We start from the raw sequence: 55,071 nt of genomic DNA on the forward strand, positions 1-55,071 counted from the left end.
CGCCTCGGCGAAGCGCGCGAATTCGGGCGTGCCGACGCTCGCGGGCGAAAGCCGCAAGGCGGCCGCGCCCAGGGTCGCGGCGCGCTCCGGCCGCGCCAACGCCGCGAGGAGGCGGCGGTCGAGCGCCCGCCGCAAGCGGCGGAGCAGCCACGGCGAGGTGTCGCGGCCGGCCCCGGGCAGCCCAAGCGCCGCGAACACCTCGGGCGCCGCGACCCGCCACGACCGCCACGCCACCTCCGGGCCGCCGGAGGCGCCGGGGCCGAGGCGGCACACGGGACGCTGGCGGAGGAAGGCCGACAGGTCGGCGGCGGAGAGGCCCCTTTCCATCGCCGCCAAGCGCTCCGCCCCGAAGCCGGCGGCGGCTCCCCGGTCGTCGGCCCCCGGGCCGCCGGCAGGGTCGGGTGTCGCCCGCGCGGCGGCGGGGTCCTCCGGCGCCAGCGCGGCCTCCACCGCTGCGAACAACGCCGCCGCTTCCTCCGGCAAGCGGTGCCGCGCCGCGACCGGCGCTTGGTTCCCGCCTTCGGAGGCGAACAGCGTGCGCAGCGCCGCTTCCACTTCGCGCAGCGACTCGAGCCCGACGGGCGCCACGGCGACGAGATCGGCGTTGGGCAGCGCGAACAGCCGGACGCGGTTCGCTTCCCGCAGCGAGGCCAGCACTTCCTCCACCAAGCGGCGGCGGTGCGGCTGCCGCAACCGCGGCGCCAGCCGGCCGAGGCGGAGGTGCAACGCTTCGCGGGGCGCGGCCGCGGCCACCGCTTCCCGCAGCAGCCGGATGAGCGCCACGGCGTCGGCTCCGGCGCCTCTGCCGGCCGCGGCGGTCAACACGGCGCCGCTCCCGCCGCCTCGGCCTGCAAGCCGGGACCGCTGAACAGCGTCAGGCCGGCGTTGCGGCCCCATTCCACCGCGTCCGCGCCGTCGCAGCCGGTCAACACCAGCGCGTGCGGGTCGGCGCCACGCAGCGCGTCCGCCCCTTGCCGGGCGAGGGCGGGCGACCAGCGGAACAGCAGGAGATCGGCTCCGAGGGCCGCGAGCGCCACGAAGCGCAGCGCTGCCGCATCGAGCCCGCCGATGCCGAGGCGCCAACCCAGCGCCGCCAGCTCGGCGCGGCGCTCCGCCAAGAGCGCGCCGGACGCGGTGGCGGCGGCGGCCAGCGGCAGCACGCCGACCAAGCCGGGGCGCGGCGCCGGGGCCGTGATCGGGCGGAGCGGCAAGGGCAGCAGGACCGGGACGCGCGCCGGCAGCCCGCCGGGCAAAGGTTCGGCGTCGCCGTTGTGCAGGGCGCGGCCGCAGAACCGTTCCGCGATCCGGTCCCCGGCGTGGCGGAGGAGGTCGTCGTCGGCGGCGGCGGCGGCGCCGAGCGCGTCCGCCAGCGCACGCCGCGAAACGACCACGCGTTCCGCCGCCACGACGGGATCGCGGCCCGGCGCCAAGCGGAAGACGGGGCGCCGCTCCAACACGCCCGCCAGGGGCAGCGCGTCGAGCAAGGCGTCGACGCCCGCCGCCGATAGCGGCGCGGCGTGCCCGCTTCCGCGAGGGGGTGGCGGTCGGCTGTTTTTCACGTCCATGCGCGATCCTGCGGGGTGCGAAACGGTTCTGGCTCCGCTAGTCTCCTCCGGCCGCCCGGCGGTCCGCTGCGGCGGACACTAGGCGGACGCCGCCGGGGGTGTGTATGCCGGCTTCCGGAGGGCAGGGTCGCACCGCATGCTGAACGAGTTCTTAGCGCCCGGCGTGCTGCCGCCCGATCTCCGGGTGTACGCCATCGGCGACGTGCACGGGTGCGCCGACCGATTGGCGGCGCTGCACCGGCTCGTCGCCGCGGACGCGCGCGAACGCCCGACCGCCGGGCAGACGGTGCTCGTCCACCTCGGCGACTACGTGGACCGCGGGCCGGACAGCGCCGGCGTGCTCGACCTGCTGCTTTCCCCGCCGCCGGTGCCGGGCGCGGAGGTGGTGAACCTGATCGGCAACCACGAAGTGATGATGCTGGACGCGTCCGATCCGCTGGCCCACCCCGGCGCCTGGGAGTTCTGGCTGGACAACGGCGGGGAGGAAACGCTGCGGAGCTACGGCTTGGAGGACGGGCACCCGGAGCCCTTCGCGCTGGTGCCGGAGGCCCACATGGCGCTGCTGCGGCGCTGCCCGCTGCATTGGTCCGCGGGCGACTACCTCTTCGTCCACGCCGGCATCCGGCCGGAGGTGCCGCTCGACCGGCAGGACCCCTTCGACCTGATCTGGATCAGGGAACCCTTTTTGTCCTTCGACGGCGAGTTGCCGATGGTCGTGGTCCACGGCCACTCGCCCTCCGCGCAGCCGGCGGTGCGGCAGAACCGCCTGGGCATCGACACCGGCGCCTGCTTCGGGGGCCCGCTCACCTGCTTGGTGCTGGAAGACCGCTACATGGGCTTCCTGGCCGCTTGACCACGGGCGGCCGTTGCGGGAGTATAACTTCATCGAAGGCGAGTGGCTTGCGCGCGGAGGCCGGCATGCGCTACCGCGATACGATGCACGGTCCAGCGCCCCTGAAAACGCCCCTGGCCGGCGCGCCCGATGCCACCGTACCGGCCGATCTGGCCGACGCGGTCCGCCAACTGCGGCGCGGCGCCGTCCTCGTGGTGGGCGATGCCATGCTTGACCGTTACGTTTACGGGCGGGTTTCGCGCGTCAGTCCCGAGGCGCCCGTGCCGGTTCTGGCGGTGGAGCGCGAGGTCGCGCTGCCGGGCGGCGCCGGCAACGTGGTGCGCAACCTCACCGCCCTCGGCGCGGCGGTCGCCTTCGTGTCCGTGGTGGGCGACGACCAAGCGGGCAGCGACCTCACCGGGCTGATCGGGGGCCAGCCGGGCGTGGAGCCCTGGCTGCTGGTGCAAGGCGGGCGCGCCACCACCACCAAGACCCGCTTCGTCGCCGCCGGGCAGCACATGCTGCGGGCCGACCACGAGCAGCTTTCGCCCATCCAGCCGCGGCTGGCGGACCGACTGGTGCGTATCGCCTCCGACGCGGTGGCGGCGACGGCGGTGATGGTGCTGTCGGATTACGCCAAGGGCACCCTCGCGGGCGACGTGCCGGCGCGCTTGATCGCGGCGGCGCGCAACGCCGGCCGCAAGGTGGTGGCGGCCCCGCGCGGCCCCGGCCTGGATCGCTACGCCGGCGCCAACCTGGTCCTGCTCGACGCCGCCAGCCTGGCCGCGGCCGTCGGCGCGGAGGCGGATGTCGCGGCGGCGGCGGCCTCGCTGCGCGCGGCGCACGACTTCGGCGCGGTGATGGTGCTGCGCGGCGAGGCCGGCGTCACCCTGGTCGGGGACGGCGACGACTCGGTCCACCACTGGCCGACCGACGCCGCGGAAACGGTGGACTGGGCCGGCGCCGCCGACGCGGTGCTGGCGGTGGCCGCCTGCGGCATGGCGGCCTGCATGCCCTTGCCCACCGTGGCGCGGTTGGGCGCGCTCGCGGCCGGCATCGTCGTCGGCAAGAGCGGCATCGCGGTGGTGCGGGAAGACGAATTCCTGGAGGCCCTGGTGCCGGGGCGCCTTTCCGCGCGCAAGCTCGCCTCGCGGGCGCAGGCGGCGGAGCGGGTGGAGCGCTGGCGCCGCGACGGCTACCGCGTCGGCTTCGTCACCGGCGGCACCGCTTCGGGCCACCCGAACCTCCTGGACGATTGCCGGTCCTGGTGCGACCGGCTGGTGGTGGGGGTGGACGAAGCGGACTCGGTCGCGGAAGCGTTCGCCGCGTTGGGCGCGGTGGACCTGGTGGTGCGCTACGGCGCCGACACGGTGCTGGACCTGATCCGCCTGCTGCGCCCGGACGTGCTGGTGCAGGACCCGGTCGGCGCGCCGGACACGGTGGCGGGCGGCGAGATGCTGCAGGAATGGGGCGGCACCGTGCGGAAGCCGGAGCCGGCGCCGGTGGGCTGACGGCGCCGCTATTCCAGCACCGCGATCCGCTTCCGCGCGACCAGCCCCATGTCGATCCCGTGGCCGAGGCCCGGCTTCTCCGGCGCGTGGACCAAGCCCTCGGCGTCCGGCGCGATGTCGTCCACGAGCCCGTACTTGTGCGCGGCGTCCGGCAACAGCACCTCGAACCATGTCGTGTTGCGTATCGACATCGCAACGTGTAGGTTCGCCACGTTGTTCAGCGAATTGCCGCCGTGATGTATCTCGAACCCCATGCGGAAGGCTTCGGCCAAGTGCGCGGCCTTGACGCAGGTGGTGATGCCGCCCTTCACCGCGACGTCGCCGCGGAGGTAGTCCGTCGCGCGGAGCGCGATCCAGGGCGCGTAGCCCTCCAGGCCGCCGGCCGGGTACTCGGTCGCCATCAGCGGGATGTCGAGCTTCCGCTTGAGTTCGAGGTAGCCCGTGATGTCCTGGTCGTGAAGAGGGTCTTCGAACCACAGGAAGCCGAGCCGCTCGGCGGCGCGGCCGACTCGCATGGCGGCGGGCACGTCGTAGGCCCAGGTGCTGTCGAGCAGCAGCGGGTAGTCGCCGCCCACCGCGGCGCGCACCGCCTCGCACACCGCGATGTCCGTCGCCGGGTCGCCGGGCGGGTGGATCTTGTAGGCGGCCCAGCCGTTCGCCTTGAAGCGTTGCGCCTCCTCCGCGTAGGCCGCGGCGGAGGGCAGGCGCGCGCTGGAGGCGTAGGCGCGGATGCCGGCGCGGAAGGTGCCGAGCAGGCGGTGGACGGGCATCCCCGCGGCCTTGCCGGCCAAGTCCCACAGCGCGACGTCCACGGCGCCGATCGCGCGCGCCGTCACGGTCCGCTGCATGGCCCAAAGCGAGGCGTTGAGGCGCTCGCGCTCCAGCGGATGGCGGCCCATCAGCAGCGGCTTCAGGTAGCGGATCAACCCCGGCCCGTCGTTCTCCGCCGTGTGCATGGCGGAGCCGAGGAAGGCGTGGCCGTCCACGCCGGCGTCCGTGCCGATGCGCAAGAGCCCGAGCGCGGAAGCGCCGCCGCGCACCGCGGCGCCGGCGTGGTAGCTGGTTTCGGGTATCCCATCCCAGGCGAAGAGCGTCAGCGAGACATGGTCTATCTTCATCCCGAGCCCTTCTCCTCCAGGCGCCGCTGCCGCGAACAGCTTCCCGGCGCCCTCGCGCGCCGGTCAAGCGGCGGGGCGGCGGCGCCGGTCGCGCGCCGTGGCTGAGCCGCTGCTGATCGCCGACATCGGCGGCACCAACGCCCGCTTCGCGCTGCTGGACGAAGGGACCGGCTCCATCGGCCCCCTGCACCGCGTTAAGCTGGACGACTTCTCCGACGTGGCGGGGGCGATCTCGGCCTTCCTAGCGGCGCACGCGGAGGGCCGGACGCCGAGCGGCGCGGTGCTGGCCGCGGCGGGGCCGGTTTCCGGCAACCGGGCGCGGCTGACCAACCGCGGCTGGGCGGTGGACGGCGCGAAGATCGCGTCGGCGCTCGGCATCCGCGCGGTTCGGGTGGTGAACGACTTCGCGGCGATGTCCCGGTCGCTGCCGGAGCTGACGCCGGCGGACCTCTTCCCGCTCGGCGGCGGCGCGGGCGAACCGGGGGAGCCGATGGCGGTGCTCGGGCCGGGCACGGGCCTGGGCGTCGGCGCCTTCCTGCCGCCGGACCGAATATTGGTGACGGAAGGCGGGCACGCGAGCCTCGCGGCCACCTGCCCGCGCGAAGCGGCGGTGATCGGGTGGCTCCGGGCGCGGCACGGCCACGTCTCGGCCGAGCGCGCGCTCTCGGGCATGGGCCTCGCCAACCTCCATTCGGCCCTCGCGGCGATAGACGGCGTGCAGACGCCGCGGCGGGACGCGGCCGCGGTGACGGCGGCCGGCCTTTCCGGCGAATGCGCGCTGTGCCGGGAAGCGCTTTGCATGTTCTGCGCCCTGCTCGGCGCCGTGGCGGGCGACTTGGCGCTGCTTTACGGCGCGCGCGGCGGCGTGTTCGTGGCGGGCGGCATCCCGCCGCGCTTCCCGCAGTTCATCGCCGAGTCCGAGTTCCGCGCCCGCTTCGAGGCGAAGGGCCGCTTCAGCGAATGGCTGCGGCCGGTGCCGGCCTACGTCGTGACGCGGCTGGACGCGTCTATGCTGGGGCTGGCGGCGCTGGCGCGGCGGTTGTAGCGGCGCCGGCGGCGGCCCGCGCCGCCTCGCGCTGCATGGCGAGCAGGTCCAGCGGCGGCGGCTCGGCCACGCCGAGGCGGGTGAGGATGGCGTGCGCCTGCCCGCGGTGGTGGGTCTGGTGGTTGAAGAAGTGCGCCAGCGCCTCCCAGCGCGGCTGGCGGTGCGGCCTGCCGTCGCTGGTGACGTAGTCGAGCGCGCCGTCCAGGTCCGAGGCGGAGAGGCCGGAAACGTGGCGGATGATGCGCTCGTCCTCCCGCTCGCGCGCGGCGCGCAGTTCTTCGAGGCGCTCGAACAAGATCGCGTCGAGCCTGTTCGGAGGCTCGCCGGTGCCCTCGAAGCGGGCCATCCAGTTGCGGTCGGTGGCCAGCAGGTGGTTCAGCGTGCCGTGCAGACTGCCGAAATAGGCCCCGGCCGGCCGGCGGTAGTCGTCGTCCGGGAGCGCCGCGGCGGCGGCGTAGAGGCGCCGGTCGGCCCAGCGGTTGTAGGCCGCCATGGCCCTGAGGTGCGTGGCGAGGTCGGGCATGGTCGTCGCCTCCGTGGCCGAGGGAGCCGCCCCCACGTTACCACGGCGGCGCCACGCGGTTGGAGGGGCGGCGCCGCGGAACGGGTGCCGAAGCGTCCGCCATGACGGCCACGCATGACGGGCACGGCCACAACGCCGTTTGCGCCGCGGCTCCGGGGGTGTTCCCATCCCGGCATGGACGGCCCCCGACCCGCCCGTCGACGCGACGCCGCGTCCCGCGACCGTGCCTGAAGGCGCGGCGCCCGCGGTCGCCGCCGCGCCCGCCTCCGCGGCGCCGCCGCCCGTTCCTTGGCGGGCGCTGCTCCGCCGGGTGCTGGACTTGGCCGCGCCCACCACGCTGCTCGCGCTGATCCAGACTGCCTGCCAACTCGTGGAGCCCTGGCTCGCGGCGCGGCAGGGCACGGCGGCGCTGGCCGGGTGGGCGGTGGTGCTGCCCTTCGCGCTGCTGTTGCAGCAGATGTCGGCCGGGGCGATGGGCGGAGGCGTCGTGTCGGCCATCGCGCGGGCCATCGGCGGCGGGCGTTCGGCGGAGGCTTCGGCGCTGGTGCTGCACGCGCTGCTGATCGCCACCGGCTTCGGCCTGGCCTTCGCGGCGCTGCTCGCCGGGTTTCCCCGGGCGGTGCTCGGCTTCGTGGGCGGCGCCGAGGCGGCGGAAGCGGCGGCGGCTTACGCCACCTGGATGTTCGGCGCCGGGGCCGTGCCGGCTTGGTTGGCGAACACCTTGGCCTCCGTGCTGCGGGGCGGCGGGCGGCACGCGCTGGCCTCGCGGGCGCTGCTGCTCGCGTGGCTTGCCTTTCCGCCGCTCGCCTGGGCGCTGATGGAGCCGGCCGGCCTCGGGCTGAAGGGCGCGGGCGTGGCCTTCGCCCTGGTGATGGCCGCGGCGGCAGGGGCGCAGGCGGCGCTGGTGCTGCGCGGCGCGGCGGGGTTCGTGCCCGACCTCCGCGTGCGGCCCAGCGCGGCGCTGTTCGGGCGGATACTGTCCGTGGGGCTGGTGGCCTGCGCGATGGCCACCGTCGCCAACCTGGCCACCATCCTCGTCACCGCGCGGGTCGCGGCGCACGGGGCGGCGGCGGTGGCGGCCTTCGGCATCTCGGCGCGGATCGAGTTCCTGATGGTGCCGCTGGCCTTCGGCGTCGGCTCGGCGCTGACCGCGCTGGTGGGCAGGGCGGCGGGCGCGGGCGATTGGGCCCTGGCGCGGCGGACGGCCTGGACCGGCGGGTTCCTGGCGTTGGCGTTGACGGGGCCGGTGGGGCTGCTGGTCAGCCTGTTCCCGGGGCCGCTGGCGGCGGCCTTCGCCCCCGACCCGGAGGTGGTGGCGATCGCGGCGCGGGCGCTCGGCATCATCGGCCCGGCGCTGCCGTTCTTCGGGCTCGGGATGGCGCTGTACTTCGCGGCGATGGGGGCGGGGCGGATGCTCTGGCCCGTGGCGGCGGGGCTGTCCCGGATCGCGCTCGCGGTGGGCGGCGGGTGGCTGCTCGGCGCGGCGATGGGCTTCGGGCTGGACGGGCAGTTCCTGGCGGTGGCGCTCGGGATCGCGGCCTTTGGCGCGGTCAACGCCTTCGCCGTGCGGCCGGGGGTGTGGGGGCCGCGCTGACGGCGGGCGACGTGACGCTGGCACCGGCCGCGACCGCCGCGGTATAAGCGAGGGCGCAACGTCCCACGGCGCTCCACGATGGTACACGCGAAGCCCGCCGCCGCCGCTCCCGCGCCGCCCCTGTCGCCGGGCGATCCGGCGCCGTGGTTCGAGGCCGCCACGGCCGCCAATCCGCGCTTCCACTTCGCCGCCGCGGCCGGCCGCTACGTGCTGATGGCCTTTCCCGGCCCCGCGTCCAATCCGGGCGCGGCGGGCGCGGTCGCCGCCATGCGCGAGGCCCAGGCGTCGGGGCTGCTGGACGACGACGACGCGTGCGGGTTCGTGGTCAGCGTCGATCCGGCGGACGACGGCGAGGGCGGGCCGCGCGACGCCTTGCCGGGCCTGCGCGTCTTCCGCGACCGCGACGGCGCGGTGAGCCGGCGCTTCGGGCTCCTGGGGCGGGGCGACGGCGGGGCGCTGCGCTACCTGCCGGCCGCCGTGCTGCTGGACCCTTTGCTGCGGGTGGTCGCGGTCGAGCCGTTGGATCGCTTGCCGAGGCTGATCGGGACGCTGCGCGGGCTGCCGCCGCCCGGGCTGCACGCGGGCGGCGCGGAGGCGCCCGCGCCGGTGCTGGTGCTGCCGCGGGTGCTGGAGCCGGCGCTGTGCGAGCGGCTGGTCGCCGTCTACGAGGCGGGCGGCGGGGTCGAGAGCGGCTTCATGGTGGAGCGGGACGGCCGCACGGTCGGCGTCTACGACGACAGCCGCAAGCGCCGGCGCGACCAGCCGATCGAGGACGAGGCGCTGCGGGAGGCGATCCGCGCCCGCATCTCGCGCCGGATCGCGCCGGAGATGCGCAAGGCCTTCCAGTTCGAAGCCACGCGCATCGAGCGCTACATCGTGGCCTGCTACGACGGGGCGTCCGGCGGGCACTTCCGGGCGCACCGCGACAACACCACGCCGGCGACCGCGCACCGGCGCTTCGCCGTGACCATGAACCTGAACGACGGCTTCGAGGGCGGGGAGCTGTGGTTCCCGGAGTTCGGGCCGCGCCGCTACCGGCCGCCCGCCGGCGGGGCGGTGGTGTTCTCCTGCTCGCTCCTGCACGAGGCGCGGCCGGTGACGGCGGGGCGGCGCTACGCGCTGCTGCCCTTCCTGTACGACGAGGCGGCGGCGCGGGTGCGCGAAGCCAACGCGGGCAGCTTGGCGGAGCCGGCAGCCGCGGAGTAGGCGGCGGCGGGGACGCGCGCGATCACGGCGGCGCCGGCGGCTGCCCTCGCCGCGCCGTCCGGTGCTTCGCCGCCTCCACGCTGCGCCAGGGCGGGCGGCAGCCGCCGGCCCAGAGCGAGCCACGCCACGGCCGCGAACACCGCGGCGCCGGCCACGACCGCCGCCAGCAGGCGGGCCAGGGGCGCCGCCTCCGCCATCGCGTTCTGCGCCAGCAGCACCGCCGCGGCCATTGCCGAACCGGCCAGGACGCCCGGCGCGGCGCGGCGGAGCAGCCAAAGCGGCGACTTGCCGAGCAGCCGCAGCACCACCAAGGCGAACACCGGCGTCACCAGCAGGGATTGCGCGCTCCAGGCGAGGGCGGCCCCGGCGGCGGTTTGCGGCCGCAGCGCGAGCAGGGCGAGCAGCGGAACCGCCAAGTTGGCCGCCGCGGCCAGCGTGTTCATGCGGGCGCGCCCGAGCGCCACGAAGAGGCTGAACTGGTCGCCGTGCAGGAAGGTGACGCAGGCCGCCAGCGCCACGATGCGGGCCGCTTCCGCGGTGCCGGCCCAGGCCGGGCCGAGCAGCGCGGCGACCAGGTCGTCGGCGACCAGCGCCACCCCGAGGGCGATGGGCAACCCGACCAGCGCCGGGAGCTGCGCCGTGTCGCCGTAGCAGCGCGCGAGCGCTTCCCGGTCGTCCTGCAAGGCGCAGAGCCGGGGCATGGCGATGCGCGCCATCGCCCCCCACACCACGAACAGCGCGGCGTCAACCATGCGGAAGGCGACGTGCGCGTGGGCCAGCGCCGCCTCGCCCAGCAGCAGCCCGAGCGCCAGCACGAAGATCCGGTACTTCCCGACGATCAGCACGACCGCGGAGATCTGCGGGCCCGCCACCGGCCACAGCTCCGCCAGCGCAGCGCGGTCGAGCGCGGGGCGCAGCGGCAGCCGGCCGGCGGCGAGGAACAGCAGGAACACCAGCGCCGTGGCGGCCGCTTGGTTGACCACGATAGCCCAGGCGCCGAGCCCGCCGGCGGCCGCGGCCAGGCCGGCGGCGAGGGCGATCGGCTGCGCCACGAGCACGCGCAGCGCCAGGAGCCGGTAGCGCTGGCCCCGCATGGCGAAGCCGGAGGCGGCGCCCGAGAAGGCCGATGCCGGCAGCAGCGGCGCCAGCGCGAGCAGCAAGGGCACCAGCGCCCCGCCGCCGCCCGTGCCGGCCGCGAGCAGCGGCGCCGCGGCGGCCAAGACCAGGGCAGCGGCCGAGCCGACCAGGGTCGACGCGGTGAGCGCGCTCCGCAGGTGGCGTTCCGCCAAGCCGGCGCGCTGCACCAGCGCGTCCGGGAAGAGCGAAGCGCCGAACACGTCGAGCAACAGGAACGCGGCGATCGCCACCGCGCCGACGCCGGCCTCGTGGGGGCCGATCACCCGGCCGATCACCAGCAGGGAAACGAGCGAGAAGGCGGCGGAAGCGGCGGTTTCGGCCAGCACCCACGCCGGGGAATGCGGGCCGGGGAAGCGGAGTGCCATCGGCGTGCGGACCTGGAACGGGCGAGAGGTGGCCGGCCGGGGCGCTTGGTGCCGGCCCCCGGGGCGACGCGGGGGCGTCGGTCATGAAGGAGGCGGGGCGGCCAGCCGCGTGGGGGCCGGCGTTCCCCGCGTCCGCCCCGGATAGCAGCCGCGGGCGGCCCGCGCCTTCCCGAACGGTTGTGCTTGCTTCATCGTGAGGCGCCGATCGGCGCGTGCCGGCGCCCTTCGATCCACGCCGCGGCTTGCCGCCCCAAGCGGATCGAAGGGCGTTCCACCGCCCGGTGGAGCGCCGCGGCCAGCAGGAGCGACGCGAACGGGGCCAGGGCGGCGACGAGCCAAACCGGCGCTTGCGGCGGGGCGAGGTGCAGCGCGGCGAGCAGCACCGGGACGTGCACCAGATAGAGGCTGTAGGAGATCGCGCCGACCCAGGGCAGCGGGCGCGCTTCCAGCGCCGCCCGCACGCGCGGCGAGCCCAGCACCAGCGCGATCAGCAGCCCCGCGCCGGCGCCGTTCACCAGGTCGCAGACCAGATCCCGCGCCGGCACCAGCCAGCGGAAGGTCAGCAGCGCGTAGCACGCCGACCACAGGATCGCGCGGGCGCCGGGGCCCAGGCCCGCCACGGCGGCCGCCAGTTCGTCGCGGTTCCGGGCCAGGAAAACGCCGAGCGCGAAATGGGGCACGAAGAGCAACGTTGTCAGGACGCCGGTGCCGACGAACTTCATCTCGGCGAGGCAGAGCACGACGCCCGCTGCGGCGGACAGCGCCAAGGTGGCCCAGCCCGCCGCCGCCAGCAGCATGAGCAGCGGGAACAGCAGCGAGATCCGCAACTCATAGTGGAGGGTCCACATCGGGTTGTTCAACGGGTAGCCGCCCCCGAGGAGCAGGGCGTGGTCGAGCACCGTGCGCGGCGTCACCGACTGGGCCCAGGAGGCGTTGAACCATTCGCTCAGCTCGGGCCGGGGCCGCGGGCCGATGGCGGGCACCGCGAGCGCCAGCAAGAGGGCCACCGCCGCGCACGGGACCAGCAGCCGCACGGCGCGCTTGGCCGCGAAGCCGGCCCAGCCGGGCTTCGACCGCGCGGCGCCCTCGAAGGCCAAGGCGAGCACGAAGCCGCTGAGCACGAAGAACAGCAGCACCGCTTCGCGCCCGGACCAGAACAGGCTCGGCGGCGTCACCGTGAGCCACAGCGACGCCGCGTCCCCGGTGACGGCGTAGGGCGTTCCCCGCCCCCCGAGCACCGCATGGAGGCCGGGGAAGACGAGCAGGGAGTGGTACACGACGACCGAAACGGCCGCGATGCCCCGGAGCGAGTCGAGGGCGACCAGACGCATTTGAAACTCCGCAGCCGCCCTGGAGGGCACTCACATCGATGGGGCGTTCCGCGCGGCGTCCGCGCCGCCCGTGCCCGTCGCGTCCGGTTTTCCCGCCGCGCCGTCGCAGGGCGGACGCCGATTAATCCCGCATCAGGGCGGATCGAAGTCCTCTGGGGATTTCCTAGTCTCGACCCGCATGGCAGATGGGCGAACGGCCAGCGGCCCGCGCGGTTCCTCGCGCGTCGCCGCGGCCGGGGGCCCGCCTTCGCCGGCGGAACGGGTGCCCGCGGACTTTGGACGCGAAGTTGGAAACGCCCGTCGCATACCGTTTCGAGGATCGTTCCCGCATGAAGCCGAGGCCCGCGCCGTTACCCGCGCATGATCTTGGCGCAGAGCGCCTCGGCCGCCTGGCGCCGTCGCCGCCCGCGGCGGAGCACGGCGGCGCCCTGCACAGCTTCGACGTGTTCGACACGCTGATCACCCGCTGCTTCTGGCGGCCCGAGGACCTGTTCGTCGCGCTCGGCGAACGCCTGCGCGGGACCGGGCTGCTGCGGGCGGACGCCGCCGCCTTCGCCGCGCGGCGCGCCGCGGCCGAAGCGGAGTTGCGCGCCCGCCCCGGCGTCGAGGAGGTCGATCTGCTCGGCATCCACCAAGCCCTCGCCCCGGCCTTCGGGTGGAACGCGGCGGAGGCCCGGGCCGCCGCCGAAGCGGAGGTGGACGCGGAAGAGGAGGCCATCCGCCCGATCGCCGCCAACACGCGCCTGCTCGCGCGGCTCCAGGCGGAGGGCGCCGAGGTCGCGCTCCTGAGCGACACCTACCTCGACCGCGCCGCCCTGCTCCGCTTGCTGCGCCGCGCCGGCATCGCCGTGCCGCCCCAGCGCGTGTTCGCCTCCTCCGAGCTGGGGGCGACCAAGCGCACCGGGCGCATGTTCATGCTGGCCGCCGAGGCGCTCGGCGTGCCGCCCCGGCGCATCGTCCACCGCGGCGACCACCCGCGTTCGGACGTCGCAGTGCCGCGCTCCATCGGCATCAAGGCCGAGCTTTGCGCCGCGGGGGCGCCGACGCGCTACGAACTGGTGCTGCACGCGGCGGCGGCCCGGCGCGGGCCGCCGTTGCTGCGCTCGGCGCTGGCGGGCGGGGCGCGGGCCGCGCGGCTCTCGTCGGAGCCGGACGGGCCGCACGGGCGCGCGCTGCGGGCCGTCGGCGCGGGCGTGGCCGGCCCGCTGCTCTGCGGCTTCGTCCTTTGGGCGCTCCGGGAGGCGCGCCGCGACGGCCTGAGCCGGCTCCATTTCGTGTCGCGCGACGGCCAGATCCTGTTGCGGATCGCGGAGGCGCTGCTCGGGCGCCTCCCCTGGGGTGTCGAGTGCCGCTACCTGCTCGGCTCGCGCCAAGCCTGGCACCTCCCCGCGCTGGAGGGGATGAACGAGGCGGCGCTCTCCTGGCTCGCCGACGACGCGCCGCGCGACCCGTTGCGCAGCGTGCTCGCACGGGCGGAGCTGGCGCCGGGGCGCATCGGCCCCGCGCTCGCCCGGCACGGCTTCGATTCCCCGGCGGCGCTGGACGCGCCCGCACCGCCCGCGCGGCTGCGCGCCCTGCTGCGCGACCCGGAGGTGGGGGCGGCGCTCCGGCCGGCGGTGGCGGAACGGCGGGAGGCCGCGCTCGGCTACCTCCGGCAGGAAGGGGTGCTCGGGGCGGCCGGGCGCGCGGCGATCGTCGACCTCGGCTGGCACGGGCGGCTCCAGCGGTCGCTGGGGCGGCTGCTCGAATTCGGCTCCGCCGGGGGGGCGGGCGCCGGCCTCACCGGGTTTTACATGGCGTTGCGGAGCAGGCCGGCCGGCTCTGCCCCAGGGGAGATGCGGACCTTCATCGACGCGCCGGCCTTCCTCGAGCGAATGAACCCGGTGCTGCTGGAGATTTTCTGCTCCGCCGACCACGGGACGGTCCGCCGCTACGAGGCGGCGCCGGGCGGCCGGTTCGAGGCGGTGCTGGCCGAGCCCTCCAACCCGCGGGTCCTGGCCTGGGGCTTGCCGGCCTTGCAGGACGGCGTGCTGGCCTTCGCGCGCGAGGTCGCCGAGGCGCTGGCCCGCTCGGGCGGCAGCGACGCCGACGCGTGGATCGACGCGCTGCGCGAAGCCGGGACCGAGGTCTTCGACGCCTTCCGGCGCGAGCCGAGCGCGGAGGAGGCGGAGGCCTTCGGCGGCTTCCCGCACGCCGACGGGCAGGCGCACGAGGCCTGGGCCGACTGCGCGCCGGCGGTGGGCCCGCTGACGCGGCTCCGGCTCGGGCTCGGCCTGCGCGACGCGGGCTACGCCGGGCACTGGCCGGAGGCTTCGGTGCGGCGGGGCGGCGGGGCGCTGGGCGAGGGCCTGTTCGCCTTGAAGCGCGCGCGGGCGCGGCTCTTCGGCTGACGGCGGCGGCCGGCGGCGCCGGCCCTGGTGGTCGCGGCCGCCGCGGGATACAAACCGCCCATGAGCGAACCCGCTCCCGCAACGGCGCCCGGCGGCCACGCCGCGGTTGTCGGCTTCGGGCTGATGGGCTGCGACATCGCGGCCATCTTCCTGGCCGGCGGCTGGCGGGTGACGGCGGTGGAGCCGGACCGCGCCGCCTGGCCGGCGCGGCTGGACCGCGTGGCCGCGAGCCTCGGGCAGCTCGGCGCCGACCGGCGGCGCTCGGACGCGCTGGACCTCGTGGCGTCGCTGGCCGACGTGGGGTTCGGCGACGCGGACGTGGTGGTCGAGGCGGTGCCGGAGCGGCTGGACCTCAAGCGCGCTGTGTTCGCCGAGCTGGACAAGCTGGTGCCGCCGGGCGTGCCGGTGGCGAGCAACGCGTCCGGCTTCCGCATCACCGACATATCGGAGGGCTGCGAGACGCGGGGGCGGATGGCGAACCTGCACTTCTTCCTCCCCGCGCACCTCGTGCCCGGCGTGGAGGTGGTGCGGGGCGAGCACACGGAGCCGGCGGTGTGCGACCGGCTGGCGGAGATCATGACCGGGCTCGGGCGGCAGGCGATCCGCGTGGGGCGGGACGTGCCGGGGTTCCTGGCGAACCGCATCCAGCACGCGCTGATGCGGGAGGCGTTCCACGCGATCGACTCGGGGCTCGCTTCCGCGGAGGAGGTGGATCGGGCGGTGCGCTTCTGCTTCGGCTTCCGCTACGTCGCGGCGGGGCCGATCATGCAGAAGGAGCTGGCCGGGCTGGAAACGCAGTTGGCGGCCGCGGCGACCATCTATCCTTCGCTGCACAACGGGACGGAGCCCAGCCCGACGCTCGCGCGGCTGGTGGCGGAAGGGCGGCTCGGGCCGAAGACGGGCCGGGGCTTCTGGGAGTGGACGCCGGAGAGCGCCGAACGGGAGCGGGCGCGCTACGAGCGGGCGTTGCGGGCGGCGGCGGTGGTGCTGCGCGAGGGGTAGCGGCGGGGCGAGTCCCGCCGGCCGCCTTCAGCCCCGGCGCAGCTTGAACAGCGCCTGTTCGCCGAACAGGTTGGCGAGCCAGCGGGAGCGGCGCCAGGGGGCGCGCTGGCCGTGCTCGTCCACCGCCAGCCACTCCTCCACCACGTAGCCCTCGGCGTCGCAGAGGGCGAAGAAGTCGGCGATGGTGCAGGGGTGGATGTTGGGCGTCTCGTACCAGGGGCGGTTCCAGGTCTCGGTGTCGGGCATGCGGCCGCGCGTGAGCAGGCGCCAGCGCATCTGCCAATGGCCGAAATTCGGGAAGGAGACGATGGCGTTGCGGCCGATGCGGAGCATCTGGCGCAGCACCTCCCGCGGGCGTTCCACGGCCTGGAGGGTGCGGGAGAGCACCACCGCGTCGAAGGCGCCGTCGGGGTAGGAGGCGAGGTCGTGGTCGGCGTCGCCGTGGATCACCGCGAGGCCGTTGGCGACCGCCTGCGTGGCCTGCGCCATGTCGATCTCGATGCCGCGGGCGTCGGCGTCCTTTTCGGTGGTGAGGTGGGCGAGCAGGGCGCCGTCGCCGCAGCCGATGTCGAGCACGCGCGAGCCGGGCGCGATCATCCCCGCGATGAGGCGGAGGTCGAGGCGCATGTTCTTGGCGACGTAGCGGATGTCGGCGGGGGCTTCGGGCATGGAGGCTAGGTTAGCACGAAGGGAACGCGCCAACGACTTTGGGCTTTGGAAACAGCATGCAACGGTGTTATGTCGAAAACGGAATGCTTCGACCCTTCCTGACACGCGATGCCTTGATCTTCCTCGGCTCGCTCCTGGCTCTGTCGACGTTGGCGGCGGTCGGGTCTAGGGCGCTCATGTTGCAACCGCCATTTGGGACGTTTTTGAGCTTTTTCGCGCTGCTGCCCTTCATCTATTCCATGACTTGGTTTGCATTGACGCTCGATAGGTTCTGGAAGTTTTTGGTTTCGACTGTAGTTCTGAGCATCTCGGTCTTTTCATTGCAGATCGCTGGCGTCTTTCTCGGGCTGGGCTTGTTCCAGATTCATCCGATCGCAGCGGTTCTAGCGCCGATGGCAGTGCTCGTGTGCGCCGCGGTGTTCGGGATGATCTTCGGGCTGCTGCATCTCGGCTTGGCACGCCGGAGCGAGAAGAGCTGGCTCGTCCTGCACACGGCGGGGTACGCGGCGGCGGGACTATTCGTCACTATTTCCATGTACAGCGTTCCGCTTGTACCCATCCGCGTCCAAGCGTTTTGGCTGGTCCAAGCAGTTGCGAGCACGCCGGTGCTCGCGTTTGTGCCGCACGCTGTCTTGTCCTGGCGGAAGTTGAGCGTCGAAGGCTTTTCGGGGGTGTCGATCGCCCGGGCAAGCATCTTGTTGGTCTGCGTGTACGCCGCTCTCTCCGCCCACCTCTGGTCGATTAATCCTCGGCACTGGACGTTTGCGTGGCCTCTTCGTTACGCCGAAATGGCCGCCGAAGCCAGCAAGGAGCGCCGAGCCGCAGAGGACGCCGAAAAAGCGGCGTGGGGCACGTTGCAGGGGCGCATACTGCCTTCCGGCGAAAGCGCGCCAGCGAGATTCAAGGACGTGGCGGTCACTTTGCGGCCGCCGGCCGGTTGGTCGGCCCGCATCTCGAACTTGTCCCACCCGAATGCGCCCGGACATGATTGGTTCGTGCTGCGCTGGTCTGGTGAGGCGACCAAGCCTTTGGTCGAGCGCATGCGGGTAGCCCAGAGGCGATGGGAAACAGCCGAGTTGCGGTCGCAGCCCGAACCCCGGCTGCCCGATGCGAGATCTTTCCGGCGGGCGCGGCTGTTTCGATGCGGGGAAGGGACGTCTCGCACCGCCGGCCTCGTCGCTTGCACGCCTGCGGACGAGTACCCCGGACGGCCCCAAGCAGTGGCGGCGCCCGAGGGCCTATTCGCCGACCCGCAGGGTGGAAAGAACTTTGTGTTCCACACCATGTACCCTCTCAGCGTCCACGGTTCCGTCGCCGTGCTCGGCGAAAGCTTCCTCGCCAGCTGCCAGACGCCCGCGACTTGTACCGCGATTTTCAGCTACGCTTCCGGAGCGGCAGCCGCGGAGGCGGAATTCGCGGCCGACCAACTCCATCGTTGGCGGGAAATTCGTCCCGAGGTCGATGCGCTGCTCCGCAACGCCACCGGAAGGGGCCTGGACGACGTGCCCATCGTCTCGCAGCCCGAAGGCGAACTCTTCGCGCTGCCCCGCTGATCGCGCTTGGGTGCAACGGCCCTTACGCCTCCTCCCCACCGAAGCTGAAGGGCTTGATCGGCGCCAGATCGGCATGCGGACCGGCCGGGTCGTCGTTGTCCCTCACCGTCCGCGTCCCGTCCCCCGCAACCCGGGCGTGCTGCCCCTGCGCTACCGCACGGATCGTATCCACGATGTCGGCCGCCCGGTCGAGGACCGCGCTCCGCCTGTTGGTGGGCAACGCGACGATCGCAATGCGCCGCCCGCGCAGGTTCTGCTGGGCGTGCATGCTCTGGTCCGCCGTCAGCAACACGTCAAACCTGCCTTCGGCGGCCCGCAGGAGTTCGCCGTTCTTCAAGCCCTTCAGCCCGGCTTGTTCGACAGTGGAAACCTCGTAGCCGGCTTCCCAGAGCGGCTGCGCGACCTGTCTCGGGATGCTCTCGTCGAGCAGAACCGATTTCAGGACCGCTGGCTCACGCGCCGGCACGCCTCGACGAGGACGCTCAGGACGTCCTCCTTGCGGAGCGTCGGGTAGGAGTCGATGATCTCGTCCACCGTCAGCCCGTCCGCGAGGTTCTCGAACAGCACTTCAACGGGCACCCGCGTGCCGGCGAAGACGGTCCTACCGCCCATCACCTCCGGGTCGGCGCTCAGCGGTATGCCGGGCCGCCCCGGCGGGCCACCGGGCGGCCGCGCCAATTGCTGGTTCCCCATGTCCGGTCTCCTTGCCTGCCGGGCAGGCTAGCATGGCTGGCGACCTCCCGCCCGCCGCCTAAACCCCAACCCGCGCCGCACATCCCGCCAGGAAGCCGCCCAGCGCCCGGTGGAAGTCCGGCTCTTCCAGCAGGAAGGCGTCGTGCCCCTTGTCGGTGGTGATCTCCACGAAGCCGACGTTCGCCGCCGCCCGGTTCAGCGCCCGCACGACCGCGCGGCTCTCCTCCGTCGGGAACAGCCAGTCGCTGGAGAAGCTCGCCAGAAAGAAGCGCGTCTTGGTGCCGCGGAAGGCCGCGGAGAGGTCGCCGCCGTGCTCCGCCGCCAGGTCGAAGTAATCCATGGCGCGGGTGATGGTCAGGTAGCTGTTGGCGTCGAAGCGGCGGACGAAGGTGCTGCCCTGGTGGCGGAGGTAGCTTTGCACCTCGAACACGTCTTCCAGCAGCGTCACCGCGCTGGCCCCGCGCAGGCGGCGGCCGAACTTCCGGGCCAGCGCCTTCTCCGACAGGTAGGTGATGTGCGCCACCATGCGCGCCACCGAAAGGCCGCGCGCCGGCACGGTGCCGGTTTCCCAGTAGCGGCCGTTGCGCCACGCCGGGTCGGAGTGGATGGCGGCGCGGCCGACCTCGTGGAAGGCGATGTTCTGCGCGCTGTGGTGCGCCGCGGTGGCGACGGGCGCGGCGGCGAAGACCGAGTCCGGGTAGGTGGCGGCCCACTCCAGCGCCTGCATGCCGCCCATGGAGCCGCCGACCACCGCCAGCAGGCGCTCGATGCCGAGGCTGTCGGTGAGCAGCTTCTGGGCGCGGACCATGTCGCGGATGGTGATGTTGGGGAAGTCCGTGCCCCAGGGGCGGCCCAGGCCGCGCTTGGTGGCGGCGTCCGTCATCTCGTCGCGCGGGCCGGTGGAGCCCATGCAGCCGCCGAGGACGTTGGTGCAGATGACGTGGTAGCGGTCGGTGTCGAAGGGCTTGCCGGGGCCGACGATGTTCTGCCACCAGCCTTCCTTGCCGGTCAGCGGGTGCGGCTCGGCCAGGTACTGGTCGGCGGTGAGCGCGTGGCACACCAGGATGGCGTTGGAGCGGGCGGCGTTGAGCTTGCCGTAGGCGCGCCACGCCACCGCCACCGGCGCGATCCGCACGCCGCAGTCGAGCATCAAGCCTTCGGGGAAGACGGCGCGCTGGTGCTCCACCTCCTGGAAGGGAGCGATGGGTGTGGCGGCTGATGCGGCGGCGGAGGGCGACATGGCGGTTCGGTTTACGCCCGGGGCCGGGGCGCCGCAAAGCGTTCCCTGCCCCGCGCGCTCCAATCCTGTGGGGACTGCCACCCGGCCCGGCCGGTCCCCTCCCGGCCCGTCGCTTGGCGTCCGCCCCGCCCGCGCCTATTGCTGTGCCCGAACGCATGACAGCCGCCCCCGACGCCAGCCCCGCCGCCCCGGAGGACGCGCTCGCCGCCCTGCGCGGCGAGATCGACGCCCTTGATGACGCCCTGCACGACCTGGTGATGCGCCGGGCGGATGTGGTGGCGCGGATGGCCGCCAGCCGGGTGAAGGGCGACGCCTCGTCCTTCCGGCCGGGGCGCGAGGCGACCATCCTGCGCCGACTGCTCGCCCGCCATTCCGGGCCGCTGCCGCCCGCCGCCCTGGCGCGGCTGTGGCGGGAGATCCTGTCCGCCAGCAACGCCATGCAGGGCGGCTTCTCCGTCGCGCTGCCCGAGGGGGACGCGGAGGTGTACAAGGCGGCGCGCGCGCGCTTCGGCGCCATGGCCGCGCCCGACCTCCGGGCCGGACCGGAGGCCGCGCTCGCCGCGCTCGCGGAGGGCGTGGCGCAGGCGGCGGTGCTGCCCGTCCCCGCGGCGGAGGGCGCCAGCGCGTGGTGGGCCGGCCTCGACGCGCCGCGCCTCCAGGTGGTGGCGCGCCTGCCCTTCTACGCGGTGGCGCCCGTGCCGCGGGCGATGGTGGTGACGCGCGACGGCCCGGATCCGAGCGGCGACGACCGCACCCTGCTGCGCTTCGCCTTCGGCCACGGCGGCGACGGCGCCGCGGGCGCCGCGGGCGCCGACGAAGCGCTGCGCGCGGTCGCCGGGGCGCTCCGGGACGCCGGCCTGCGCCCGAGCGCGCCGACGCTGCTGAGTCGCCAGCATGACGCCTTGTGGGCGCTGGCGGAGGTGGAGGGCGCGGTGGCGGCGGACGACGCGCGCCTTTCCGCGCTGCGCGCGCGGTTGCCGTCGAACCGCGTGCGGCCACTTGGGTTCTACGCCACGCCCATCGAAGCCGCCGCGCCGGACGCGGGCGGAGGAGAGTAGACGAGCCATGCCAGCCACGCCGCAGCCACGCCCGACCATCCTCTCCATCGAGCCCTATGTCGGCGGCGAGTCGAAGCTGCCGGGCGTCAACCGCATCGTGAAGCTCTCGTCCAACGAGGGCGCCTTCGGCCCGCCGCCCGGCGCACGCGCCGCGATGGCGGAGGCGGCGGCGGAGATGCACCGCTACCCGGACGGCTCCGCCACCGCGCTGCGCGAGGCGATCGGGAAGCGCTTCGGCCTCGACCCCGCGCGCATCATCTGCGGCAACGGCTCCGACGAGCTGATCGGGCAGCTCGTCCTCTCCTACGGCGGCGAGGGGACGGAGCTGGTGATGAGCGCGCACGGCTTCATCATGTACGACCTCGCCGGCCGCTACGCCGGCTGCCGCGTGATCAAGGTGCCGGAGCGCGACTTGCAACCGGACGTGGACGCGATGATCGCCGCGGTGGGCCCGCGGACGCGCCTCGTCTTCCTCGCCAACCCGAACAACCCGACCGGCGCGATGCTGCCCGCCTCCGAGGTGGAGCGGTTGCGTGCCGGGTTGCCGGCGGACGTGCTGCTGGTGCTCGACGCCGCTTATGCCGAATACGTCACGCGGGACGACTACGACGCGGGCGCCAAGCTGGTGGACGCCGGCACCAACACGGTGATGACGCGCACATTCTCCAAGATCTTCGGCATGGGCGGCGCGCGCCTGGGCTGGGCCTACGCGCCGGCGCCGGTAGCGGACGTGCTGAACCGGGTGCGCGGGCCGTTCAACGTCAACGCGCCCGCGATGGCGGCCGGCATCGCCGCGCTGGCCGAGCCGGCCTGGGTGGAGAGGTCGGTCGCGCACAACACGGAGTGGCGCGGGCGCCTTTCGGAGACGCTGCGAGGTTTGGGCATCAAGGTGCACCCGAGCGAGGGGAACTTCATCCTGGCCGACTTCGGCACGCCGGCCCGCGCCAAGGCGGCGGACGCGGCGATGCGCCAGCGCGGGCTGATCGCGCGAGCCGTGGCGGGCTACGGGCTGCCGCACTGCCTGCGGATCACGATCGGCACGGCGGAGGAGTGCGGCATGGTGGGCGACGCGCTGGCGGCGGGCTTCGCGCGCGCGGATGGCTGACGCGCCGCTCTTCGAGCGCCTTTGCCTGATCGGCTCCGGCCTGATCGGCGGCTCCATCGCGCGCGCGGCGCGGGAGAAGGGCGGCATCGCGCGCCGCGTGGTGGCGCAGAGCCGCCGGCCGGAGACGCTGGCGCGCGTGCGGGAACTCGGCTTCGCGGACGAGGTGGAGGCGGACCCGGCGCGCGCCGTGGAGGGCGCCGATTGCGTGATCCTGTGCGTGCCGGTCGGCGCCTACGCCGGGGTGATGGAGCGCATCGCGCCGCGCCTTTCGCCCGGTTGCGTGCTGAGCGACGCCGGCTCCACCAAGGGCAGCGTGCTGCGCGACCTCCAGCCGCTGTTGCCGGAGGGCGTGCACCTGGTGCCGGCGCACCCCATGGCGGGCACGGAGCACTCCGGGCCGGACGCCGGCTTCGCCACCCTGTTCGAAGGCCGCTACTGCATCCTCACGCCGCCGGAGGGCACGGACCCCGCGGCGGTGGAGCGGATCGCCGAGCTGTGGCGCCGCTGCGGCAGCTCCGTCGAGTTCATGGACGCGGCCACGCACGACAAGGTGGTGGCCATCGTCTCGCACCTGCCGCACCTGATCGCCTTCACCATCTGCGGCACCGCTGACGACCTGGCGGAGGAGACGCGCGAGGCGGTGCTGAAGTTCGCCGCGTCGGGCTTCCGCGACTTCACCCGCATCGCGGCCAGCGACGTGGACATGTGGCGCGACATCTTCCTCAACAACCGCGAGGCGCTTTTGGAGATGCTGGCGCGCTTCACGGAGGACGCGCAGGCGCTCGCGCGGGCGGTGCGCTGGGGCGAGGCGGGGTTCATCGAGGACCGCATCCGGCGGGGGCGGCGCATCCGCCGCGGGCTGATCGAGCGGAAGCAGGCGTGAGGGCGGCGGTTCGAATCGCCGCGCTGGCGCTGGTGGCCGTGACTGCCGGCGCACCGCCGGTGGCCAGCCTGTCGCTTGCAACCACTTGGCTTTGCTTCTTCGACACTGGCAGCGCTGAGCTTTCACCTCGTTACCAAGCCACCATCGTAGAATTTGCGGATTTCTGGCACCGGATGCGGCGTGGCGAGGTGCGTGGGTGACCGGATGAGGCGCCGTTGCGGGCGCACACGATGAGGGTCGAGGTGCAGGGCCATGACGACGCGGCTGAGGCGGCGGCCGGCAAGGCGGCATCGGTGAGCAGGGCGCGTGCCGAAGCGGTCGCAGCGTCCTTGCGGCTGAACGGTCTGCCGACGGACGTCATCACGGTCGTGGCGTTCAGTGCGGAGCGCCCTCTGGTCGTGGCTTCCGGGGCCGAACCGCAGAACAGGCGCGCCGAAATTATTGCGAGGTGATGGCGAGCCTTCGCTCTACCGGCCCCGCCGCCCCGGCTATATCCTCCCCGCTATGGGCAGCCTCTACCACGCCGACATCCTCCTCTGGTGCGAACAGCAGGCCGACCTGCTCCGCCGCCTTTCGCGCGGGGAGCGGGTGAGCGACGCCGTGGACTGGGAGAACGTGATCGAGGAGTTGGGCGACGTGGGCCGGAGCGAGTTCAACAGCGTCGCCGGCCTCCTCGAAGTCGGCCTCACCCACCTGCTCCTGGCCCACGCCTCCCCGCGGCCCGAGCCGGTCGGCCATTGGCGGTCCGAAGCGCGCACGGCACTGGCTGGCGCCGCCCGGCGATACGCACCGAGCATGGGCCCGCGCCTGGACTTGAGGGAACTCTGGTCCCTCGCCGTGACCACGACGCGAGACAAGCTGGCCGCGGATGGCGGGCCTGCCCGTCCGATACCGGCGGACTGCCCGTTCGCGGTGCAGGATCTGGTGCAGCGCGTCCCCGACCTGGACGCGCTCCTCGCCCGCCTCGCCCAACCCGCCGCAACGCCGGCCGGCGGGTGACGACGAAGCCGCACTAGGCCGGGCAAGCCACCGGCTCCTCCGCCCGCGCCGCCGCGGCGCGCGCGAAGCCGGCCACGAGTTCCGCGGCCTCGCCTCCCGGCACCGCGCGCCCGAACAGCCAGCCCTGGCCGACGGTGCAGCCCAGCCCGGCGAGGAGGTGCGCCGAGGCCGCGTCCTCGACGCCTTCGGCGACCGTCGGCAGGCCGAGGCTCTGGCCGAGCCCCACCACGGCGGCCACGATCTTCCGGCTTTCGGCGCTTTCCGCCATGGAGCGGACGAAGCCGGCGTCGATCTTGATCTTGTCGATCGGCAGGGCCTGGAGGTGCCGCAGGCTCGAGTAGCCGGTGCCGAAATCGTCCAAGGCCAGGCGCACGCCGAGCGCCTTCAGCTCCCCCAGGATGTCGCGCGCCAAGCCGAAATCGTCGAGGAGCGCGCTTTCCGTCAGCTCGATCTCCAGGCGCCCGGGCGGGAGGCGGCTTTCGGCCAGCGCCGCGCGCACGATGCCCGGCAGGCCGCGGTCGCGGAGTTGCAGGGGCGAGATGTTGCACGCCAGCGTGACGCCTTCCGGCCACTCGGCGGCGGCCAGGCACGCGCGGCGCAGCAGCCGCTCGGTCATCGGGCCGATCAGGCCGGTGTCCTCGGCGATCGGCACGAACTCCGCCGGGGACACTTGGCCGCGGAGCGGGTGGGTCCAGCGGGCGAGCATCTCGAACCCGACCAGGCGGCCGGTGCCGAGGTCCACCAGCGGTTGGAAGTGCGGCTCCAGCGCGTCCGCCAGCACGGCGGCCCGCAGGTCCGTGGCCAGGGCGGCGCGCTCGCGGATGCGCTCGTCCATGCCGGGCTCGAAGAAGCGGAAGCAGCCCCGCCCCTCCGCCTTGGCGCGGTACATGGCGGCGTCGGCCCTGCCGATCAGCGCTTCCACCTCCTCCTCGTCCCCCGGCGCGGCGAGGGCCACGCCGACGCTGCACCCGACCTGCACGGCGCCGACGCCGGCCAGGTCGAAGGGCGTTTCCAGTGCCGAGACCACGCGCCCGGCGAGGCGCGCGGCGGCTTCGCGCGGCGCGGCGCCCCCGGCCTCGAACCGCGCGACGAGGGCGAACTCGTCGCCGCCGAGGCGCGCGGCGCCGTCGGTCCCGCGCAGGGCGGCGCGCAGGCGCTCGGCCACGCCCCGCAAGAGGCGGTCGCCCGCGTGGTGGCCGTGCACGTCGTTGACGGGCTTGAAGCGGTCGAGGTCCACGAGCAGCACGGCCACCGTCTCGCCCCCTTGCCGCGCCTCCGCGAGCGCGCGGCCGAGGCCCTCCCGCATCCGCGCGCGGTTGGGCAGGCCGGTGAGCGGGTCGTGGGTGGCGAGGTGGTTGGCCCGCTCCAGCGCTTGGCGGAGGAGGCGCAGCGGCACCGCCCGCAGCGACGCGAAGGCCAGCAGGCCGAACACGGCGGCGACCGCCGCGACGAAGCCCGCTTCCGCCAGCACGCCCCGCAGCGAGCGCGCGATCCGCACCTCGCCGACGGCGCGCCCGGCGTCGAAGACGGGTTCGCGGACCTCCAATCTCGGCCCCGGCACTTCGGCCGGCGCTTCCGCCACCGTCGCGCCGTGGCGGTCCAGGACGCGCCGCGGCCCGGGCGGCGCGCCGGCCGCGTCGGCGACCAGGAGGGCGGCGATGCGGACCCGCTCGAAGCGCCAATGGTCGGGGTTGCGCGCCACCATGGCCGACACGTTCTGGGCGAGCAGCTTGGCCTCCGCCCGCATGGTGGCCGCTTCCCGTTGCCGGGCTATCCAGAAGTGGCCGACGGGCATGGCCGTGGCCAAGGCGAGGGACGTGGCCGCGGCCAAGCCCGTGACGCGGCGGGCGACGGCCGGGTCGAGCGGGCGCTGCCCGCTCACGCCCCACCGCCGATAGGCTCCTGGCCGAGCCCGGCCAGGATCGCGCCGCCCTCCGGGCCGGCCGCGAACTCCATGAACGCGGCCGCGGCCGGCGCGGGCTCCGCGCGGGTGACGAAGCGGAAGGTCACGGAAAGGGGGTAGCGGCCCTCGGCGACCGCGCGGGGGCTCGGCTCGACGCCGTCGAGGGCGAGCAGCGTGAGCCGCCGCTGCTCCGAAAGGAATTGCGCCAGCGTGATCGCGCCGAAGGAGCCGTGCACAGCCTCCAGCGCCTCGGCGTTGTCCTGGTCGGTGCCCGCGGTGACGAGGCCGGGGCGGCGCTGCGCCGCGGCCAAGGCGTCCGCCATGGCCGGCGAAGCGGCCGCGAGGGCGATGTACCCCATGTCGCTGGACGGGCGGCGCACCACCCGGATCGGCTTGCCGTCCGGCCACTCCGCGAGTTCCCCGGCGTAGATGCGGACCACGTCATCCATCGCCACGGCGCGGACCGCGGGGCCGCCGGCCTTCGTGGCGAAGGCGAGCGGGGTGCGGGCGTAGGCGATCTCGCGGGCGCCGGCGGCCCGCTCGGCGTCCTTCAAGGGGCGGGCGGCGAGGGCGACGTCCGCCGCGCTCTCCAGCACGGCGGCTATGCCGCCCGTCGTGCCGAGGTTGGGCAGGAACTGCACCTCCGCCACCGCCGGGCTCCGCCGGCGGTGGGCCTCGGCCAGCTCGCGCACGGTGCCCATCGCGCTGCCGGTGCCGGTGATCCGCACGAGTTGCGCCGAGGAGGCGCGGGCGGGAAGCGTCCGCCCCGCGGCGATCAACGTCGCGGCGGCGGCGAGCACCGTCCTCCGGCCCGCTCCGGGCGGGAGGGCGGAAACGGCGTTCGTGGGGCAGTGCATGTTCGGCCGGGCTCCGGACGGGGCGGGTGGCCCGCCCGGCCGCGCCGGCCGAGCGAACCGCGGCCCAGTAAACGGCCCAAACGTTACCGAAGCGCCAACGCGGCCGCCGCGCCCGGCGGCGTGCGGCGGCCGGTCCTCACGGCGCCGCCGCTTCCAACAGGCGGCGCGGCACGCGTACCGTCAGCGACAACAGGCGGAAGGACTGCGTTTTGCCGTGGCCGTCGAGGTTGAGGCTGGCGTTCACCCCGCCCTCCAGCACGTCGTCCACCACGAAGTTGAAGGCGTGCAGCAGCGGCAGGTCGTAGCGCCGGCAGGCTGTGGCGCCGCGGTGGCGGAACAGCGCCAGCACCCGCTCGGCCGTCACCTGCTCCGCCAGCACGGGGTAGAGTTCCGGCCGGTAGGGGATCAGCGAGAGGTTGGCGCGGTTTCCCTTGTCCCCGGCGCGGCTGTGCGCGACGGCGTGCAGCGCCACTTCCAGGGTGTCGTCGCTCATCCCGCGATCTCCCCCGCCGTCCGCACGCTCACGCCCGTCGGCACCCGCTCGCGCAGCACCAAGTGGCTGCGCGTCAGGATGCGCGGCGTGACGCGCCACCGCGCCCCGCCGGTGCCGGCGGTGCCGCAGCAGAGCAGCGCCAGCGCCTCGCGCGCCGCTTGGTCCACCGCGTCGCGGTCGGCGCCTTCGGCGGCGAGGCGGACGCGGATTTCGGCCGGTTCCGGGCCGTCGTAGGCGCGCCACAGCGCGCCGTCGTCGCTGTCGTGGACGGAGGAAACGCCGATCAGGTCCGCACGCGCCCGCACGGCCAAGCCGCGGCGGCGCAGGCGCTCCAGCAGCACCTCGGCCGTGGCCTTGGCGCGCGCGAGGGCGTTCGGGCCGGCGACCGAGACCTCGCCCTCGCCGAGCCAGGAGCCTTCGAAGCTGGCCGTGACCTTGAGCGTATCGGGCGCCGGGTGGCCGCGCAGGCCGCGCACCGCCACGCGGTCCGGCCCTTCCTGTTCGAGCGTGCAGCCGGTGATGTCGAGCACCACGTCCGGCGTGACGTAGCGCGCGGGGTCGTGCAGCTCGTAGAGCAGCTGCTCCTTGACGGTCCGCAGGTCCACCACGCCGCCGGTTCCTTCCGGCTTGGTGATCACCAGCCCCCCTGTGTCCGTCACCTCGGCGATGGGGAAGCCGATGTTCGCCGGGTCGGGGATGTCCTTGAATCCGGGGTCCCAGAACACGCCGCCCGTCACTTGGCTGCCGCACTCCAGCAGGTGGCCGCAGGCGGCGCCCACGGCGAGCTCCTCCCAGTCGTCCCAGGCCCAGCCGAAGTGGTGGACGAGCGGCGCGATGGCGAGCGCGGGGTCCGAGGTGCGGCCCGCCACCACCACCTCCGCGCCCTCCGCCAGCGCGCGGACGAGCGGCTCCGCGCCGATGTAGGCGTTGGCCGCCACCAGCCGCGCCGAGCGCAGGTCTATGCTGCCGTCGGCCTCGTGGACGGGCAGTTGGTCCAGCGCGACGCCGTCCTTCACGTCGTCGCCCGTGACCACGCCGATGCGCAGGCCCGGCAGGCCGAGCCCCACCGCCAGCGCGGCCACCGCACGCGCCGCGGCCGGCGGGTTGGCGGCGCCGAAGTTGCCGAGGATCGGGATGCGGTGCGCGTGGCAGTCGGCGAGCACCGGCTCCAGCAGGCGTTCCAGCATCGGCTCGTAGCCGAGCGACGGGTCGCGCCGCCGCTCCAACTGCGCCAGGGCCACGGTGCGCTCGCCGAGCGTCTCGAAGAACAGGGCGGCCGGGAGCCCGCGCCGCACCAGGCTCCGCACCACGGGGACGGGCGCGTCCACCCGGTCGCCGGAGAAGCCGGCGCCGTTGCCGACCAGGAAAGTCCCGCCGTCGCCGCCCATGCCTCCCCTCCCCTTCGCGGGCCGGATTAGGCGCTGCCGGCGGTCCCTCGACAAGGCGTGGCGGCGCCGCTTCCTTCCGGGGCGGACAGCAGCGGAACCCGGAACACCATGCCCGTCATCAACCGCATCGCCGATTTCGCCCCCGAGATGGCCGAGTGGCGCCAGGACCTCCACGCCAACCCGGAGCTGGGCTTCGAGGAGGTGCGCACCAGCGGCGTCGTCGCGGCCAAGCTCGCGGAATGGGGCATCGAGGTCCACCGCGGCATGGCCAAGACCGGGGTGGTCGGTGTGCTGCGGAACGGGGACTCGGGCCGGTCCGTCGGGCTGCGCGCCGACATGGACTGCCTGCCCATGGAGGAGGCGAACAACTTCGCGCACCGCTCCACCGTGCCGGGCCGGATGCACGCCTGCGGGCACGACGGGCACACCGCCACCCTGCTCGGCGCCGCCAAGTACCTCGCGGAGACGCGCAATTTCGACGGCACCGTCCACTTCTTCTTCCAGCCCGCCGAGGAGGGCGGCGGCGGGGCCAAGGTGATGGTGGACGAGGGGCTGTTCCGCCGCTTCCCGTGCGACGCGGTGTACGGCCTGCACAACGACCCGGCGATCCCGCTCGGCGAGGCGGCGGTGGTGGCGGGCACGGTGCTGGCGGCCTCCGACCGCGTGGGCATTACGGTGCGCGGCAAGGGCGGGCACGCGGCGCGGCCGCACGTCGCCATCGACCCGGTGCTGGTGGGCTCGCAGATCGTGGTGGCGTTGCAGGCGCTGGTGTCGCGGCGGACGGACCCGCTGGACAGCTCCGTCATCAGCGTCACCCAGTTCCACGCCGGGTCCGCCGGCAACGTCATCCCGGAGGTGGCGGAGCTTTACGGCACCGTCCGCACGCTGCGCCCGGAGACGCAGGACATGATGGAGCGGCTGATCGCGCAGGTCGCCCAGAACACGGCGGCGGCGCACGACGCCGAGGCGGTGGTGAAGTACGTGCGCGGCTACCCGCCCACCGTGAACCACGCGGCGGAGACGGAGCGCGCCGCGCTGGCCGCCGCGCGCGTGCTCGGGCAGGAGCGGGTGCTGCGGGACCGGCCGCCGGTGATGGGCGGGGAGGACTTCTCCTACATGCTGCTGGAGCGCCCCGGCTGCTTCGTGAAGATGGGCCAACTCGGGAAGGACGGCCGCGGCGGCGTGTCGCTGCACAACCCCAAGTACGACTTCAACGACGAGATGCTGCCGGTCGGCGCCAGCTTCTTCGCCGCGCTGGTGGAGCAGGAGCTGCCGCGCCCGTAGCGCCCGCGGGCGGCGGCGACCGCTCGCCGCGCCGGCCCATGCCGCTCCGATCCAAATTGAGACGGCGGGTTGGCGCAACCAACCGCTTCGCCGGCCCGATAGTGGGTCGTTGCGCAGGCAGCGGCGCCCAGGCGCCGGTGGATGCTTGCTATTGCCTGGATGCGCATGGTTCGTTTTCGCGCGGCAGCGCCACAGCCCGCCGCGCAAGAACGAACCGGAGGTCGTCCATGGCGAAGAAATGGTTGTCCGGCCGCGCGCGCGCCATCGGCCCCGCGACGGCCGCGGCCGCGGCGGCGCTGACGCTCGGGGCCGGGATCGCGGCCGCGCAGCTCAAGAGCTACGACAGCAGCAAGCCCTCCTTCTGGCAGAACCCGCCGCCCGACTGGTTCCTCGGCGACGAGACGGAGGAGATGAAGGGCCTGGCCCCGCCGGTCGGGCCGGCGACGCCGACGCCGCTGGCCGAGCTCCAGGAGAACCTCAAGAAGGTGAAGCTGCCGCAGGGCTTCCGTATCGAGGTCTACGCCTCCGGCCTCCCCGAAGCGCGGCAGATGGCCTGGGGCGACAACGGCACGCTCTTCGTCGGCTCCTTCCAGGCCGGCAACGTCTACGCGGTGACGGAGAAGGACGGGAAGCGCAACGTCGCCACCATCCTCAAGGGCCTTAACATGCCGACCGGCGTGGCCTTCCGGAACGGCTCGCTGTTCGTGGTCGCGATCGACAAGCTGCTGCGCTACGATGGGGCAGAATCCAAGCTCGACGCCATGCCGCAGCCGCAGGTGGTCTACGACGACCTGCCCTCCTACGGCGCGCACGGTTGGAAGTACCTTGTCATGGACCGGGACGGCGCGATGTGGTTCAACGTCGGCGTGCCGTTCAACATCGGCATCCCTCCGACCGACACCGCGCACATCCGCCGCGTGCACCAGAGCGGGCACGGCGAGCTGATGGCCACCGGCGTCCGCAACAGCGTCGGCGGCGACATCGACCCGCGCACCGGCCAGTTCTGGTTCACGGAGAACGCGCGGGACTGGATGAGCGACGACCTGCCGAGCGACAAGCTGAACCGCGTCGGCCGCATCGGCGACCACTTCGGCTACCCCTACTGCCACCAGGGCGACCTGCCGGACCCGAAATTCAACATGGGGCGTCAGTGCAGCGAGTTCACGGCGCCGGTGCTGAAGCTCGGCGCGCACGTCGCGCCGCTCGGGATGAAGTTCTACACCGGCAGCCAGTTCCCGGCGGAGTACCGCAACAACATCTTCATCGCGCAGCACGGCTCCTGGAACCGCCGCAATTACCAAGGCGCGCGCATCGTGCGCGTGGTCGTGGACCCGGACGGCAAGAACGCGCGGCAGGAGGTGTTCGCCGAGGGCTGGCTGACCGGCCAGCAGGACTACTCGGGCCGGCCGGCCGACGTGCTGGTGGCGCGCGACGGCTCCCTGCTCGTCGCCGACGACTGGGCCGGCGCCATCTACCGCATCAGCTACGCCCGCTGACGCGACCGAACGGCCGCCCGCCCCAGCACGGCGGGCGGACGCCTCCCATCGGCACCACTTGGGCAGCCACATGAGAAGAACCCTGTCCGCCCTCGCGGCGGCCGCGTGCCTCGCCGCGTCCCCCGCCGCCGCCCGCGACGTCGAGGCGGGCCGCGCGCGGGCCGAGCCCTGCATGGCCTGCCACGGCGCGGAAGGCATCGCGGCCGACCCGACCGTCCCCTCGCTCGCCGGGCAGCGGGAGCGCTACCTGCAATGGCAGTTGGTGTTCTTCCGCTCCGGCAGGCGCTCCAACCAAGTGATGAACGCCCTCGCGGCCGAGCTTTCGGACGAGGAGCTGCGCAACCTCGGCGCCTACTTCGCGTCCCTGCCGCGCGCCCAGCCGCCGCCCGGCCCGCCCGACCCGGATCGGCACGCGGCGGGCAAGCAGGCGGCCGCGCGGCACCGCTGCTCCAACTGCCACATGGACAACTACGCCGGCAGCCAGGCCGCGCCCGCCATCGCCGGCCAGACTCGCGCCTACACCGCCAAGGCGCTGCGCGACTACCGCGCCGACGCGCGCCCCAGCGTCGGCGTCGCCGCGATGAACGAGGCGGCCAGGGGGCTTTCCGACGCCGACATCGCGGCGATCGCGGTCTTCCTGGAGCGGCCCGAGTGATCCGCGCCGCGGCCGCCTTCGGGGCCGCGCTGCTCGCGGCCGGCGCGGCGGCGCGGGCACAGGCCCCGCCGCCGGCGTTGGAGGACCCGGGCGCCTTCGAGCGGGGCTTCGCCGTGTCGCTGTACCAGTTCGACGCCTGCGGCGACGCCGTGGCCGGCCGCGCCTTCCGCCGCGCCCTTGCGGAGCGTGTCGCCCGCTGCCCCTTCACCGCCGCGGCGCGCGCCCGCTACGGGGAGCGCACCCGCGCGCAGCTCCTCAAGGCGCGGGAGCGCATGGCGGCGCTGGTGGAGGAGAACGGCGGGATGCCGCGCGAGCTGCCGGGCATGGAGACGACCTGCCGCGCGCAACAGGCGAGCGGCGCCTACCGCGACCTCCGCGCGCTGCTGGAGCGCTACGTGGAGGGCGCGGCGGCGGCCGAAGCGGTCATCCCGGCGGCCTGCGACGCGGCGGACGTCCTGCCCTGAATCGCGCGCCGGCGTCGGCTCACGCGCCGCGCCGGCGGAGCGGGAGCCGCCGTGGGGATGGGCGGGCGGGGAACCGCCGGGCCTTTCGGGCACTACTGACCTCCCGGTGATGGTGGAAGATCGGCGGCGGCCCCTGCGATGAGCGAGCTGGAATTCGTGGCCCTGGTGCTGGCCGCGATCGGGCCGATGCTGGCGTTGGCGAAGCTGATGGGCGTGCCGCAGCTCTTCGTGCTGGTGGGCGCCGGACTTGGCAGCGCCTTCCTCCCCGGCCTGCCGCCGGTGCGGGCGGACCCGCAGTTCCTGCTGGCGCTGTTCCTGCCGCCGCTGCTCTACGCGGGGACGGTGCAGGCGTCGGTCCACCTGCTGCGCTTCGCGTTGTGGCCGGGCGTGGTGGTCGGCGCGCTGGTGTCGGCCGCCACCGTGCTCGCCGTGGCCGCGGTCGCGCGCCTGCTGCTCCCGGGGCTCGACTGGGCGCCGGCGCTGCTGCTCGGCGTCGTCGCGGCCGTGTTCGACACGCGGCTGTTCCAGGAGGCGAAGGGACGCCCGCACGTGCCGCGCGCGGTGGCCGACGCGCTGAAGGCGCGCGAGATGACCTCGCGGGTGGTGGCGCTCGGCACCTTGTCGCTGGTGGTCGCGTCGCTCGAAACCGGCCCGCCGGACCCGCTGGTCGCGGCGGGACGCTTCCTGTGGGCGGTCGGCGCCGGCGCGGCGCTCGGCACCGCCATCGGCCGCGCCGTCGTTTGGCTGCGCGAGCGCGTGGAGCCGGCGCCGGTGGAGATCGCCGTTTCCATCGCCACCCCGTACCTCTGTTCGCTCGGGGCGCGCTGGCTCGGCCTGTCGCTCGCGGCGACGGTGATGGCGGGGGCGCTTGCGGTGGCGGCGGTGCGCGTGGACCGCGAAACGGGCGCGCCGCGCACCTCCTCCGAAGCGCGCATCTCCGCCGTGGCGTTCTGGGAGGAGGTCAGCCTGCTGGTCTCCTCGGCGATGTTCTTCCTCGCCGGGCGGGCGTTGCCGGAAGCGATGGCGGGCCTCGCCGATTGGCCGCTGTGGCGGGTGTCCGGCGCCGCGGCGACCCTGCTCCTCGTCGTGCTGTCCGTGCAATTCGCCTTCGCCCTGCTCTCGACCGCGATGCCGCCCGTGTCCTCCGTGCTCCGCGAGCGGCACGGTGAGGGCGAAGGCGGCGGCGCGTCGCCGCGCACGGCCGCGGCAGCGGTGATGGCCTGGGCCAGCACGCGTTCGGTGATCGGCCTCGTGGTGGCGCTGTCCCTGCCGCCGGCGATGGAGGACCGCGGCCTGGTGCTGGTGGTGGCCGCGCTGCTCATCCTCGGCTCCGTGGTGGCGCAGGGGCTGACGCTCCGCCCCGCCGTGCTCGCGGCCGCGCTCGGCGACGAGGCGGAAGAGGAACGGGAGGTGGCGCTGGCCACCCGCGCCGCCAACGTGGCGGCGGAGGAGGCCGGGGACGGGCAGGACGCCCTGTGCGCCGCGCGCCGCACCCTGCTTGAGCTGCGCGAAACCGACCGCATCGGCGACGAGGTGCTGCGCAAGATGCTGCGCGAGACCGACCTCAAATCCCGCGCCGCGGAGGGCCCGGCCGCCGCGTTGCCGGGGGCGCCGCCGCCGCAACCGTGAACGGCCCGGACCGGAGGAACACACATGGACGACAGCCGACTTTCCCCGGAGCTCGCCGGCCGCTTCGCCGCCATCGCGCTGGGCCACGTCCGGCGCGAGTACCCGAACCGCCTCGAACAGACCCTATCCGGGCCGGGGGACCTCCGCCCGCCGAGCGAGCTGCACCCGGTGTTCCACGGCAGCTACGATTGGCATTCCTGCGTCCATTCGTACTGGATGCTCGCGCGCCTCCTGCGGCGCTTCCCGGACTCGCCGGAGGCGCCCGCGATCCGCGCCCTGTTCGACGCGCAGCTCGTCCCGGCCAAGGTCGAGGCGGAACGCGCCTACCTCGCGGCGCCGGCGGCGCGGGGGTTCAAGCGCCCTTACGGCTGGGCTTGGCTGCTCAAGCTCTCGGAGGAGCTGGGCCGCCACGGGGAACGCCGTTGGGCGGCCGCCGTCGAGCCCTTGGCCGAGGTCTTCGCCGGGCGCTTCCGCGACTTCTTGCCGATCGCCACCTACGCGGTGCGGGTCGGCACGCACTTCAACACGGCCTTCGGCCTTCGCATGGCGGTCGACTACGCCGAGGCGGCGGGCGACGCGGCCCTTTCCGTCCTGCTGCGCGGAACGGCGGAGCGGTGGTACGGCGCCGACGCGGACTGCCCCGCCTGGGGCGAGCCGGGCGGCGACGACTTCCTGTCCTCCGCCCTGGTCGAAGCGGAGTGCATGCGCCGCTTGCTGCCGCCCGAGCGGTTCCTGCCCTGGTTCGGCCGCTTCCTGCCGCGGCTCGCAGAAGGGGAGCCGGCGCCGCTGTTCCGCCCGGCCGTCGTGGCGGACCGCGGCGACGGCAAGATCGCGCATCTGGACGGGCTGAACCTCAGCCGAGCGTGGTGCTGGCGGTCGCTCGCGGCAGCGCTGCCGCCGGGCGACCCGCGCCGCGCCCGCACGGAGGAGGCCGCGCGCGGGCACCTCGCCGCGTCGCTGCCGCACATCGCGGACGACTACATGGGCGAGCATTGGCTGGCGACCTTCGCGGTGCTCGCGCTGGAGGCGGAGCGCGCGTAGCGCAGGCGCCCCCTCCCCGCCGCCCACGCGCGTCGTGCGCGCGCGCACAGCGGACGGCCGTCGTGCCGTGGCATTCGCCGTCCCGGTGAACAGAAGCCGCGGCCGCACGAGGCGCCGCGGCGCACCGAGGAGAGAACGCCATGACACGCACCATCACCTTCGCTTTCGCCGGCTTGGCGCTGGCGGCCTCCGCCATCGGTCCGGCCGCCGCGCAACCCCGCCTGGAGCAGACCGGCGACGGCTACAGCCTGATCCACGACGGCGCTTGGAGCGGCGAGGCCGCGGGCGGCCGGGCCGGCCGCTTGGTCGGCGGCGGCGAAGAAGCCGCGGTCCTTTACACGGGGCCCGACACCGCGCGCGCGGGCTCGCTGGCGACGCTCTCGGGCGGCGGAGACAACACGACCATCACCTACGGCGAGCCGGCGTCCGCGGTCGGCTTGGCCGGCGGCGCCAGCGGCGGGTCGGCGCGGGGCGGGGCGGGGCGCGGCTGACGCCGGGACCGGACCCGTCCGGGCGGCAGGGCGCCGGAAGGCCCCTGACCGGCCGGCGGCGCCCCGGACGCGGCGCCGGCCCGATCCCTGACCCGAGGGCCCCGCCACCGCTGGTCCGGGCGGCGATCCGGCCCATATCGGGAGCATGCTCGACGCGCCCCTGCCGCACCGGACTTCCGAACTGCCCCGCCCGCCGATGACGGCGCGCGAGCGCACCCAGCTCGAAGCCTTCCTGGTGCTGCGGCGCAACCCGCTCGAACTCTGGGGCCCGGCGGCGTACCGCGAGGAGATCCTCCGGGGCCGCTTCCTCGGGCGCGAGCAGATCATGATCAACGCGCCGGACGCGATCCGCCACGTGCTCGTGGCCAACCACGAGAATTACGGCCGGAACATCGGCACAGTGCGCGTGCTGCAGCCCGTGCTCGGCACCGGCTTGTTCCTGGCTGAGGGCGAGGCGTGGCGGCACCACCGCCGCACGATGGCGCCGGCGCTCGCACCCCGGACTATGCCCATCCTCGCGCGCCACGTCGTCCTGGCGACGGAGGAGGCGGAGGTCGCGCTGGGACGGGCCGCCGGAGGGCGCCCGGTGGATCTGCTCCGGCACATGCAGAACCTGGCGTTGACCATCGCGGGCCGGTCCATGTTCTCGCTGGAGATGGCGGCGTTCGGCGACGAGTTGCGGGCCATGCTGCTGCGCTACGCCTTGGCTTACGCGCGACCGGGTTTCCTCGACCTGCTCCTCCCCGGTTCGGTGCGCTCGCCGCTGGACGTCGGCCGGGCCGCGTTCCGCAAGGAATGGCTGCGGTTCATCGACCGCCTGATCGACGCGCGGGAGCGGCAGGCCGAGAGGGCGCCAGCCGACAGGCCGCGCGACCTGTTCGACCTGCTCGCCGCGGCGCGCGACCCCGAAACCGGCGCGGGCTTCGACCGCGCGCAGCTCCGCGACGAGGTGGCGACGCTGATCATCGCCGGGCACGAAACCACGGCGGCGACGCTGTTCTGGGCCTGCTACGCGGCGGCGCGCCTGCCGGAGCACCAGGAGCGCATCGCCCAAGAGGCCGCGGCCCTCGACCTGTCGCCCGAGAACGCGTCGGCCGCGCTGAAGCGCCTGCCCTACACCCGCGCGCACCTGGACGAGACGCTGCGGCTTTACCCGCCGGCCTTCCTGATCGTCCGCGAGGCGATCGGGCCCGACACGATCGGCGGACGGCGGATCGCGCCCGGCACCGTGGTCAGCGTCTCGCCCTGGGTGCTGCACCGCCACCGCCGCCGCTGGCGCAACCCGGACGCCTTCGATCCGACGCGCTTCCTGCCCGGCGCGCCGGCGCCGGAGCGGTTCGCCTACATGCCCTTCGGCGCCGGCCCGCGCGTGTGCATCGGCGCACAATTCGCGCTGACGGAGGCGACGCTGGTGCTCGCGCGGCTGCTCCGCGCCTTCCGCATCGAGCCGTTCGGGAGCGGCACCGTCGTCCCGCGCGGCTTCGTCACCACGCAACCCGACCGCCCGATCCGGTTCCTGCTGTCCCGCCGCGCCCACTGAAGGGGGCGCCTCCCCCGTCTGGCCCGCCGACCTAGCCTCGCCGCCAACGGCGCGGAGCCGAAGTCCCGGAGGGAGGGAACCATGGGTCTGCAACGCCGCCGCGCCACCGTGGCCGGAGCCGCCGCGACGCTCCTTGCCGCCGCGGGGAATCCGGGGCCGTCCGCCGAGGACAGCGCGGCGGTCGGGCAGGCGGTGGATGCGCTGACGAAGGCGATGATCGAGGCCGATCGTCCGCGGTTGGAGTCGTTGACCGCCGACCGGTTGAGCTACGGCCATTGGTCGGGTCGGGTCGAGAACAGGAAGGAGTTCGTCGACAACCTCGTGTCGCGCGCCAGCGCGTTCCGTCGGATCGAGTCGAACGACCAGACGGTGTCCCTCGCCGGCGACGAAGCCATCGTCCGGCACCTCTTCGCCGGGGAGGCCGTCAACCCCGCCGGCCAAGTCACCCCGGTGCGGATCGGCGTGTCGCAGGTTTGGCAGAAGCAGGGCGGCGGTTGGAAGCTGCTCGCGCGCCAAGCATACCGCTTGTGAGCGGGTCCGGGCGAATGATTTGATCGTTTCGGTTGAGGCGGCGGGACGTGCATGCCGTGCCGCTCAGACAGGATCGTGTTCCGGCCGGGCGCGCGATCGCGTGAGGCCGGGTTCCTCTGTTTCGATTCGCGGGGTAGCAAGGTGGCGATGAAACGCCGCGCTTTGCTCTTCGGTGCCTTGGTCCCCGCGCCCGCGGCGATGGCGGGCGCGGCCCATGCCGCGCCCCGCCGGACCTCGCCGCAGCGGCGGGCGGGACCGGCGGCGCGACGCCTGCAACTCCGGCACGCGCACACTGGCGACCGGTTCTCCGGCGTTTACCACGACGGGCGGGCGGCCGATCCGGCCGCGATGGCCGATCTCTCCGCCGTTCTGGCCGACAGCCGCACCGGCGCGGTGCGCCTGTTCGACCCGCGCGCGATCGACGTGCTGTGGGAAGTGGCGCAGCGGGCCGGCGCTGGCGGGGGGGAGTTCCTCATCTACTCCGGCTACCGCACCCCGCAAACCAACGCGGCGGTAGACGGCGCGGGCGACAGCCAGCACCTGCGCGCGGCCGCGCTGGACATCCACGTGCCGGCCGAGCGGATGGAGAAGTTCTGGGACACCGCGTTGCGGCTCGGACTCGGGGGCGTCGGGGTGTACGCCCAGCGGGGTTTTGTCCACCTGGACAGCGGCCCGGTGCGGCATTGGGGCGACATCCCCTCCGACGCGCCGGTGGGGACGTCCGCCCGGGCGGCGCGGCGACCGGCGCCGCCGGACCCGCTCGCCCGCATGGCCGAAGCCTGGGCCTCGACGCGCGGGCGCTGACGTCCCGGCGGCCGGCCCCCTCAGGCGTGGAAAGCCTTTTCCAGCCTCGCCAGCATTTCCTTTTCGACCGATGAGGTCCTCGACCCGATGCCGAGGAGGCCGCCAGCCGCCCCGGCCACCTTGTGCGCGCGGTCCAGGAGGTCGGATTTGAGTTGCTTCTTGTCCACCTCGTTCAATCCTGGCGAGATGGCGCGGATGTAGTCGGTCCAGGCCGTTATCAGGTGCGGCGGCGGCCGGTTGGCGAGCCAGCGCTCGAGCAGTTGGCGGCCTTGCCCGTGCTCCTCCACGCCGACCTCCGCCGCCGCCGAGAGCACGGCGGCGCGCTCCCTGGCGTCCACCTCGCCATCGGCCCAGGCCACCAAGACCAACGGCGCCAAGGACAGCGCCGCCACCGTGGCGGCGTCCACCCCGAAGCCGACCAGCTTCTCCAGCACCGCGTCGTCGGTGATGCCGGACGCCGCGGCCAAAGCCTCCTTCTTCGACTTCTTCTCGTCGGCCTCCTTCAGCCGGCGCAGCAGCGCCTTGTCCTGCTCGGCGAAGAAGACCTCTTCCAGCGCGCGCTCCCTGTCGTGCAGGAATTCTTTGCTCATTCGGTCCTCCGCGACCCACCCGATGGCGGCGGGGCATCCAGGCCGTGGCCGGCCCGCGAGCGATCCGCCCGCGACGCCGCGCCCGGTCCTGGCCCTCGCCGGGACAGCGATCATACACGCCCTGCCCGTGGGCCGGGAGGGTGCGCGGCGGCGGCCCCCTCAGCGCGCCAGGAAGGCCCGCACCGGCTCCAGGGACCGCGCCGGCGCCTCCTCGTGCGGCACGTGGCCCAGGTCCGCAAAGGACACGGTGGCGCTGTCGGGCAAGACCTTGGCGTAGTCCGCGGCATTGGTGAACGGGACCAGGGCGTCCTTCTCGCCCCACACCAGCAACGTCGGCGCGCGTATGAGCCGCAGCAGCGGCTCCGGCTCCGGCAGCACGCTTTGCCCCACGCGCGCCAGGATCGCCCGGCGGACGCCGGGCGCGAGCAGCATGTCCCGGTAGCGGGCGTACACGCCTTCCGTCAGCACCGCCGGGTCGCCGTAGGCCCGGGCGAGCATCGGGCGCAGCAGGCGCTCCGGCAGGACGTAAGGAAGGAGCCGGGCCAGGAGCGGCACCTTGGGCGCCTTGCCGTACTCGCGGCCCGCGCTGGCGAAGCCGTCCGGCGCCATGAGCACGAGCTTGTCCACCCGCCCCGGCTCCTCCGCCGCGAAGACCCACGCCATCCGGCCGCCCATGGAACTGCCGACCACGCCGGCGCGCCGGATGCCCAACCCGTCCATGAGCGCGGCCAGCACGCGGACGGTGCGGGCGTCCGTATAGTCGCCGGTCGGGTCCGGGCCGGTCAGCCCGAAGCCCGGCAGGTCCAGGCGGACCACGCGGAAGCCGGCCTCCAACAGCCGCGCCCACTCCTCCCAGGTGTGCAAGCTGGCGCCGAAGCCGTGCAGCAGGAGCACCGCCGGGGCGTCCTTCGGGCCGGTGTCGCGGACGTGCACGCTCACGCCCGCAGCTTCCACGAACCGGCTGGGCGGGCCCGCGTACTTTGCCTCCAACGCGGCACGGGGCTTGTCCGGCGCGTAGAGCCATGCGCCCGCGCCGCCCAAGACCGCCACAAGGACCGCGGCGGCGATGATCGCGGCCATTCTCATCGATGCTCCCCGAACCCGAGTCCCCGCGGTTCAGGAGCGGCGACAGGCGGCCCGATCCGGCGGAGCCCCGATACATGTTGGGCGACCGGCCGTTGTCCATGGCCGTGGTCGGGTCGGGTCCGGGTGTTCGGCACCGATGCGAGGCACGGTCCCCCTCCCCTCGCGGTACCGCCGCCCCAGGCGCGTCCCGCGCGTTGCCGGCGCGCCGCATCGCCGCCATGTTGCGCCGATGGACGGGTCGCGGAGTCTGGCACACGCATGGCGCTTTACACCCCGAAGCCCCCCGCTATGGCGGCCCGGCCCCGAATCAGCGAGCCGTTAGCCGCCGGCCGCTCGGCGCCACCACGACCCGCGGCGGGACGCCCCTCCCCTTGTCCAACGTGCTCTTCGTCCGCCGCCGGGCCGGAGGCGTCCCGGTCGTGATCCGTCTGCACAAGGACGACCTGCCCGACGGGCTCGACCTCGGGCCGGCCGTCGCCGTCGACACGGAGACGATGGGTCTCAACCCGCACCGCGACCGGCTCTGCTTGGTGCAGCTTTCCGCGGGAGACGGCGACGCGCACCTTGTCCAGATCGTGCCCCCGTCACTCGGCGGGCGCGGCGCGGACTGCCCCAACCTCAAGCGCCTGCTGTCCGATCCGGCCGTCACCAAGCTGTTCCACTTCGCCCGCTTCGACTGCGCCGCGCTGCGCCAGCACCTCGGAACCGCGGTGGCGCCGGTGGTTTGCACCAAGGTCGCGGCCAAGCTCGTCCGCACCTTCACCGACCGGCATGGGCTGAAGGACCTGTGCCGGGAGCTGCTCGGGGTCGAGATCTCGAAGCAGCAGCAGAGCTCGGACTGGGGCGCGCCGGAGCTGTCGCCCGAGCAGCTCGCCTACGCCGCTTCCGACGTGCTGCACCTCCACGCGCTCTGGGAGCGGCTGGAAGGGCTGTTGCGGCGCGAGGGGCGATTGGAGTTGGCGCAAGCGTGCTTCCGATTCCTGCCCACGCGGGGGGAACTGGACCTGCTCGGTTACGACGAGCCGGACATCTTCTCGCACTGAAGCCGTTCGGGAGTGAGCCGGGGCGCGCGGAGTGCGCTTCCGCACACCCGGTCGGCGGGCACCCGCGCAAGGTGGGCGCGCGCGGCAGGGGCGGGGCCGCGGACCGGCCGGCCGCCAGCGGCCGGCCCCGCCGCTCCCGGGAGGTTTCGACATGCCCGACGCCGAGCCCATCCGCGATCCGCTGTCGCGCGAAGGCCTGCAACGCCTCGTCGCCGACTGTTCGCTGCTGCTCGATTACTTGAGCCGCGCCCCCGATGCCCGTTTGGACTGGTGCTTCGACGAGACGCGCGGGCGCGCCACCGGAATCCCGCCGGCGCGGCTGGCGGCGCCCCCCGACCAGACCAAGACGAAGTCGGAGTTCTTCGAGCACCTGACCCGCTTGGCGGCGCGCGTGCGGGACGCCGGGAGCGACGAATTCCCGCTCGACCCGGCCGAGGTCGCCCTGCTCCTCACGAGCCGCGACTTCCTCAGCGCGATGGCTTGGCCCTCGACCGTGGAAACCATACGGGTGACGCAAGCCTACTGCGCGGAACGGCGGCGCCGCTGGGAGCCGTTGTGGCCGCGCATCGCCGCCCGGTTCCGCGCCGGGGCGCGGGGCGGTGGCGCCGACGATGCCGGCGACGGCGACCGCGCCGGCTTCTACGGCCGGCGGATCGCGCGGCGGCGCGACAAGTACCAGATGGGGCTGGTCGCCCTCGTCGCGCTGACCGTGTGGCTCTCCTACGAAACGCTGGTCGGGCAGCGCCTGATCGCCGAAGCGCAGCGCTTCACGCAGACCTGGTCGAAGCACGAAGAGGCCGTGCAGAGAGCCAGCCGCGACGCCGTGGCGCTGGTGCGGGGGCTGCACCACGTCGAACCGTCGCGCGAGCCCCAGCCGGGCTTCCAGCGCTATTGCGAGTACGTGCTCCTCGCGCCGTGGGGCGGCGGCGGCAGTGGGCAACGCGTCGCGTCCACCGAACCGACCTTCACCGGCGGCCAAGCGGCCGCACCGGCAGTCCTGCGCGAGTTCTTCATCGACTTCGAGCACCAACGCCTTTGTGACAAGGACGACGACCTGCGGAGCCAAGCCGCCACCTTGGGGCAGGCTTTCCAGGGCTGGACCAGGGACATCATGCCGGTGGTCGGCGTGCTCGGGCTGCCTGGCGACGTGTATGGCGACGTCCGCGCCGCTGTCTGCGCCGCGCGGCTCTGGCTGACCGGCGGGTGGAAGGGCGCCTGGGAAGACTGGGAGCGGGCCTTGGGGGCGGCCCGGGCCCACCGCGCGCCGGAGCCGCCGCGGCCTTGCGCGGCCGGCCCGACCGCGCCGCCGCCGCGCCAACGCGCCGCGGCGGCGGCCAGGGAACGGTCGCGCGAGACCCTGCCCCCCACGGACGCCCTGCATTTCTGGCTGGTGAGGACCGAGGTAGTGACGGGCGGCATGCTCGCCCACCTCCTGCCGTGCCTTTACGCGATGCTAGGGGCGCTGGCCTCCATGTTCCGGCGGCTCGGCGAGCGCGTGCAGGCGGAGGCGCTGTCGATCGCTGACCACGGCGCGATGCGGATGACGCTGATCCTCGGTGTGCTCGCGGGCGCCATCATCGGGCTTTTCGTCGGCCAGATCCCCGCCGACGACTCGGGCTCGACCCTGACGCTGGCCGGTTTGGCCCTGCTCGCCGGGTACGCGGTGGACCGCCTGTTCAATCTCTTCGACGGGCTGTCGGTCCGGCTTTTCGGGGAGTCGTCGTCCGAGATGCCCAGGCTGCGCTGACCGGCCTGTCGTGCTTCAACGGACGGCGGGGCGGGTGCGCGACGCACCCATCCGAAGCATAACGACCACATTGTGGCACGATTTTTGTCCATGCTGCGACGCAGCGTTGACCCTCGCAACGGACGGTCCCATACACAGCGCCGTGGATCTGCCCTTGCACCATCTTCCGGCGGCGCCCGCCAAGGCCGGCCTCGACGATCTCGCCGTGGCCCGCCGCGTGCTCGACCAAGAGGCCCAAGGGCTGGCGATGCTCGGCCGCGCCCTCGACGCCGGCAGCTTCGGCCGGGCCGTCGGCCTGCTGGCCGGGGCCACAGGCCGGGTCGTGGTGTCCGGTATGGGCAAGTCCGGCCACGTGGCGCGCAAGATCGCCGCGACCCTGGCCTCCACCGGCACCCCGGCCCTGTTCGTGCATCCCGCGGAGGCGAGTCACGGCGACCTCGGCATGATCGTGCCGGGCGACGCGGTGTTGGCCTTGTCCAACTCCGGCGAGACGCCGGAACTCGCCGACCTCGTGGCGCACGCCCGGCGGTTCGGCATACCGCTCGTCGCCATTACCGGCCGGACCGGCAGCGCCCTCGCCCGCGCCGCCGACCAAGCGCTGCTGCTGCCGCCGGCGCCCGAGGCCTGCCCGCTCGGCTTGGCGCCCACCACCTCCACCACCATGCAACTCGCGCTCGGCGACGCGTTGGCGGTGGCGCTGCTCACGCGGCGCGGCTTCGACGCGGCGGACTTCCGCGTGTTCCACCCCGGCGGCCGGCTCGGTGCGCGGCTGTCGCGCGTGCGCGACCTGATGCACACGGGCGCCGAGATGCCGTTGGCGCCGCCGGACACGCGCATGGACGCGGCGCTGGTGGCGATGACGGCCAAGCGCTTCGGCTGCCTCGGCGTGGTCGAGGACAACCGGCTGGTGGGCATCATCACCGACGGCGACCTCCGCCGTGCGCTGGATCCAGGCAAGGAGGGCGCCGCGCCGCGGACGGACCTCCTGAACAGCGCCGCCGCCGCCGTGATGACCCGGTCGCCCCGCACCATTGGGCCCGACGCGCTCGCGGCCGAGGCGCTCCGGGTGATGGAGCAGCGCTCCATCACCGCCCTCTTCGTCGTGGACGCGGACGGCGCGCCGGTTGGCATCCTGCACATCCACGACCTCCTTCGGGCGGGCGTGGCATGAGCACGACCCTGCCCGGCGACGGCCGGCCTTTCGAAGCGCCCGCGCGCGCCCCGGCGCCGCTCCCGGCTCGCAACCACCTCCCGCCGTCGCGGCAGCGGCGTTCGCCGCGGCCGGGGCAACTCGCCCGCCGCCGCATCCTGGTGGGCTTGGCCAAGCGCCTGCTGCCGGCCCTGGCCCTCGCGCTGCTCGCCGTGGTGGTGTTCTGGCCGGAGATCGAAGGCAACGAGGACCGTTCGCGCGTGTCGTTCCGCCGCAGCGCGCAGCCGCGTGCGGAGTCGCTCCGGGTGCTCTCGCCGCGGTACCAGGACGTGGACGAGATGAGCCGCCCCTACACCGTCACAGCGCGTGTCGCGCAGCAGCTCGGCGCCGAGCAGATCCTCGACCTGGAAGCGCCGCGCGCCGACATGGTGCTGACGGACGGCGGCTGGGTCCACATCAGCGCCGACACCGGCCGCTACGACCGGCCGCGGCACCACCTGGACCTGGCCGGCGACGTCACGGTCCACCACGACAACGGCATGCGGTTCCGCACGCCGGAAGCGGCCGTGGAGATCGAGGCGGGCACGGCCAGCGGCGACGCGCCGGTCTCGGCGCAGGGCCCGTTCGGCACCATCGAGGCCGAGGGCTTCCGGTTGAAGGAGCGGGGCGCCGTGGTGATCTTCACCGGCCGCGCGCACGCCGTGCTGGAAGGCGGGCCCGAATGAGGCGGAACCTCCCCTTCCCCCTCGCCTTGGCGGCGCTCTGCTGGGCCGGTTCCGCCGCCGCGCAAGGCATCGACCTGTCGCGGGGCGGACCGGTGGACGTCACGGCCAAAGACGGCATCGAGTGGCGCCAAGCGGACCAAGTGGTCATCGGGCGCGGCGACGCGCGGGCTGTGCGGGGCGGCGTGGCCGTGGACGCCGACCGGCTGATGGCACGCTACCGCCCGTCGCGCGGCCGCGCCGCCGCCGCCGCCGCGCCGACGGGCGGGCCTAACCCGTCGGCGCCCGAAGCCGCGCTCGGCGGCGGCAGCGAGATCTGGCGGCTGGAAGCGGAAGGCGACGTCCGCATCGCCACCGCCACCGACACCGCGCGCGGCGACCGCGCGGTGTACGACATCGACCAAGCGGTGCTGGTGCTGACCGGGCGCGACCTGTCGCTCAACTCGGCGCAGCAGGTCATCACCGCCCGCGACAGCCTGGAATACTGGAGCGCGAAGCGCATGGCCGTGGCGCGCGGGGACGCGGTGGTGGTGGACCGGCAGGAGAACCGGCGCGTCCGCGCCGACACGCTGGTCGCCTACTTCCTGGAAGACGCGCCGTCGGGCACGGCCAACGCGCCGCCGCCACAGCAGCAGCGGCCCGTCCGCCCCGCGGCCGCCGCGTCGGGGGCGCGAGACGCCCCGGGCGCCGGGCGCATCGACCGGGTGGAGGGCTTCGGCAACGTCGAGATCCGCACCGCGACGGAGGTGGTGCGCGGCGACCGGGGCGTGTACAGCCCGGCCACCTGCATGGCGCGGCTGGTGGGGAACGTGCGCATCACCCGCGGCGAGAACCAGCTCAACGGCCGCGAAGCGATCGTGGACGTGTGCAAGGGCGTGGCGCGCTTGGTCTCGGCGCCGGGGGAGCGGGTGCAAGGCTTGATCCAACCGAACCAGGAAGAGGGCGCCGCCGGCGGCGGCGCGTCGTCCCCTGCCCCCAACGCAGCCCCTTCCGGGCGACCCCGCCGATGAACGTGCAACCCGCCGCGGCCCCGGTCGCCGGCCCGGCGCTCCGCGCCGTCGCCGGCGAGGGCGGGCTGTCGGCCACCGGTTTGGGCAAGCGCTACCGCAAGCGACCGGTGGTGCGGAACGTCTCCGTCAGCCTCCGGCGCGGCGAGGCGGTGGGGCTGCTCGGCCCGAACGGCGCCGGCAAGACCACCACCTTCTACATGATCACCGGCCTGGTGCAGCCCGACGAGGGCACGGTGACGATGGACGGGCACGACGTGACCCGCTTGCCGATGTACCGGCGCGCCCGCCTCGGCCTCGGCTACCTGCCACAGGAGGCCTCGATCTTCCGCGGCCTCAACGTGGAGGACAACATCCGCGCCGCCCTGGAGGTGGTGGAGCCGGTGCGGGACCGGCGCGAGCAGATGCTGGACGCGCTGCTCGCCGAGTTCGGCATCGCCCACCTCCGGCGCACCCCGGCCCTGGCGCTGTCGGGCGGCGAGCGGCGGCGCTGCGAGATCGCGCGGGCGCTGGCCACTCACCCTTCGTACATCCTTTTGGACGAACCTCTGGCGGGCATCGACCCGATCGCGGTGGGAGAGATCCGCGATCTGGTCAAGCACCTGAAGAACAGGGGCATCGGCGTGCTGATAACCGACCACAACGTCCGGGAAACGCTGGAGATCATCGACCGCGCCTACATCCTCCACGAGGGTCAGGTGCTCATGGAAGGCGAGCCACGCGACATCGTGGCGCACGAGGGGGTCCGCCGAGTCTACCTGGGCGACCGCTTCAGCCTGTGAACGCCATGCACCTGCTGGCCCCCCGCCTCGACCTGCGGCAGTCCCAGGCGCTGGTGATGACGCCGCAACTGCGGCAGGCCATCAAGCTGTTGCAGTCCTCCAACCTCGAAGTGGCCGCCTTCGTCGACGAGGAATTGGAGCGCAACCCGCTCCTGGAACGCGACGAGTGGCGGGAGCCGGCCGGCCCCGGGGAGGACGAAGGCCGACCGGCCGACGCGCCGCTCCCGGCGGCGCTCGCCGACTGCCACGCCGCCATCGTCTCAGACGCGCTCCCCGCCGACGGCGCCGCGCCACTCGACGCTGAATGGCGCGACCTCCACGGCACGGACGGGCACGGCGCCGGTTACGACGGCGGCGCCCAGACCCACTACGGCCGCGGCGGGCGCGCCGACTTCTCCGACGACCCCGGCGGCGTCGAGGACATGGCCGGCACCGGGCGCTCCCTGCGCGAGCACCTGGGGGAGCAGGTCCGGCTCGGCTTCTCCGATCCCGCCGACCGGCTGATCGCCGCGGCCCTGCTCGCCCTCGTCGATCCGGCCGGGAGGCTGGCCGCGGCGGACGACGCGCTCGCGGCGGCGCTCGGGTGCGAGGCGCCGCGCGTGGCCGCCGTCCGCGCGCGGATGCAGCGCTTCGACCCGGTGGGCATGTTCTGCCGCGACCTGCGCGAGTGCTTGGCCGTGCAGCTCGCGGAGCGGGACCGGCTGGATCCTGCCATGCGCGCGCTGCTCGACAACCTCGACCTACTGGCGAAGCGCGACCGGGCCGGGCTGATGCGCCTCTGCGGCGTGGACGCCGAGGACCTGGCCGACATGGCCGCCGAGATCCGCCGGCTCGACCCGAAGCCGGGCGCGTCCTTCGACGCGGCGCCGGCGCCGGCGTTGGTGCCGGACGTGCTGATGCGCCGCGCGCCGGACGGCGGTTGGGCGCTGGAACTCAACCCGGACACGCTGCCGCGCGTGCTGGTGAACCGCGGCTTCCACGCCCGCGCCCTGCTGGGCGCCCGCTCGCGCGACGACCGGACCTTCCTGACCGAACGGCTCCAAAGCGCCAACTGGCTCATCAAGAGCCTGGAGCAGCGCGCCGGCACCATCCTGAAGGTGGCGGCGGCGATCGTCGCCCGCCAGGAAGGCTTCTTCCGGCACGGCGTGGGCCACCTCCGCCCGCTCATCCTGCGCGACGTCGCCGACGAGGTCTCCCTGCACGAGAGCACCGTCAGCCGCGTGACCGCGAACAAGCACATTGCGACGCCCCGCGGCACCTTCGAGCTGAAATACTTCTTCACCACCGCCATCGCCGGCACGGGCGGCGGCGAAAGCCACAGCGCCGAGGCGGTGCGGCACCGCATACGCGCGCTCGTGGACGCCGAGGACCCGGCGGCGGTGCTGTCCGACGACACGATCGTCGAGCGGTTGCGGCAGGAAGGCGTGGACATCGCCCGGCGGACCGTGGCCAAATACAGGGATGCGTTGCGGATACCGAGTTCGATGCAACGCAAGCGGGAAAAGGCCGTCCCGGCCTGAAGTGTCTCCGGCGCCGCGCGGGTCCTCCGCGGGCGCCGCCGCCGGCAGCGGACCGGGCGGTCCTTCGCCGCGATGGCAGAAGGAGAAGAATCCCACATGCACATCACCGTCGCAGGCAAGCAGGTCGAAACCGGCGAAGCGCTGAAGACGCACGTCCGGGACGGGCTGGGCGCGATAGCGAAGAAGTACTTCGACCACGCGCTCGAAGCCAACGTGACCTTCCGCCGCGACGCCAAGGGACGGCTTGGCGCCTTCAACTGCGACATCAACCTCAAGGCCGGCCGCAACCTCTTCGTCCGCGGCGAGGGCGAGGGCCCCGACGCGCACCGCGCCTTCGAGGTGGCGGCGGAGCACGTGGCCAAACGACTGCGACGCTACCGAAGGAAGGTGAACGACCACGCCCGCGGCCTGGCCGAAGAGCGGGCCGGAGCGGCCGAGACCGCGCCGCAGTACGTGGTCTCCCCCGCGGACGACGAGAACGACGAAGCCGCCGCGGCGGCGTCCGCCCCCAACGGCGCGGACGGCCACGGCGGCGTAGAAGGGCACGGCGCGATCGTCGCGGAGCAACCGGCCGAGATCGCGCGGTTGTCCTTGAGCGAGGCCGTGATGCGCCTCGACTTGGCGCAGATGCCCGCCCTGCCCTTCCGCAACAGCGGCTCCGGCGCGATCAACTTGGTGTACCGGCGCACGGACGGCTGCATCGGCTGGATCGACCTGCCGCCCGGCTGAGACGGAGGCCAGCGGCGGCCGGTGTCGGAACCGCCGGTTCCGGCTCGGCTCGCCGCGGTGGGCCCGAACCGATGACGGAACCGGGGCGCCGGCCGAGTTCCGCGGGCGCCGTCGTGCCGGCCTATGTGGGGCCTGCTTCGAAAAGCAGGTCCCACACCGCCCTACGGCGTCAGTGAACCAACGCCGGTTCCATCTCGTGTTGGAGGATGGCGGCGACCGCCAAGTCGGCGCTCGGCGCGGCGCCGATCGGGGTTCCGTCGGCGGCGTGGATGGCCATGGCCTTGACGCCGTTCACCACCACCGGACGGATGTAGGCGATATCCTGCGCGCCGAAGCCCGCCCAGTCGGCCACGGAGATGTCTTTGAGGTGCTCAGGCGCTCCGGCCGGGGTGTCGTTACGGTTCATGTCAGAAACTCCTTTCCGCACGGCCGCATGGGGCCCGTGCGATGGATGGCGGGGCTTCGGGCGCGGCGAGCGGCGGTCAGGCCTCGCCAGCGCCCCCCTCGACCAAGGACCTGGTGGCCCCGTTGGTCGTCTTGTTGATCTCGATGCGCTTGACCCGGACCTCCGGTTGCGGCCGGCGCAGCTCGACGTGCAACAGGCCGTTGTCGAGCCAAGCGCCTTCGACCTCGATCCCCTCCGCGAGCACGAAGGCCCGTTGGAACTGACGCGCGGCGATGCCGCGGTGGAGGAAGACGCGCCCCTCGGAGTCGTCGGCTTGGCGCCCCCGGATGACGAGCTGGTTGTCTTCCTGGGTGATCTGGAGGTCGTCCATGGCGAAGCCGGCCACCGCGAGGGTGATGCGGAGCCGGCCTTCGGCCATCTGCTCTATGTTGTACGGGGGGTAGCCGTCGGAGCTCTTGCCTACCCGATCCAGCATTTGCTCGAGGTGGTCGAAGCCCAGGAACAAGGGCGAGCCGAAGACGGACGGGCGCGACATGCGGTGGCCTCCTCGAAGAGAGCGAAGCGTGCGGCCGGGCCCGAAGCACCCGGCCGCAGCGTCCATGTCGTAACCTCGTCCGGTTGTTGCAAGGGGGCCGTTGCGGGACCGTGTGTTGCGCTCGGGAGCCGCGGCGCGTAGATGCCCGCCCCGGCTTCCGCCTCCAGCACCGCATCCATGACAGACCCCGACGACATCCCACCCATCCTGCTGTTTCCCGACCCGCACCTGCGGGCCAAGGCCCGCCCGGTCGGCCCGGCGGACGCCAACGTCGTGCGCGACCTCGCGCCAAGGATGCTGGAGGCGATGTACCGCGCGCCCGGTATCGGTTTGGCCGCGCCGCAGGTGGGGGTAGACCTGCGCTTGGTGGTGGTGGACCTCCAGCGCGACGACCGGCGTGAGCCGATGGTGCTGGTCAACCCGGAGGTGGTGGCCGCCAGCGCCGAGGAGGCGGTGCGGGAGGAAGGGTGCCTGTCCCTGCCCGGCCACTACGCAGAGGTGTCGCGGCCGGCGCGGGTCAAGCTCCGCTACCACGACCTGTCCGGCGCCCGGCGCGAGGTGGAAGGGGACGGGCTGCTCGCCGCCTGCCTCCAGCACGAGGTGGACCACCTCGACGGGGTGCTGTTCGTGGACCACCTGAGCCCGCTCAAGCGCAACATGATCCTCCGTCGCATCGCGAAAGAGCGCAAGCAGCAGGTGCGGGGATGAGCGGGGCGGGACTGGCGGCACCGCGGCTGCGCCTCGCTTTCCTCGGCAGCCCGGACTTCTCGGTGCCCACGCTCCGCGCCCTCCACGCGGCGGGGCACGAGATCGCGGCCGTCTACTGCCAACCGCCCCGCCCCGCCGGCCGCGGCAAGCACGAGGCGCGCTGCCCCGTCCACCGGCTGGCGGAGGAGGAACTGGGCCTGCCGGTCCGCGCCCCGGCGCGGCTCCGGGGCAACGCGGGGGAGCACGCCTTCTTCGCGGGACTCGGGCTCGACGCGGCGGTGGTGGTCGCCTACGGGCTGATCCTGCCGGCGCCCATGCTGGACGCGCCCCGGCTCGGTTGCTTCAACATACACGCCTCCCTGCTGCCGCGCTGGCGCGGCGCGGCGCCGATCCACGCCGCGCTGCTGGCCGGCGACGCGGAAACCGGCGTCACCATCATGCGGATGGACGAGGGCCTCGACACCGGCCCGATCCTGCTCCAGCGCGCCGTGCCGATCGGGCCGCGCTCGAGGAACCCGGAACTGCACGACGTCCTCGCGGCGCTCGGCGCGGAGATGGCGCTGGAGGCGCTGGCAGCCGACCCGCCCTCCAGCCCGCAGCCGGCCGAGGGCGCCACCACCGCGCCCAAGCTCTCCAAGGCGGACGGCAAGCTGGACTGGCGGCAAGACGCCGCGTTCCTCGACCGCAAGGTGCGCGCATTCGAGCCGTGGCCCGGCACCTTCTTCGAGCACGAGGGCACCGCCATCCGCGTGCTGGAGGCCGAGCCGGCGCCGGCGCCGCCCCCGGCCAGGGCGCCGGCGCCCCCCGGCACGGTGCTGGACGGGCTTCCCACCGTGGCCTGCGGGACCGGCGCGCTCCGCCTGCTCCGGCTGCAACGGCCGGGCCGCGCGCCGATGTCCGCGGAGGAGTTCCTGCGCGGATACGCCTTGCCCCCCGGCACGGTGCTGGGGTGACGACGCGGCGGCGCTACGCGTTGACCCTGGAGTACGACGGCGCGCCCTTTGTCGGCTGGCAGCGGCAGGACAACGGGCTTTCGGTGCAGCAGGTGCTGGAAGAGGCGGCGGCCCGGTTGAACAACGGCGTCCCGCCCCTCGCGGTGGCGGCCGGCCGCACCGACGCCGGGGTCCATGCAGAGGGGCAGGTGGCGGAAATCGAGATCGCCGCGGGGGAGCTGCCGCCGGAGCGGGTGCGGGAGGCGCTGAATTTCCACACGCGCCCGCATCCCGTTTCCGCGGTGCGCGCCGCCGTCGCGCCGGAGGGCTGGAGCGCGCGCTTCTCCGCGGTGCGGCGCGGCTACCGCTACCGCATCCTGAACCGCCGCGCCCGGCCGGCGCTCGACATCGGGCGGGTGTGGCACGTGCAGGGAAGGCTCGACACGGAGGCGATGCACGCGGCGGCGCAGGCGCTGCTCGGCCGGCACGACTTCTCGGCCTTCCGCGCCGCCTCCTGCCAAGCGAAGACGGCGGAGCGCACGCTGGACCGGCTGGACGTGAGCCGGCTGGGCGACGAGGTGGTGGTGACGGCGGAGGCGCGGAGCTTCCTGCACCACCAGGTCCGCAACCTGGTCGGCACGCTGGCGATGGTGGGCCTCGGGCGCCGCGGGCCGGAATGGCCGCGCCGGGTGCTGGACGGGCGCGACCGCACACGGGCCGGGCAGACGGCGCCGGCGGAGGGGCTGTGCTTCGTGTTCGTGCGCTACAACGTCGAGCCGGAGTGGACCTGAGCGGGGGATGGCGGCTCCGGCCCGCGCCACCCCACCGCCCTGCCCCTTACGCTCCTGCGTGATCACCCGCCCTGGACGATCGTTCTCGGACAAATGGCGCGGCTCGGGCGTGGACGGCGGGATTGTAGCTGTTGGGCATTGGAAGCGCGAACTTTCCCGCAATCGGCGACAATGGACGGCGCTGCGGTTGTGGGGGAGCGGGGGCGCGGTTTTTGGCTTCGTTTCCGCGCACCGAAGGGGCGGGCCGTGACGCCGGGGGACGGACCCCGGCGCGGTCCCCGCTTCGCCGCGCAACCATCTCCGCGCCCTGCGCGATGTCCTCCGCGCCCTTGGCCACCCTGCCCCGGCGCGGGCAGCATCGCCGGGCAGCACGGCTCGAAAGGCTCACTCCCGATGGACGACGCGACCCTGCAGGCCGCCGCCGACAGGCTGACCTGGTTCCACTCCATGGAGTTGCGGCCCGCCGTCGTCACCAAGGGCATGAAGTCCCGCGATCTGCTGGCGTCGGAGGTCGAGGCCGTGCTCGGCCCCCTCGACCTCGGCGGCCGCAGCCTGCTCGACATCGGCGCCTGGAACGGCTTCTGGAGCTTCGAGGCCAAGCGCCGCGGCGCCGGGCGCGTGGTGGCGATGGACCACTACACCTGGCGCCACCCGGACTACCGCGGGCGCGAGGCCTTCGACCTCGCGCGCGCCGCGCTGGGGCTGGAGATCGAGGCCGTGGAGGCCGACGTGACCGTGCTCGGCCCGGATTTCGGCCGGTTCGACGCCGTGCTATTCCTCGGCGTCCTGTACCACCTGGAGGACCCGCTGCCGGTCTTCCGCACGCTGCGGGCGTTGACCGGGCAGGTGCTGGTGCTGGAGACGCACCAGGACATGCTCGACTGCCCGCGGCCGGCGATGGCGCACTACCCGGGCAAGGAACTCGCCGGCGACGAGACCAACTGGTGGGGCCCCAACCCGGCCCTGGTCTACCGGCTGCTGGCGCGGGCGGGCTTCGCCCGGGTCTACTACCAGGACCACCCCGTCTACGGACGGGCGCGCGGCGTGTTCCACGCCTTGCCCGAGGCCACTCCCGGCGGCGTGCTGCCGGAAGCGCCGGCGCATTGGCTCGACCTCGGCGCGCCCGGCGCCCTGGCGTCGCTGGTGGTGGGCGGCGGCCGCGCGACCGCTTGAGGGGCCGTGCCGGGCGCGCTGGGACCGCTGGCCGGTGCCGCGCCCGTCAGGCCGACAACGACGCGAGCAGCGCTTCGACGGTGACGCCGATCAGCAGGTCCAGGCCGAGCATGGCCATCGCCAAGCCGCGGCTGCCGAGCGTGGTCCGCGCCAGGAAGAAGACGAGCCAGAGCTGGTAGCCGAGCGTCGCCAAGGCCAGCGCCGACGCCAGGGCGCCGGGCAAGCCGAGCATGGCCGTCGCGCTCACGGCGAGGAACAGCAGGTACTGCACCACGTTCGCCCAGTTCCACGCGGCGATGAAGTGCGGCCACGCCGAGACGCGCCCGGATGCCTGCGCGAGCGCGTGCGAGGCCACCGCGAAACCGGCCCAGCCGCCGCCGCGGGCGAGGAGGTGCAGGAGCAGGGCGTGGCCGACGCCCGCCGCCGGCGGCTCCCCGGCCCAGTCGAACAGCATCAGCGCCAGCAGGCCGGGCAGGCAGAGGGCGGCGGCCCAGAAGGAGCGCGCGGCGCCCTCCGGCGTGTCCTCGATCAGCATGGCGCCGTGCGCCTGCCCGCGCGCGAGCATGAAGGCGCCGCGCAAACCGGCTTCGATCACCGTCCGGAGCGGGGGCGACGGCGGAGGCGGGGGCGGCGGGGCGCCTTGGCCGGCGCCGCTCAGGCCAGGACCTCTTCCAGCACGGCGCGGTACAGCGCGGCGAGGTCGCGCAGCTCCTGCACGGGCACGCGCTCGTCCACCTGGTGCATGGTGACGCCGACCCCGCCCAGCTCCGCCACCGGGCAGAAGCGGGCGATGAAGCGGGCGTCGGAGGTGCCGCCGCCGGTGTCGAGCGCGGGCCTCTCGCCGGTGGCGCGCTCCACGGCACGGAGGAGGCGGTCGAGGAAGGGGCCGGGCGGGGTGCGGAAGCTCTCGCCGGAGACGGAGACGCGCAGATCGTAGCGGGCCCCCTCGGCGCGGAGGGCCGCGTGCAGCATCTCGGTCAAGGACGCGCCGGTGTGGCGGTCGTTGAAGCGGATGTTGAGCATCGCCCGCGCTTCGGCCGGTATGACGTTGGACGCCGTGTTGCCTACGTCGAAGCCGGTGACTTGCAGGGTGGAGGGCTCGAAGCCTTCGCTGCCTTCGTCAAGCGGCGTCGCGGTCAGGCCGTGCAGCACGCGCACGAGGCGGTGGACCGGGTTGTCGGCGCGTTGCGGGTAGGCGCTGTGGCCCTGCTTGCCGTGGAGCGTGACAAAGGCGTTCATGCTGCCGCGGCGGCCGGTCTTCACCGTGTCGCCGAGGCGGGCGCGGCTGGTCGGCTCGCCCACCAGCGCCATGTCGGGCGTGTGGCCGTTGGCGGCCATCCACTCCAGCACGCGGGCGGTGCCGTCCACCGCGGCGCCTTCCTCATCGCCGGTGATGAGGAGGGAGACGCTGCCGGGGTGGTCGGGCCGCGCAGCGACGAAGTCCGACACGGCGGCGAGGAAGGCGGCGACGCCGCCCTTCATGTCGCAGGCGCCGCGGCCGTGCAGCGCGCCGTCGCGCACCACAGGATCGAACGGGTCGTGCGTCCAGCCCTTGTCGCCCGGCGGCACCACGTCGGTGTGGCCGGCCCAGCAGAAGTGCGGCGAACCCGTGCCGCGGCGGGCGAACAGGTTCTCCACTTCACCGAAGCGGAGCCGGTGGCAGGCGAAGCCGAGCGGGCGCAGCGCGTCCTCCACCACGCCGATCGCGCCGTCGTCGGCGGGCGTGATGCTGCGGCAGCGGATCAGCGCTTGGGC

General features: G+C 74.1%; 54 protein-coding genes and 1 pseudogene (1 of these 55 cut by a window edge). 35 read left to right on the forward strand and 20 right to left on the reverse strand.

The annotated features are described in order from the left end of the window. A pseudogene (locus ABD067_RS05010) lies at positions 1–783 on the reverse strand (hypothetical protein); the annotation flags it as partial. Positions 784–818: 35 nt separating this feature from the next. Further along, entirely contained in the window at positions 819–1,484 is a 666-nt protein-coding gene (locus ABD067_RS05015; RefSeq protein WP_343894066.1) for a hypothetical protein, read from the reverse strand. 217 nt (positions 1,485–1,701) lie between these two features. On the opposite strand from ABD067_RS05015, the gene ABD067_RS05020 reads away from it, so the two are divergent. Continuing rightward, positions 1,702–2,418: a metallophosphoesterase family protein gene (locus ABD067_RS05020; protein WP_343894068.1), complete on the forward strand. Its 717-nt coding sequence runs from the start codon at positions 1,702–1,704 to the stop codon at positions 2,416–2,418. Positions 2,419–2,483: 65 nt separating this feature from the next. Beyond that, complete coding sequence (locus ABD067_RS05025) at positions 2,484–3,908, forward strand: PfkB family carbohydrate kinase (RefSeq protein ID WP_343894069.1); 1,425 nt, start codon at positions 2,484–2,486, stop codon at positions 3,906–3,908. 8 nt (positions 3,909–3,916) lie between these two features. On the opposite strand, the gene ABD067_RS05030 is transcribed toward ABD067_RS05025, so the two are convergent. Beyond that, positions 3,917–5,026: an enolase C-terminal domain-like protein gene (locus ABD067_RS05030; RefSeq protein WP_343894071.1), complete on the reverse strand. Its 1,110-nt coding sequence runs from the start codon at positions 5,024–5,026 to the stop codon at positions 3,917–3,919. A 97-nt stretch (positions 5,027–5,123) separates the two neighbouring features. Between ABD067_RS05030 and glk the strand changes: the two genes are divergently transcribed. Continuing rightward, positions 5,124–6,071 carry a glucokinase gene (gene glk, locus ABD067_RS05035; protein ID WP_343894072.1) on the forward strand — a complete coding sequence of 316 codons (948 nt, stop codon included), beginning with the start codon at positions 5,124–5,126 and terminating at the stop codon, positions 6,069–6,071. Here the strand turns inward: glk and ABD067_RS05040 are convergent. Further along, positions 6,034–6,594, reverse strand: a complete 561-nt coding sequence (locus ABD067_RS05040; RefSeq protein ID WP_343894073.1) for a DinB family protein — start codon at positions 6,592–6,594, stop codon at positions 6,034–6,036. The genes glk and ABD067_RS05040 overlap by 38 nt on opposite strands. A 223-nt stretch (positions 6,595–6,817) precedes the next feature. On the opposite strand from ABD067_RS05040, the gene ABD067_RS05045 reads away from it, so the two are divergent. Both ABD067_RS05045 and ABD067_RS05050 read left to right on the forward strand, forming a co-directional pair. Further along, positions 6,818–8,188, forward strand: coding sequence for an MATE family efflux transporter (locus ABD067_RS05045; RefSeq protein WP_343894074.1), 1,371 nt, complete (start codon positions 6,818–6,820; stop codon positions 8,186–8,188). A gap of 78 nt (positions 8,189–8,266) precedes the next feature. After that, positions 8,267–9,394: a 2OG-Fe(II) oxygenase gene (locus ABD067_RS05050; protein ID WP_343894075.1), complete on the forward strand. Its 1,128-nt coding sequence runs from the start codon at positions 8,267–8,269 to the stop codon at positions 9,392–9,394. Here the strand turns inward: ABD067_RS05050 and ABD067_RS05055 are convergent. Continuing rightward, positions 9,301–10,896: an oligosaccharide flippase family protein gene (locus ABD067_RS05055; RefSeq protein ID WP_343894076.1), complete on the reverse strand. Its 1,596-nt coding sequence runs from the start codon at positions 10,894–10,896 to the stop codon at positions 9,301–9,303. The two genes, ABD067_RS05050 and ABD067_RS05055, sit on opposite strands and share 94 nt — an antisense overlap. 188 nt (positions 10,897–11,084) lie before the next feature. Continuing rightward, a complete protein-coding gene (locus ABD067_RS05060) occupies positions 11,085–12,227 on the reverse strand; it encodes an acyltransferase family protein (protein WP_343894077.1) in 1,143 nt (380 codons plus the stop codon). A gap of 329 nt (positions 12,228–12,556) precedes the next feature. Here ABD067_RS05060 and ABD067_RS05065 point away from each other — a divergent pair, with 329 nt between their 5' ends. Together ABD067_RS05065 and ABD067_RS05070 are read left to right on the forward strand one after the other, a co-directional pair. Next, the gene (locus tag ABD067_RS05065; protein WP_343894078.1) at positions 12,557–14,617 is read left to right on the forward strand and encodes an HAD family hydrolase; all 2,061 of its coding nucleotides are present in this window, start codon (positions 12,557–12,559) and stop codon (positions 14,615–14,617) included. 60 nt (positions 14,618–14,677) lie between these two features. Further along, complete coding sequence (locus tag ABD067_RS05070) at positions 14,678–15,619, forward strand: 3-hydroxyacyl-CoA dehydrogenase family protein (protein WP_343894079.1); 942 nt, start codon at positions 14,678–14,680, stop codon at positions 15,617–15,619. A 27-nt stretch (positions 15,620–15,646) separates the two neighbouring features. On the opposite strand, the gene metW is transcribed toward ABD067_RS05070, so the two are convergent. Then, a complete protein-coding gene (metW, locus tag ABD067_RS05075) occupies positions 15,647–16,246 on the reverse strand; it encodes a methionine biosynthesis protein MetW (RefSeq protein WP_343894185.1) in 600 nt (199 codons plus the stop codon). A 125-nt stretch (positions 16,247–16,371) separates the two neighbouring features. Here metW and ABD067_RS05080 point away from each other — a divergent pair, with 125 nt between their 5' ends. Further along, complete coding sequence (locus ABD067_RS05080; protein ID WP_343894080.1) at positions 16,372–17,841, forward strand: hypothetical protein; 1,470 nt, start codon at positions 16,372–16,374, stop codon at positions 17,839–17,841. 22 nt (positions 17,842–17,863) lie between these two features. Here the strand turns inward: ABD067_RS05080 and ABD067_RS05085 are convergent, their stop codons facing one another. From ABD067_RS05085 to metX, 3 genes are read right to left on the reverse strand one after another with little or no spacing between them, the layout of a single operon-like run. Next, on the reverse strand, positions 17,864–18,307 hold the full coding sequence (locus ABD067_RS05085; RefSeq protein WP_343894082.1) for a DUF5615 family PIN-like protein: 444 nt from the start codon (positions 18,305–18,307) through the stop codon (positions 17,864–17,866). Beyond that, on the reverse strand, positions 18,280–18,534 hold the full coding sequence (locus tag ABD067_RS05090) for a DUF433 domain-containing protein (RefSeq protein ID WP_343894083.1): 255 nt from the start codon (positions 18,532–18,534) through the stop codon (positions 18,280–18,282). The genes ABD067_RS05085 and ABD067_RS05090 overlap by 28 nt, the downstream gene beginning before the upstream one ends. A 58-nt stretch (positions 18,535–18,592) precedes the next feature. Next, positions 18,593–19,774, reverse strand: a complete 1,182-nt coding sequence (gene metX / locus ABD067_RS05095; protein WP_343894084.1) for a homoserine O-acetyltransferase MetX — start codon at positions 19,772–19,774, stop codon at positions 18,593–18,595. A gap of 155 nt (positions 19,775–19,929) precedes the next feature. Here metX and ABD067_RS05100 point away from each other — a divergent pair, with 155 nt between their 5' ends. The 5 genes from ABD067_RS05100 to ABD067_RS05120 all read left to right on the forward strand — a co-directional run bounded on the left by ABD067_RS05100 (position 19,930) and on the right by ABD067_RS05120 (position 23,819). Continuing rightward, entirely contained in the window at positions 19,930–20,832 is a 903-nt protein-coding gene (locus ABD067_RS05100; RefSeq protein WP_343894085.1) for a chorismate mutase, read from the forward strand. A 7-nt stretch (positions 20,833–20,839) separates the two neighbouring features. Further along, on the forward strand, positions 20,840–21,937 hold the full coding sequence (hisC, locus tag ABD067_RS05105; RefSeq protein WP_343894086.1) for a histidinol-phosphate transaminase: 1,098 nt from the start codon (positions 20,840–20,842) through the stop codon (positions 21,935–21,937). Further along, on the forward strand, positions 21,930–22,820 hold the full coding sequence (locus ABD067_RS05110; RefSeq protein ID WP_343894087.1) for a prephenate/arogenate dehydrogenase family protein: 891 nt from the start codon (positions 21,930–21,932) through the stop codon (positions 22,818–22,820). Before hisC ends, ABD067_RS05110 begins: the two co-directional genes overlap by 8 nt. A gap of 230 nt (positions 22,821–23,050) precedes the next feature. Further along, positions 23,051–23,272: an OmpA family protein gene (locus ABD067_RS05115; protein ID WP_343894088.1), complete on the forward strand. Its 222-nt coding sequence runs from the start codon at positions 23,051–23,053 to the stop codon at positions 23,270–23,272. A 52-nt stretch (positions 23,273–23,324) separates the two neighbouring features. Then, positions 23,325–23,819, forward strand: a complete 495-nt coding sequence (locus ABD067_RS05120) for a DUF29 domain-containing protein (RefSeq protein ID WP_343894089.1) — start codon at positions 23,325–23,327, stop codon at positions 23,817–23,819. Between the two features lie 13 nt (positions 23,820–23,832). Here the strand turns inward: ABD067_RS05120 and ABD067_RS05125 are convergent, their stop codons facing one another. From ABD067_RS05125 to ABD067_RS05140, 4 genes are all read right to left on the reverse strand, one after another. After that, on the reverse strand, positions 23,833–25,701 hold the full coding sequence (locus ABD067_RS05125; RefSeq protein ID WP_343894090.1) for a putative bifunctional diguanylate cyclase/phosphodiesterase: 1,869 nt from the start codon (positions 25,699–25,701) through the stop codon (positions 23,833–23,835). After that, on the reverse strand, positions 25,698–26,579 hold the full coding sequence (locus ABD067_RS05130) for a PstS family phosphate ABC transporter substrate-binding protein (RefSeq protein ID WP_343894091.1): 882 nt from the start codon (positions 26,577–26,579) through the stop codon (positions 25,698–25,700). Before ABD067_RS05130 ends, ABD067_RS05125 begins: the two co-directional genes overlap by 4 nt. A 136-nt stretch (positions 26,580–26,715) precedes the next feature. After that, entirely contained in the window at positions 26,716–27,072 is a 357-nt protein-coding gene (locus ABD067_RS05135; RefSeq protein WP_343894092.1) for an AtuA-related protein, read from the reverse strand. Beyond that, a complete protein-coding gene (locus ABD067_RS05140) occupies positions 27,069–28,460 on the reverse strand; it encodes an acyclic terpene utilization AtuA family protein (RefSeq protein ID WP_343894093.1) in 1,392 nt (463 codons plus the stop codon). The genes ABD067_RS05135 and ABD067_RS05140 overlap by 4 nt, the downstream gene beginning before the upstream one ends. A 108-nt stretch (positions 28,461–28,568) precedes the next feature. Here ABD067_RS05140 and ABD067_RS05145 point away from each other — a divergent pair, with 108 nt between their 5' ends. From ABD067_RS05145 to ABD067_RS05190, 10 genes are all read left to right on the forward strand, one after another. After that, positions 28,569–29,744: a M20 aminoacylase family protein gene (locus tag ABD067_RS05145; protein ID WP_343894094.1), complete on the forward strand. Its 1,176-nt coding sequence runs from the start codon at positions 28,569–28,571 to the stop codon at positions 29,742–29,744. A gap of 227 nt (positions 29,745–29,971) precedes the next feature. Beyond that, positions 29,972–31,240, forward strand: coding sequence for a PQQ-dependent sugar dehydrogenase (locus ABD067_RS05150; RefSeq protein ID WP_343894095.1), 1,269 nt, complete (start codon positions 29,972–29,974; stop codon positions 31,238–31,240). A 70-nt stretch (positions 31,241–31,310) separates the two neighbouring features. Continuing rightward, positions 31,311–31,895, forward strand: coding sequence for a c-type cytochrome (locus ABD067_RS05155; protein WP_343894096.1), 585 nt, complete (start codon positions 31,311–31,313; stop codon positions 31,893–31,895). Further along, on the forward strand, positions 31,892–32,359 hold the full coding sequence (locus tag ABD067_RS05160) for a hypothetical protein (RefSeq protein ID WP_343894097.1): 468 nt from the start codon (positions 31,892–31,894) through the stop codon (positions 32,357–32,359). Before ABD067_RS05155 ends, ABD067_RS05160 begins: the two co-directional genes overlap by 4 nt. 138 nt (positions 32,360–32,497) lie before the next feature. Beyond that, a complete protein-coding gene (locus ABD067_RS05165) occupies positions 32,498–33,988 on the forward strand; it encodes a cation:proton antiporter domain-containing protein (protein ID WP_343894098.1) in 1,491 nt (496 codons plus the stop codon). Positions 33,989–34,012: 24 nt separating this feature from the next. Then, positions 34,013–35,029, forward strand: coding sequence for a DUF2891 domain-containing protein (locus ABD067_RS05170; protein ID WP_343894099.1), 1,017 nt, complete (start codon positions 34,013–34,015; stop codon positions 35,027–35,029). Positions 35,030–35,169: 140 nt separating this feature from the next. After that, a complete protein-coding gene (locus ABD067_RS05175; RefSeq protein ID WP_343894100.1) occupies positions 35,170–35,520 on the forward strand; it encodes a hypothetical protein in 351 nt (116 codons plus the stop codon). Between the two features lie 145 nt (positions 35,521–35,665). After that, positions 35,666–37,060, forward strand: a complete 1,395-nt coding sequence (locus ABD067_RS05180; RefSeq protein WP_343894101.1) for a cytochrome P450 — start codon at positions 35,666–35,668, stop codon at positions 37,058–37,060. Between the two features lie 81 nt (positions 37,061–37,141). After that, positions 37,142–37,591: a nuclear transport factor 2 family protein gene (locus ABD067_RS05185; RefSeq protein WP_343894102.1), complete on the forward strand. Its 450-nt coding sequence runs from the start codon at positions 37,142–37,144 to the stop codon at positions 37,589–37,591. A gap of 147 nt (positions 37,592–37,738) precedes the next feature. After that, positions 37,739–38,395 (forward strand): YcbK family protein, encoded by a 657-nt coding sequence (locus ABD067_RS05190; RefSeq protein WP_343894103.1) that lies wholly within the window; start codon positions 37,739–37,741, stop codon positions 38,393–38,395. Positions 38,396–38,415: 20 nt separating this feature from the next. On the opposite strand, the gene ABD067_RS05195 is transcribed toward ABD067_RS05190, so the two are convergent. Next, positions 38,416–38,985, reverse strand: coding sequence for a hypothetical protein (locus tag ABD067_RS05195; RefSeq protein WP_343894104.1), 570 nt, complete (start codon positions 38,983–38,985; stop codon positions 38,416–38,418). A gap of 159 nt (positions 38,986–39,144) precedes the next feature. Continuing rightward, entirely contained in the window at positions 39,145–39,924 is a 780-nt protein-coding gene (locus ABD067_RS05200) for an alpha/beta fold hydrolase (RefSeq protein WP_343894105.1), read from the reverse strand. Positions 39,925–40,490: 566 nt separating this feature from the next. On the opposite strand from ABD067_RS05200, the gene ABD067_RS05205 reads away from it, so the two are divergent. The 8 genes from ABD067_RS05205 (at position 40,491) to hpf (ending at position 48,771) form a co-directional block, all read left to right on the forward strand. Further along, on the forward strand, positions 40,491–41,114 hold the full coding sequence (locus tag ABD067_RS05205) for a ribonuclease D (protein WP_343894106.1): 624 nt from the start codon (positions 40,491–40,493) through the stop codon (positions 41,112–41,114). 151 nt (positions 41,115–41,265) lie between these two features. After that, complete coding sequence (locus ABD067_RS05210) at positions 41,266–42,861, forward strand: hypothetical protein (RefSeq protein ID WP_343894107.1); 1,596 nt, start codon at positions 41,266–41,268, stop codon at positions 42,859–42,861. A gap of 154 nt (positions 42,862–43,015) precedes the next feature. Then, complete coding sequence (locus ABD067_RS05215) at positions 43,016–44,032, forward strand: KpsF/GutQ family sugar-phosphate isomerase (RefSeq protein WP_343894108.1); 1,017 nt, start codon at positions 43,016–43,018, stop codon at positions 44,030–44,032. Further along, on the forward strand, positions 44,029–44,736 hold the full coding sequence (lptC, locus tag ABD067_RS05220) for an LPS export ABC transporter periplasmic protein LptC (RefSeq protein WP_343894109.1): 708 nt from the start codon (positions 44,029–44,031) through the stop codon (positions 44,734–44,736). Before ABD067_RS05215 ends, lptC begins: the two co-directional genes overlap by 4 nt. Beyond that, the gene (locus tag ABD067_RS05225) at positions 44,733–45,743 is read left to right on the forward strand and encodes an LptA/OstA family protein (RefSeq protein ID WP_343894110.1); all 1,011 of its coding nucleotides are present in this window, start codon (positions 44,733–44,735) and stop codon (positions 45,741–45,743) included. Before lptC ends, ABD067_RS05225 begins: the two co-directional genes overlap by 4 nt. After that, positions 45,740–46,522, forward strand: coding sequence for an LPS export ABC transporter ATP-binding protein (lptB, locus tag ABD067_RS05230; protein WP_343894111.1), 783 nt, complete (start codon positions 45,740–45,742; stop codon positions 46,520–46,522). The genes ABD067_RS05225 and lptB overlap by 4 nt, the downstream gene beginning before the upstream one ends. A gap of 5 nt (positions 46,523–46,527) precedes the next feature. After that, the gene (gene rpoN, locus ABD067_RS05235) at positions 46,528–48,042 is read left to right on the forward strand and encodes an RNA polymerase factor sigma-54 (RefSeq protein ID WP_343894112.1); all 1,515 of its coding nucleotides are present in this window, start codon (positions 46,528–46,530) and stop codon (positions 48,040–48,042) included. A 96-nt stretch (positions 48,043–48,138) separates the two neighbouring features. Then, positions 48,139–48,771 (forward strand): ribosome hibernation-promoting factor, HPF/YfiA family, encoded by a 633-nt coding sequence (gene hpf / locus ABD067_RS05240; RefSeq protein WP_343894113.1) that lies wholly within the window; start codon positions 48,139–48,141, stop codon positions 48,769–48,771. 169 nt (positions 48,772–48,940) lie between these two features. Here hpf and ABD067_RS05245 read toward each other — a convergent pair whose 3' ends face one another. Both ABD067_RS05245 and ABD067_RS05250 read right to left on the reverse strand, forming a co-directional pair. Next, the gene (locus ABD067_RS05245; protein ID WP_343894114.1) at positions 48,941–49,177 is read right to left on the reverse strand and encodes a DUF1150 family protein; all 237 of its coding nucleotides are present in this window, start codon (positions 49,175–49,177) and stop codon (positions 48,941–48,943) included. A 76-nt stretch (positions 49,178–49,253) separates the two neighbouring features. Further along, on the reverse strand, positions 49,254–49,712 hold the full coding sequence (locus ABD067_RS05250) for an Hsp20 family protein (protein ID WP_343894115.1): 459 nt from the start codon (positions 49,710–49,712) through the stop codon (positions 49,254–49,256). 177 nt (positions 49,713–49,889) lie between these two features. Here ABD067_RS05250 and def point away from each other — a divergent pair, with 177 nt between their 5' ends. The 4 genes from def to ABD067_RS05270 all read left to right on the forward strand — a co-directional run bounded on the left by def (position 49,890) and on the right by ABD067_RS05270 (position 53,316). Next, positions 49,890–50,420 carry a peptide deformylase gene (gene def / locus ABD067_RS05255; RefSeq protein WP_343894116.1) on the forward strand — a complete coding sequence of 177 codons (531 nt, stop codon included), beginning with the start codon at positions 49,890–49,892 and terminating at the stop codon, positions 50,418–50,420. A 26-nt stretch (positions 50,421–50,446) separates the two neighbouring features. Then, a complete protein-coding gene (gene fmt, locus ABD067_RS05260; protein WP_343894186.1) occupies positions 50,447–51,373 on the forward strand; it encodes a methionyl-tRNA formyltransferase in 927 nt (308 codons plus the stop codon). Beyond that, positions 51,370–52,143 (forward strand): tRNA pseudouridine(38-40) synthase TruA, encoded by a 774-nt coding sequence (gene truA / locus ABD067_RS05265; protein WP_343894117.1) that lies wholly within the window; start codon positions 51,370–51,372, stop codon positions 52,141–52,143. The genes fmt and truA overlap by 4 nt, the downstream gene beginning before the upstream one ends. A 393-nt stretch (positions 52,144–52,536) precedes the next feature. Next, positions 52,537–53,316 carry a class I SAM-dependent methyltransferase gene (locus ABD067_RS05270; RefSeq protein WP_343894118.1) on the forward strand — a complete coding sequence of 260 codons (780 nt, stop codon included), beginning with the start codon at positions 52,537–52,539 and terminating at the stop codon, positions 53,314–53,316. A 46-nt stretch (positions 53,317–53,362) separates the two neighbouring features. On the opposite strand, the gene ABD067_RS05275 is transcribed toward ABD067_RS05270, so the two are convergent. Together ABD067_RS05275 and dapE are read right to left on the reverse strand one after the other, a co-directional pair. Then, positions 53,363–53,911, reverse strand: coding sequence for a hypothetical protein (locus ABD067_RS05275; RefSeq protein WP_343894119.1), 549 nt, complete (start codon positions 53,909–53,911; stop codon positions 53,363–53,365). Between the two features lie 59 nt (positions 53,912–53,970). Beyond that, positions 53,971–55,071 carry the 3' portion of a succinyl-diaminopimelate desuccinylase gene (gene dapE, locus ABD067_RS05280; RefSeq protein ID WP_343894120.1) on the reverse strand. Its footprint extends 42 nt past the window's final position, so only the last 1,101 of its 1,143 coding nucleotides appear in the window; its start codon lies off the right edge, out of view; its stop codon occupies positions 53,971–53,973.

Origin of the sequence: Craurococcus roseus (genome assembly GCF_039523795.1) — a bacterium.
GTDB lineage: Bacteria > Pseudomonadota > Alphaproteobacteria > Acetobacterales > Acetobacteraceae > Craurococcus > Craurococcus roseus.

Coding starts and splice junctions, on each gene's coding strand:
- ABD067_RS05020 (WP_343894068.1), top strand. CDS start 1,702: ATGCTGAACGAGTTCTTAGCGCCCGGCGTGCTGCCGCCCGATCTCCGG.
- ABD067_RS05025 (WP_343894069.1), top strand. CDS start 2,484: ATGCGCTACCGCGATACGATGCACGGTCCAGCGCCCCTGAAAACGCCC.
- ABD067_RS05030 (WP_343894071.1), bottom strand. CDS start 5,026: ATGAAGATAGACCATGTCTCGCTGACGCTCTTCGCCTGGGATGGGATA.
- ABD067_RS05040 (WP_343894073.1), bottom strand. CDS start 6,594: ATGCCCGACCTCGCCACGCACCTCAGGGCCATGGCGGCCTACAACCGC.
- ABD067_RS05050 (WP_343894075.1), top strand. CDS start 8,267: ATGGTACACGCGAAGCCCGCCGCCGCCGCTCCCGCGCCGCCCCTGTCG.
- ABD067_RS05055 (WP_343894076.1), bottom strand. CDS start 10,896: ATGGCACTCCGCTTCCCCGGCCCGCATTCCCCGGCGTGGGTGCTGGCC.
- ABD067_RS05060 (WP_343894077.1), bottom strand. CDS start 12,227: ATGCGTCTGGTCGCCCTCGACTCGCTCCGGGGCATCGCGGCCGTTTCG.
- ABD067_RS05065 (WP_343894078.1), top strand. CDS start 12,557: ATGAAGCCGAGGCCCGCGCCGTTACCCGCGCATGATCTTGGCGCAGAG.
- ABD067_RS05070 (WP_343894079.1), top strand. CDS start 14,678: ATGAGCGAACCCGCTCCCGCAACGGCGCCCGGCGGCCACGCCGCGGTT.
- metW (WP_343894185.1), bottom strand. CDS start 16,246: ATGCGCCTCGACCTCCGCCTCATCGCGGGGATGATCGCGCCCGGCTCG.
- ABD067_RS05080 (WP_343894080.1), top strand. CDS start 16,372: ATGCTTCGACCCTTCCTGACACGCGATGCCTTGATCTTCCTCGGCTCG.
- ABD067_RS05090 (WP_343894083.1), bottom strand. CDS start 18,534: ATGGGGAACCAGCAATTGGCGCGGCCGCCCGGTGGCCCGCCGGGGCGG.
- metX (WP_343894084.1), bottom strand. CDS start 19,774: ATGTCGCCCTCCGCCGCCGCATCAGCCGCCACACCCATCGCTCCCTTC.
- ABD067_RS05100 (WP_343894085.1), top strand. CDS start 19,930: ATGACAGCCGCCCCCGACGCCAGCCCCGCCGCCCCGGAGGACGCGCTC.
- hisC (WP_343894086.1), top strand. CDS start 20,840: ATGCCAGCCACGCCGCAGCCACGCCCGACCATCCTCTCCATCGAGCCC.
- ABD067_RS05110 (WP_343894087.1), top strand. CDS start 21,930: ATGGCTGACGCGCCGCTCTTCGAGCGCCTTTGCCTGATCGGCTCCGGC.
- ABD067_RS05115 (WP_343894088.1), top strand. CDS start 23,051: ATGAGGGTCGAGGTGCAGGGCCATGACGACGCGGCTGAGGCGGCGGCC.
- ABD067_RS05120 (WP_343894089.1), top strand. CDS start 23,325: ATGGGCAGCCTCTACCACGCCGACATCCTCCTCTGGTGCGAACAGCAG.
- ABD067_RS05130 (WP_343894091.1), bottom strand. CDS start 26,579: ATGCACTGCCCCACGAACGCCGTTTCCGCCCTCCCGCCCGGAGCGGGC.
- ABD067_RS05135 (WP_343894092.1), bottom strand. CDS start 27,072: ATGAGCGACGACACCCTGGAAGTGGCGCTGCACGCCGTCGCGCACAGC.
- ABD067_RS05140 (WP_343894093.1), bottom strand. CDS start 28,460: ATGGGCGGCGACGGCGGGACTTTCCTGGTCGGCAACGGCGCCGGCTTC.
- ABD067_RS05145 (WP_343894094.1), top strand. CDS start 28,569: ATGCCCGTCATCAACCGCATCGCCGATTTCGCCCCCGAGATGGCCGAG.
- ABD067_RS05150 (WP_343894095.1), top strand. CDS start 29,972: ATGGCGAAGAAATGGTTGTCCGGCCGCGCGCGCGCCATCGGCCCCGCG.
- ABD067_RS05155 (WP_343894096.1), top strand. CDS start 31,311: ATGAGAAGAACCCTGTCCGCCCTCGCGGCGGCCGCGTGCCTCGCCGCG.
- ABD067_RS05165 (WP_343894098.1), top strand. CDS start 32,498: ATGAGCGAGCTGGAATTCGTGGCCCTGGTGCTGGCCGCGATCGGGCCG.
- ABD067_RS05170 (WP_343894099.1), top strand. CDS start 34,013: ATGGACGACAGCCGACTTTCCCCGGAGCTCGCCGGCCGCTTCGCCGCC.
- ABD067_RS05175 (WP_343894100.1), top strand. CDS start 35,170: ATGACACGCACCATCACCTTCGCTTTCGCCGGCTTGGCGCTGGCGGCC.
- ABD067_RS05180 (WP_343894101.1), top strand. CDS start 35,666: ATGCTCGACGCGCCCCTGCCGCACCGGACTTCCGAACTGCCCCGCCCG.
- ABD067_RS05185 (WP_343894102.1), top strand. CDS start 37,142: ATGGGTCTGCAACGCCGCCGCGCCACCGTGGCCGGAGCCGCCGCGACG.
- ABD067_RS05190 (WP_343894103.1), top strand. CDS start 37,739: ATGAAACGCCGCGCTTTGCTCTTCGGTGCCTTGGTCCCCGCGCCCGCG.
- ABD067_RS05195 (WP_343894104.1), bottom strand. CDS start 38,985: ATGAGCAAAGAATTCCTGCACGACAGGGAGCGCGCGCTGGAAGAGGTC.
- ABD067_RS05210 (WP_343894107.1), top strand. CDS start 41,266: ATGCCCGACGCCGAGCCCATCCGCGATCCGCTGTCGCGCGAAGGCCTG.
- lptC (WP_343894109.1), top strand. CDS start 44,029: ATGAGCACGACCCTGCCCGGCGACGGCCGGCCTTTCGAAGCGCCCGCG.
- ABD067_RS05225 (WP_343894110.1), top strand. CDS start 44,733: ATGAGGCGGAACCTCCCCTTCCCCCTCGCCTTGGCGGCGCTCTGCTGG.
- lptB (WP_343894111.1), top strand. CDS start 45,740: ATGAACGTGCAACCCGCCGCGGCCCCGGTCGCCGGCCCGGCGCTCCGC.
- rpoN (WP_343894112.1), top strand. CDS start 46,528: ATGCACCTGCTGGCCCCCCGCCTCGACCTGCGGCAGTCCCAGGCGCTG.
- hpf (WP_343894113.1), top strand. CDS start 48,139: ATGCACATCACCGTCGCAGGCAAGCAGGTCGAAACCGGCGAAGCGCTG.
- ABD067_RS05245 (WP_343894114.1), bottom strand. CDS start 49,177: ATGAACCGTAACGACACCCCGGCCGGAGCGCCTGAGCACCTCAAAGAC.
- ABD067_RS05250 (WP_343894115.1), bottom strand. CDS start 49,712: ATGTCGCGCCCGTCCGTCTTCGGCTCGCCCTTGTTCCTGGGCTTCGAC.
- def (WP_343894116.1), top strand. CDS start 49,890: ATGACAGACCCCGACGACATCCCACCCATCCTGCTGTTTCCCGACCCG.
- ABD067_RS05270 (WP_343894118.1), top strand. CDS start 52,537: ATGGACGACGCGACCCTGCAGGCCGCCGCCGACAGGCTGACCTGGTTC.